This is a genomic window from Arthrobacter sp. efr-133-R2A-120, assembly GCF_030209835.1.
Classification (GTDB): Bacteria; Actinomycetota; Actinomycetes; order Actinomycetales; family Micrococcaceae; genus Arthrobacter.
Window position 1 is genome coordinate 57,354 of record NZ_JARVRF010000064.1, and the last position, 56,458, is coordinate 113,811.

Genomic DNA, 56,458 nt, shown 5'->3' on the forward strand with positions numbered 1-56,458 from the left:
AGCAGAAGTGCGAGAGCGAGGAGCCCGAGCTCGCAGGGTGCGGCAGGGCCGAGCACAGCTCACGTTGCTGGGCGACGATCGAGACGAGGAAGGCGAGATGAGCATGCTCCGCACCGCACCGGTCAAGGACACGGCTCAGCCACTCGCCGTCGACATGGTGGCGCTGGACAACGTGGTCAAGCACTTCCGTCTCGCCCGGAAAAAACTGGTCGGCAGCCCCGAGTCCGTCCGTTCGGTCGACGGGATCAGCCTGCGGGTGCGCGCCGGCGAGGTGCTTGGCCTGGTCGGGGAATCGGGTTCGGGCAAGAGCACCCTGGCACGGGTGATTCTTCGATTGCTCCCACCTGACTCGGGAACCGTGAGCATCGATGGCCAGGACGTCTCCCGAGGGGGAAGGGCCCTTCTCAAAAGCCTTCGAGCCAAGGCGCAGCTGGTCTTCCAGGATCCCCACGCCGCGATGGATCCGTGCATGACCATAGGCGTGGGCCTCGCTGCGGTCCTGCGTACCCACGGGATAGGCACGAGGGCCGACCGGTGGGCGCGGGTCGTGGCGGCGCTCGCGGAGGTCGGGCTCGATGCTTCTTACCTGGACCGGTACCCGGGCGGTTGCTCCGGCGGCCAGCTCCAGCGCGTTGTCATCGCGCGTGCGCTCCTCACGAACCCCAAGCTCCTGATCTGCGATGAGCCGACGTCGGCCCTGGACGCGTCCGTCCAGGCCAAGGTGCTCAACCTCCTCGCTCGGCTGCGCAAGGACCACCGGTTGACGATGGTCGTGATCTCCCACGACTTGCGGGTGGTCCAGTACGTCAGCGATCGCGTCGCGGTGATGTACCTCGGCCAGATCGTGGAGACGGCGGACAGGGAGGACCTGTTCCAAGGATCGCTGCACCCCTACACCATCGCACTGCTCTCCGCGGCACTGGCTACCGACGAGAAACATCCGGAGCAGCTAGTGGCGGCCGGGGAGCCTCCATCGCCGATCAACCCACCGGCAGGATGCCGGTTCAACTCCCGGTGCCCGCTCGCCACCGAGCAGTGCCGCACAGAGATGCCGGCGCTGCTCGAAGTCGCCCCTGGCCACGAGGTCAGGTGCCATCGATGGACCGAGTCGCGCGCACTGCTGATCCAGACCCAGGAGCCCACGATGTGACTCACCGTCCCGCCTTCCGCTAGACCCCATCCCCGACAGCCGGCCCCCGAGAGGAACGGCAATAGCCAAATGCGAAGAGTCGGATCGCGACCATCACGATATTCATCCGAGAACGGAGAACTAAGAACATGAGCATTGAAACTGTCATCTTGCATCACGAGCCTCAGGGAACAGGCCTTGCGGCAAAACTGAACTGGCTCCGGGCCGGCATACTCGGTGCCAATGACGGCATCGTCTCAGTTGCCGCGGTCGTCGTCGGCGTCGCAGGCCTTACAACGGAGACTGGTCCCATCCTCGCTGCGGGTATGGCCGCCGTCGTGGGCGGCGCCATTTCGATGGCCCTCGGTGAGTACGTCTCGGTCAGCAGTCAGAGCGACAGCCAGAAGCAACTCATCGAGAAGGAGACCCGGGAGCTGCGTGAGCAGCCGGAGGAGGAATTCGCTGAGCTCGTGGGGATGTACCTGTCGAAGGGGCTGTCCCAGGAGACAGCATCGAGGGTCGCCATGGAGCTTACGGAGACGGATCCCCTGCGCGCACACCTCGACATCGAACTTGGAATCGACCCTGACGAGATCGTGAGTCCGTGGCATGCCGCCATCGCGTCGGCGGTCTCGTTCCTGCTTGGCTCGATCCTCCCGATACTCTCGATCCTCCTGGCCCCCGCAGCGGTCCGTGTCCCGCTGACATTCGCGACGGTCCTCATCGCCCTCTTCCTTACCGGATGGGTCGGCGCGTGGATCGGCGGCGGCTCCAGGCTCAGGGCCTCGAGCCGCGTCGTCGTGGGAGGCGCCCTCGCACTGGCCGCGACGTTCGCGATCGGAAGCCTCCTGGGCACCACGGGTATTGCCTAAACATCGAACAATCAAGAGGAGCGCGCATGAAGCAGGAAGATCGGGTCGTCGTGGTTGGGTCCGGGATAGCCGGTGCGGCATGCGCCGCGACGCTGCGGGAAGGAGGGTACGACGGCGAAGTCACAGTCGTGCGCGGCGAGGACGCCCTGCCGTATAACCGCACGGCCGTGAACACGAAGATGTTGTCCACGGCAGTCTCCCACCTTGAGTTGACCCTGCCGGAGGCGCGGACACCCGACGTCGAATGGCTCTCGCCGGACGAGGCTGCGGCATTGGACCCCGTGCGCCGGGAGGTGGGGCTTGCCAGCGGCAAGGTGCTTCGATACCGCTCCCTCGTGATAGCCACCGGCTTGCGCGCGCGGTCCTGGCCGCGGAGCGCCTGTTCGATGCCGGACCGAGTGGTGACCCTGCGCACCTCGGAGGACGCAGCACGCATGAGGTCGCTGCTCGGCTGGGCCGGCAATCACCTTCGGCGCTCTGGGCGCGTGATCATCCTGGGTGCAGGGCTGACCGGAGGGGAAACGGCTAGCCTGCTCAGTGGCGCCGGAGCGGAAGTGGACCTGGTCGCGAGGCAGCCGGTACCCATGTCGGACCGGCTCGGCCGCAATGCGGCCGCGTGGCTCCTGGACCGCCACAACGAGCACGTGCACACGCACATGGGGCGCACGGTCACCGGCTGCAGCGTCGGTGGGGACGGGGTCATGGTCCGCCTGGATGACGGACACCGACTGACGGGCGACCTGCTCCTGTTGGCGGTGGGCAGCCTCCCGAACACCGAATGGCTCCAGGGCAGCGGGCTTGACGTGGAGGACGGGGTGGCCGTCGACCCTTCGCTGCGGGCGCTCGGGGCCGAAGGGGTCTACGCGGCGGGGGATGTGGCCAGGGTCGCGACAACTGCGCGAGCCCGACGCACCGAGAACTGGGCCAGCGCTCTCGCCCAAGGCCGGCACGCGGGTCGCTCGGTCCTCCACGACCTCGGCCTGGGCGAGGCGCCCGGGCCGTTCTCGGACCTGCCGGTCTACACAAGCAAGATCTACGGGACAAAGCTGACCATGCTGGGGGAGACCGGCGCCGCCCTGCACCAGACCCCTATCCCCGGGGATACCCCGGTTCCGCTGACGGTGTTCACCGACGAGCGGGAATGCCTCCGGGGGGCCGTCGCAGTTGGCGTCGAGCAGCTGGAGGACTCGCTTGTCGAGGCCATCCGGGACCGGATTCCGCTCAGCAGCCTGCTTACCGCGGCCGCCGTCGGCAAGGTTCACCGCTAGGCTCCGTCGCGCAGCCCGCCTTCAGAAATCCGCAGGCCGGCCTGGGCCACCAGTTCGGCCAGCCATGGGCGATGCCCTCGATGAAAGACCATCCCAGGTGGAAGTCCCTGCACGGTGGGAACCGAATCTGCAATGTCGATGGTTACCCGGCCGCCCGCCATAGGCGCGTTGGTGATATGCAGGTCGCCGTAGGAAGGCGGCAGCTTCGGGTCCATCCAGAACCCGCCGCGGGAAACATGGGTGTCGTATCTCATCAGGCTCGTCACTAGTTGGATGGGTGAAGTCGCTGCCCACGCCTGGGGCGAGCATGCGGTCGGATAGGGCACGGGTTGGCTGTACTGGTCCCGGCTGAATCCGCAAAAAAGCTCCGGAAGGCGGCCTTCCGAGTAGTCAGCGGCTTCAAACAGGGCGGACGCAATCCGTTGAGCCTCTTCGACGAATCCGTAGCGCATCAGGCCGGCGGCAATGACGGCGTTATCGTGCGGCCAGACGGAGCCGTTGTGGTAGCTGGCAGGATTGTAGGCGCCCATGTCGCTGGCCAGGGTTCGCACGCCCCAGCCGCTGAACATCTCAGGGGACATCAACCGTTCGGCGACCAGCGGCGCTTTGTCCTCGTCTACGAGGCCGACCCAAAGGCAGTGCCCCATGTTCGAGGCGCAGGCATCCACCTGCCGTTTGTTGCCGTCCAAAGCTATGGCGTAGTACCCACGATCGGGCATCCAGAACTGCTCATTGAACCGTGCCTTCAACTGGGCAGCCCGATCGGCGAGTTCGGTCGCCAAAGCTGCGTCTCCGTCGTCGTAGGCAATCCAAGCTCGTGCCATGTACGCGTCATAGATGTAAGCCTGAACTTCGCAGAGCGCGATCGGCGGTTCTGCGAGGGTTCCGTCGGCGAAGTTGATCCCGTCCCAGGAGTCCTTCCAGCCCTGGTTGATCAAACCCCGGTCGTTGAGGCGCTCGTACTCGACGAAGCCGTCGCCGTCCCTGTCTCCGTAGTCCCGGATCCAATCCAAAGCCCTGTCCGCGTGGGGGAGCAGGGCGGCGATGGTGTCCTTGGCAAAGCCCCAACGGCTGACCGAGCCCAAGACCGTCACGAACAGCGGTGTCGCATCGATGCTGCCGTAGTAGATGGACTTGCCTCCCAGGGCCAGGCTGCTGGAGACGTCCAGCCTCACCTCATGCAGGATCTTGCCGGGTTCCTCCTCTGTCACCGGGTCGACCACCGCCCCCTGCCGGTCCGCCAATGTCTGCAGCGTGCCAAGAGCCAAAGATGGATCAACGGACATGGCCATTTCCGAGGCCCAGAGCGAGTCCCGGCCAAACAGCGTCATGAACCATGGAGCACCGGCTGCCACGACGATCCTCTCCGGGTGGGTGGGGTCCTCGATGCGAAGGGCGCCAAGATCGTCGTAGCTTCGCCGCAGCGTCCGTTCGATGGAGTGGTTGCCCATATGGAGAACGGGGATCTTGGCCACCCATTCCTGTCTGCGGCGGTCGCTGCGTGAGAGTTCGCCGACGGCGGGATGAACCACAGTTGCCGCCGGCACCATTCCGTCATGCACTGGCGCGACGGTGAGCACCGTTTTCCATTGGCCACGTGGCGGAATCGTGGTGCGATACGTCAGCGCATCCGGGGCGACATCCGCACCTTCGGACTTGATGACGACGGCCTTGCGGATGTCCTGCCAACTTGCACGGATGGTGAGTTCATGTTCGCCCAGCTCGCGTGATTCGCTCCATTGGCGCTGGATCCGGGCTTCCTTCACCTCGAACACGTCCGCGAAATCGGAACCTACGCTGAACGAGATCGAGCATTCTGCTGGCTCCATGGAGTGGTTGTGCACCGTGACATGCTCCAGGATTCCAACGCCGACTTCACGAATGCGCTCCACGATGAGCGGACTGTCCCCATATCCTTCCGACCGGACAACACGGCCTGCAAAAACGGCCCGGTAAGGCTCCTTGGTCTGGGCTGCCAGGGGCTCCAATTGTTGGCCGTTGATGGTCAGGTACCAACGCGACAGGATGCGGGTGTCCTGGACGAACACCCCGTGCGGTGAATCCGGATGGATGTCCCCGTTGGGCAACGAGATGCAGAACGACGTACCTTCCACGAGGGTTACCGTCCCGGCGCCGAGCGGGCCGGCGGCCGTGTCAGCATTCCATCCAGCCATTGTTGGCTCCTTCAAGAACCCCGTGTCAGGCAGCCCCGGCCTTTCGCCTGGCGCTGACCGTCCCTCCTGCATCCTCACACCGACGCTACTCCTGCGCGCGGATGCGGGCCAGAGAGGTCGGGGCAGGCGCCGCGCCTGACCGGGACATTTTCCATCTCAGCCCTATCGTCGATTGTTGACAATTGCTAAGGTTAAGTTTGTGCTCTTCCGAAGACGGTAGGCACTTTCGAAGGGCGCAGTCCCAGAAGGAGTAACAATGGTCAAGGCCACTATCATGAGCGATGCAAACACAACGAACCCGGGCGAGCACAGCCCCAAGGCAACGTCCAGCACCCCGGGGCAGACGGAGGTGTCGTTGCGTCTTTGGGCCCGCGAAGGGCTGAAGACGGGCATCTGGGAAGTCACTCCGGGAACGTTCGCGAGCACCCGGCCGGGCTATGACGAGATCTGCCAGATCCTGAGCGGCACAGCGACCATCACGGAAGAAGACGGAAGCAATTTCGAAGTCGGTCCGGGTTCCCTGTTCGTCACGCCTGCAGGGTGGCGGGGTACCTGGGAGATCCACGAGACCCTCCGGAAGATGTGGGTTGTGATTGACCTTCCCGCCTAAGTAGCCGCGGCCTGGTCGACCGGAAAAGCGCCCCCGGGACAGGAGCAACTGTTCCGGGGGCGCCGGCGGGCGGCGCCCCATCCCATCAAATCCTTTGCCAACATGACTTGGTTTCATCGCCATTTGTTCGCGAAATCGTCAACTGTAGACAACAGGATGAACGTCATGAACTCTCACCTCACTGCCTCCGCGATCGCCTACACCATCCCTCCGCTTTGGCAAATGCTGTCCCTATTTGGCTACTTCGTCGGCCTGTTCGCGGCCATCGGCACCACCGTGACGTATGCGGCAGTGGTACGCCCGGCACTTCGAATACCAGGCAACGAGGGCGGCGATGTCGAGACCCTGCGTCGCCGGACTGCGACCTTCCTTGCGTGGGCCGGGGTCCTCCTGGCCGTCACCGCCTACTTCCAGCTCGCGGCCTTCGCGGCCCAGTCGGGGAAGGGGGCGCCGTACGGCGATGCCCTGGAACCCGGACAGATATGGGCCTTCATGAGTGCGCCGGCGAAGCCGGGCAACTGGGTTTCGGAAGGCGCGCTCTTCCTGGTGCAGAGCCTCATTATCGTCCTGACCTCCGCCCTGCTGATCGCCCTCTTCAGCCCACGCGCACGGCGCCGGCTGGACAGGCTGGCGCTGACGGCGCTGCCCCTTGCCCTGGCGGCGACGCTGATCAGGCTCGTACCGCCGGCCCCCTTCGCGACCACAGAGGCTCTGCTCACCAAGGTCTTCCTGCAAACCCACATTGTCAGTGGCGGCATTTGGCTCGGCGGTCTGGCCCTGCTCGTCGTCCTTGCTGGCACCCGTCGCAGTCTGAGCGATCGCGCCGGCCTGCTGTGGGCGGACATGTGGCGGCGTTTCGGCTTTGTCGCACTGACAAGCGTCGGAGCGGTACTGATCTCGGGCCTGTGGCTGACCTGGCAGCACATCGGCAGCATCCCGCAGCTGTGGACCACGACCAATGGACTGATCCTGCTGGTCAAGATCATTCTGGTATTGGGCATGATCACTGCCGGCGCCGTGAACTCGTTCTGGCTGATGCCACGCATCGCCCTGGCCCGTCACGCCGACCCGGCCGCCTCCCTCGTACACCTGACCCTTGGTCACTTCCCGAAGGTCGTCTGGACCGAGGTCGCCCTCGGTGTAGGCGTACTGACAGCCATTACCTTCTTCAACGGGTCGGCCCGCGTCGAGGCGACGGGCCAAGGCGCCCCGCCGGTTGACGCAGGCCTCATCACCGCCGGCGTTGTCCTCTCCCTCACGCTGGCGGCTTCCCTCTACGCCTCTGCGAAGGCCTCGGATGCCCTGGCCCGACACCAGATCGCCGCCCATGCGTAGCGGTGCCGCGGCGGGTAAGACCCGTCAGTTACGTGTCCGCCTGAGCTCGGGGGAAGCTGGTCGAACCCCGTGTGATGAGCCTCGTTGCGAGCTCAACCCTGGGCCCCTCCGTGGTTGCGTCGATGCCTTCTTTCTGATTCGTTAGGCGCAGGAGCATGCGGAAGGCGGTCGCTCCCATTTCCTGAATAGGCTGCCTCACAGTGGTCAGTTGTGGTGTCGCCCAAGTTGCTTCGGGAATGTCGTCGAATCCGACGACGCTGACGTCCCCGGGGATGTTGAGCCCGAGGTAGCGCACGGCGTCGTAGACGCCGAGAGCCATCAGGTCCGACGCTGCGAAGATGGCCGTGGGCCTGTCCTCGCGGCTCAGGACGTCGACGGCGAAGTCGCGGGCCTCGTCGCGGTTCCAATCGGCGGCACCGACCAACCGAGGCTCGACGTGCAGGTCCGTGGCCGACAGGGCAGAGCGAAAACCGTCGAGGCGCGCTCGACTGTAGAGGTGGTTCTTCACTCCTCCGATGAGGGCGAAATGCTTGTGCCCGAGGCTCAGTAGGTGCTCCGCCGCAATCCGTCCACCTTCCCAGTTCGCCACGCCCACGCTTGCGGTACTACGCGGAGCAGGGCTCATCGGATCGACGAGGACCACGGGTATGCCAGCCGTATCGAGTGCACTCAGCTGTGTCGACGTGGGATCGACCAGGACGACGATGGCTCCGGTTGACGGGCGGCGCAGGAGCCGGCTCACCCAGTCGCGGCCCGCGCGGGCGATCGTGAGGACCACGTCGCAGTCCGCGACCGCCGCGGCTTCTTCTACGCCAGTGAGAATGCTGTTGGCCCATGAGCCTTCGATGTTGCTCACCACGAGGTCGACGAGGCGAGGCGTGGTCGCGAGCGAGCGACCCACCGGGCGGGGTCCCTTGGCCTTCGCGTAGCCCATCTCCTGTGCGATCCGGACCACGCGCTCACGCGTTGCGAAGGAGACGTCTGTCGCTCCGCGGAGAACCTTTGACACCGTCGGTGTACTGAGGCCGGCCGCGGCTGCTACATCGGCCAAGGTCGGTTTCTTGCCACCTGCTGCTGGACTGCTATTTTTGCGCAAAAAAGTTTTCCTTTGATCTCCAAATTGCGATATGTATACTCTCTCTGCGCAAAAGGATATTTGAAAATTGCGCAACTTTTCAATAGTCGATGACCCGGTGGCGGGTCGAGGAGGAAAGTCGATGGAGACTTCACGTTTTACTACATCGAGGCGGGGCTTCTTGGGCCTTGTCGGAACCAGTGCGGCCGTCGCCGCTCTTGCGGCCTGCTCGACTGGGGGCGGTGGCGGTGGGGCAAGTAGCAGTTTGAAGTTCTGGAACATGCCCTGGGGTACTCCCGCGTTCAACACGCTCGACAGCAAGATCACCCTTGGCTACAAGCCGGAGTCGGGGCTTCCTGGGGCGACTTATCAAGCAATCCAGTGGGCAAACTTCAACCAGACTTTCTCGTCTGCCCTCGCATCGAAGACCGGGCCCGCCATCTCCTCGGGAGGCGGAACACAGGCATTTCAGTTCGCCAAACAAGGCTTTATCGCTCCCGCGGACGGCCTCATCGATAGCTGGAAATCCAATGGCATCTACGATGACTTCCTTCCTGGAGTCCTCGACACGATGAAGACCGACGCCGGATACGTCGCCGTTCCGTACAACCTTGACATGCGGGTGAACTGGTACAACAAGGAGCTACTCGAAAAGGCGGGCGCGACTCCTCCCACTGACTGGCAGTCCTACCTCGACGCGGCGGCCGCTCTGAAGAAGATCGACGTGTACGGGTTCGCGGCCAACGGCAACGCCAGTGGCGGCAACGCTTTCCAGATGATCGTGGGCCTGATGATCAACAACGGTGGCGGCATCTTTGACGAGGAGCACAAGCCGAATCTGGTGACTGCCGCGAACATCGAAGCGCTCGAGTTCGTGCGCGAGAACATCAGCAAGGGCTACATGGACCCTGCCGCCATCAGCTACACGGCGACGAACGCGAACTCGCAGTGGAAGGCCGAGAAGTTCGGCATGGGCTTCGACGTCCCCAACCTCGCGGCCAACGTCGGTGGAGCGTCCGCATCGCAGTTGGTCGTCGGTGATCCGCTCACCAGCGCCAGCGGCAAAAAGGGCGCCCTGTATTTCCCGAACAACATCATGATGTACAAGAACACCCCCAGCCAGAAGGGCTCGGAGGCGTTCATGACCTATTACTACCAGAACATGAAGGCCCTTTGGACCCAGAACACCGGCATCGGCCTCCCGGTTTTGAAATCAATCGCGGCGACCCCGGAATTCCAGTCGGACCCAAACGCAGTCAAGATCGTCAAGATGTGGCAGCCTGTCGCCAAGACCTGGGCAGCGCCCGGCGGAACCGCCCTTTTCTCGAACATTTCTTACGTAGACAGCACACCCGCTATCTCCGACTTCGGCCAGAACGTGCTCTCAGGTAAGTCTTCGAAGGACGCCCTGACGACATTCCAGGCCACGTTGACGTCGCTCATCAAGGACTGATCCATGACATCCACGAGCATCGCCGAGAGCGTCAAACGTGCACGCCGTGGGGTCGGGCCGGCCGGGGCGGGACGGAAGCCCGGTCCGGCGCCCGCCGGTCGGGCCAGGAAACGGTTTACACCGCGTACCTGGACGCTCATAGCATTCGCAGCGCCGTCCCTCATCCTCCTCCTGCTCCTCAACGTCTACCCGCTCGTCTATGCCTTGATTCAAGCGCTCCATGACGGCACCCTTCTCGAAACCGGCCCCTTCGTCGGATTGAAGAATTTCGGCGACGTACTCGCCCTGCCCTCGTTCTGGTCGGCGACGTCCTTCACCGTCGTCTTCACGGTCGTTGGCGTGTTCGGCTCGTGGCTCGTCGGGCTCGCGCTGAGCCTGCTGCTTCGCACCCACATCCCGGCCGGCGGACTGTTCAAGGTACTGCTTCTCCTGCCGTGGATCGTTCCCACGGTCGTCTCCGCGACGTCGTGGAACTGGCTGGTGGCAACACCTCAGAGCCCGTTTCCAGTGATCGCGGAGCATCTAGGCTTCGGAAACGTGCTCTTCCTGGCCGACCCGATGCTCGCGCAGGTCGTCGTCTGCCTTTTCAAAGTGTGGATTTCGTTCCCGTTCATGATGATGATGATGTCCTCGGCTCTCGCCTCGGTTGACACAAACGTCTACGAGGCCGCGAAGGTCGACGGTGCGACAGGGTGGCAGTCGTTCCGGCTCATAACCCTTCCGCTGATTGCGCGCACGACGTTCGTGTCGTGGATTCTGATGACGATCTTCTGCGTGAACGACTTCCCGACGATCTTCCTGCTCACCGGCGGGGGCCCGGCACATGCGACGACGTCGCTGGTCCTGCTCGCCTACCTCACCGTCTTCCAGAACTTCCAGACCGGGCCCGGCGTCGCCATCGCGTTCTTGATGACGTTCGTCCTCGTGGTGATCTCGGTCGTTCTTTACCGCCAGATCCGAAAGGTCAACGTCGAATGATAACGACCAGTGCTCCCCAAGAAGAAGTCCGAACGGGACCCACGGACAGGGCCGGAACTCCGGCCGACCGCCAGACCTTACAGGACATCCGTGAGAGAGGCAAGTGGCCCCGCTTCGTCTTGATCCTGCTCATGACCGCCGTCGTCCTGGTCCCGATCGTCGCCGTCTTCGGACTGTCGCTGACACCGTCACTCGGCTCGAACGCAGAAGGTCTCACCTTCGAGAACTTCGGGAACATCTTCACGCAGACGGCCGTCCTGACCTGGCTCGGCAACAGCCTTGTCATCACCGCCTGTACCGTCGTTGTCGCCGTCGCGGTCGCGGCTCCCGCCGGTTACGTTCTGTCCAGGGCCCGCAACCGGCTCGTGTCGGGATATTCGCTCATCCTGTTCGTCGTGCAGTCCCTGCCCGTCGTCACCTCGGCGATCCCGCTCTTCATCTTGTTCGCGAACCTTGGGTTGGTCGACAGCCTCTTTGGCGTCGTGATCATCTACGTCGGTGCCACGATGTCGGTCGCCATCTGGATGATGGCCGCCTACTACGACTCCATCCCCATCGCTCTCGAAGAAGCCGCCTGGATAGACGGTGCCTCGATCTTCGGTTCGTTCACCCGCATCGTCCTCCGGAACTCCCTGCCGGGCGTCCTCTCAACCGCGATCTTCTCGTTCCTCCTGGCCTGGAACGACTACCTCATCGCCGTCGTGTTCCTCCGGTCCGACCCGAATTACACCCTTCCGGTCGGTTTGGAATCCTTCTTCCAGCAGAACGCCACCAACTGGGGCCTCGTCATGGCGGTCGCCGTCGTGATGATGCTCCCGCCGATTATCCTGTTCGCGTTCCTCAACAAGCACTTCTCGGTCGGCGGAATCGGCGGGTCGCTTTCCAGCCGCTGAGCGACGCCCGCAAGAACGCATCAACTATGTCGCATGGCGGCAGCAAGGAAAACATGAGTACCCCTGATCCAGGATTCACGACCAAAACCGCACTCGTCGTGCGCGGCGGTTGGGACGGGCACCAACCCGTCGAGGCCACAAACCTCTTCATCCCGTTCCTCAAGGCGCGCGGCTACACGGTCCGCGTGGAGGAATCCCCCGCAGTCTATGCTGACAGCTCCTACATGCCCTCGGTCGACCTCATCGTCCAGTCGAACACGATGACCTCGATCGAGAAGGAAGAGTTCGAAGGCCTCCGATCAGCCGTCGAAGCGGGAACGGGACTCGCAGGCTGGCATGGCGGCATCGCCGACTCCTATCGCAACAACTCCGACTATCTGCAGTTGATCGGAGGCCAGTTCGCTGCGCACCCCGGCAAAGCTCCCGAAGAGCTCACCGGCGAGCAGGCTGACAATTATCGCCCTCACACCATCAACATGACCGAAGCTGCAGCCTCGCACCCCATCACCGAAGGCATCGGCGACTTCGAGCTGACCACTGAGCAGTACTGGGTACTCCACGACGACTACAACGACGTGCTCGCGACCACCACCCAAGCCGTCCGGCCCTGGGATCCGTGGAACCGCGAAATCACCTCACCCGCCATCTGGACCAGGCAGTGGGGCGAGGGCCGCATCTTCGTCTCTACTCCCGGTCACCGTGTCGACATCCTCGAGAACCCGAACGTCAAAACCATCATCGAAAGGGGACTGCTGTGGGCGTCCCGCTAACCGTCGGAGTCATCGGCGTCGGAAAGATCAGCGAACAGTACTTCGAAAGCCTCCCGAAGCTGCCCGGTCTCAAGCTCGTCGCTGTCGCAGACATCAACGAAGAACGAGCGCACGAGGTCGCGGCCGAGCAGGGCGTCGAAGCCCTGACAGTCGATGAACTCCTTGCCCACGACCGAATCGACTCGATCATCAACCTGACCATCCCCGCAGCGCACGTCGAAGTCGGGACGCGGGCGCTCCACGCCGGCAAGCACGTCTTTGCCGAGAAGCCCCTCGCGCTGTCCCCGGAAGAAGCCCTCCCCATGCTGGAGCTTGCCGACTCTTTGGGACTTCGAGTCGGGAGTGCCCCCGATACGGTCCTCGGCACGGGCGTCCAAACTGCCCTGCAGCTGCTCAACTCAGGCGCCATCGGCGCACCGGTAGCGGCGCAAGTTCACTGGTCCGCACCCGGACACGAACGCTGGCACCCGTCACCCCTCTTCTACTACCAACCCGGCGGCGGCCCACTATTCGATATGGGTCCCTACTACCTGACCAGCCTCGTCATGTTCTTCGGACCCGTCGTCCGCGTATCGGGAGTAGCCACAAGGTCCGACCGTGCGCGAACCGTCGAGACCGGCCCCCTGGCCGGCACGCCGATTCCCGTCGAGATCGACACCCATGTCAGCGCGATCCTCGAGCACGCGAACGGGGTGACCACCACGATCACGGTCAGCTTCGAAGTCTGGGCCACCCGGACACCGCTCTTCGAGATCTACGGCACCGATGGCACCATCGCTGTCCCCGACCCGAACCTGTTCTCCGACCCCGTCGAACTGGTGACCAGGGAAGTACCGGAACGGCGTGAGGTGCCAACCTCTGCTGGTTACGAGGACGCCGGGCGAGGTTACGGCCTCGCAGACATGGCCAGAGCGATCGAGACAGACCGCCCACATCGGGCCTCCGGACGGGTAGCGTTCCACGTCCTCGAGGTCATGGATGCCATCACGCGCGCGAGTCGAGAGCGTCGGGTCATAGAAGTGGACAGCACGGTCGACAGGCCGGCCGTCGTGCCCTTTGGCGCGGCACCCGACACCTGGTAGCCGCGCGAATCGCGCATGGCGCACCGCGCCCTCTTCCGGCTCATCGTCCGGAAACCTAGCTGAATCTACTCATAGACTTTGGAGAATTTGACCATGGCATCTTCGCCCCGGCTCGTCGTCAATCTGGATATCGCGGGCCCCACCATCAGCCGTCACGTCTACGGCCATTTCGCTGAACACCTTGGCCGTTGCATTTACGGCGGCTTCTGGGTGGGGGAGGACAGCGGTATCCCCAACACCCGGGGCATCCGGAATGACGTCGTGGAAGCCCTGCGCGAACTCCGGATCCCCAATCTGCGCTGGCCGGGCGGCTGCTTCGCCGACGAATACCATTGGCGTGACGGCGTCGGCCCCCGCGAGCAGCGCCCCCGCATGGTCAATTCCCATTGGGGCGACGTTGTTGAGGATAACTCCTTCGGTACTCATGAGTTCATGGACCTCTGCGAAATGCTCGGCGCGGACGCCTACGTCAACGGCAATGTGGGTTCCGGCACAGTCCAGGAGATGAGCGAGTGGATCGAATACCTCACCCGCGCCGATGACTCACCCATGGCCGCCCTCCGACGGCAGAACGGCCAGGACGAGCCCTGGAAGGTCCCTTTCTTCGGCATCGGCAACGAGCCCTGGGGGTGTGGTGGCCACTTCCGCGCTGAGGCGTATGCAGATGTGGCCCGGCAGTACAGCACGTTCGTCCGTTCCCACAATGGAAACGAGGTGTACCGGATCGCAGCCGGTGCCAACGCCGATGACGTGGCCTGGACCAAGGCCCTGATGGAGGCGCTGCATGACAAGGGTGGCGTGGACCGCAAGGCGTTCCCATACCAAGGCATTTCCCTGCATTACTACACAATGTCCGGCCACTGGGACGCGAAGGGCTCTGCCACTGAATTCAGCGAGGAGGAGTACTGGAAGACCGTCAAGGCAGCCCAGCATATCGAGACCCTGCTGAGCGCCCACTCCACCATGATGGACGTCTACGACCCGCACAAAGCGGTGGGGCTGGTCCTGGATGAGTGGGGCACTTGGTGGGACGTGGAGCCCGGCACCAACCCCGGCTTCCTGTACCAGCAGAACACCGTCCGCGACGCCCTGGTGGCGGCCATTCATTTCGATTCCTTCCACCGCCACGCGGACCGCCTGGTCATGGCCAACATCGCCCAAACCGTGAATGTCCTGCAGGCCATGCTGCTCACCGATCCGGAGAGCGGCGCCCTGGTCAAGACCCCCACCTTCCACGTCTTCGCCATGAACGCAGGCCACCAGGACGCCGCGGTGCTGCACACGTACGTGGACTCCGGCGCTTCGTATGAGCTGGATGGTGCCCAGCTCCCGACATTTACTGCGTCTGCCAGCACGAAGGACGGCCAGGTGCTCATCTCCGTGGCCAATCTTGGGCTGGAGGATGAGAGCGAGGTGGTCCTGGATCTGCGCGGCGGCCGGCTGGAGCACGTGGAGGCCTTGGTGCTCAGCGGTGACAGCGTCGCAGCGTTCAACGCGCCGGCGCACCCCTACGCCGTCGCTCCCCGTCCTCTGGAGGTGAAGGAACGCGACGGCCAGCTGGTACTCCGCCTGCCGGCCCACTCGTTCTCGACGGTTCGCGGCACACTGGCCGGTCAGATGCCCGAGACCGTCGTTTCCGCCGCTTCCGCTACGGTGACAATCGCGCCCGCCACGGGCAGCAAGCCCTGCCTCAACTGCTGAGCAGTATTAACTCCTGGCAGACGGCCCAAGTAAGTGGTTGGTGGAAGTGAGTTTCTCTTCCGTTTACCCACCCTTGAACGCTAAACGTCGAGGACGAGTTCTGGCGTATTTGCACGGGACACGCAGATGAGCATCGTCGCCCCCGATTCGCGGTCGGCGTCGCCAAGGAGGAAGTCGCGGTGGTCAGGAACGCCGGCGATCACTTTGGTCTCGCATGTACCGCAAATGCCTTCCTTGCACGAGGTCGGCACGACGATTCCGACCCGCCCCAACGCATCTGTGATCGACTCACCAACAGCCACTTCACAAGTCACGCCGCTGCGCTCCGCGACGACGGTGAACACGCTTGAGCCCGCTTCCACGCCTTCGTCGAGGCTTCCGGCAGCAAATCTCTCCAGATGCAGTGTGCCGGTCGGCCACGTCCCACAGAGTTGCTGGACTGCGTCCAGAAGTCCCGTAGGTCCGCAACAGTAGACTTTCGTGTCGAGCTGAGGCACTCCCAGGAGTGCCTGAAGGTCGATCCGGCCGAGTTCGTCTTGGGGCACTATTTGGACCCGTGACCCGTAGCGCTGGAGTTCGTCAAGGTAGGCCATCGACTCTCGAGACCGGCCGCCGTAGACGAGGCTCCATTCGATGCCGTCTTCGTTGGCTTTTCTGATCATGGGCAAGATTGGGGTTATGCCGATACCGCCTGCGATAAAGAGCGCCCGCTCGCTGCTGCTAACTGCGAAGGGGAAGTTGTTCCGCGGTCCGCGCACGGTCACTGCGTCGCCCACCTGGAGATCGTTGTGCACGTATTCTGACCCTCCGCGACTTTCGGGAGCCAAGAGCACCGCCACCTCATACGAGTCGGTTTCGTTGGTGTCGTTACAGAGCGAGTAATGGCGGATCAGCCCGTTAGGCAGCTCGAATTCGAGATGTGCACCCGGATCCCAATTGGGGAGGGGAGCACGGTCGCCGCGCGCAAGGCGCAGCGACCGCACACCGGCGGCCACAAGTGAAGCCGCCGTGATCTCAAGAGAGAGCTCCAGGTCAGATGACATGGGAGGCGCCCAAGCTAATCTGTAGTGGTTTCTCCCAACGACCTGTCAGATAGGCTGTGGCGAGTTGGGCTTGGAAAGCACGGACGCCGTCCTCGCGTTCATCGAACGGACCTGGGCGGTAACCGTCAGTGAGCATGCCCTGGTAAACGGACTCGCAGGCGCCGAAGTCCTGCTTGTTGGTGATGTCCCAGAAGTCCGCAGCGAAGGACGGGTCAAATCCCGGCCGCTCGGCAACCTCGCGCGGGAAGTACCACGTGCACTCCACCCACGTCTCGCCCGGGGAAAGTGGCACGAGCCGATGGGTCATCACGTAGTCCGGCTGGAGCGTCAGTAGCAGGTTGGGGGCGAGCATGAAGTAGAGCGTCCAGCGGGCCTGCTCGTCATCAATTCCGACGATGCGGTCGCCGCCGCTGCGGCCGTCGAGGCTGTTCGTGTCCGCGTCGTCACGAAACTCCAGGCCGCCGCCCAGCCACATGCCTGTCTGATGCAGGCCCATTGCGGATTCCGGCGGGGCGACGCGGCAGAGCTCGGGGTGAATTGACGGGCAGTGGTAGCACTCGAGGTAGTTCTCGACGACGGTCTTCCAATTGGTCTTGAGAGTGTAGTTGTGTGACTCACCGACAACCATATCCGTGGGGTCCCATGGAGCCACCACCTCGGTCAGATTGCCGACCCACTCGCTGAACTCAGGGGCGTCACCGGAGGCGTTGATGAAGATCCAACCGAACCACTCGACGGATCGGACCTCGAGCAGCGGCCACTCCTCCTTGTTGAAGTTCTCGGTGTCCATGAACTGGGTCGCCGACCGAAGCTCCCCATTGAGGCCGAAAACCCAAGCGTGGTACGGGCACTGCACCAACTTCTTGTTCGTGCACGCGCCCACCGGAAGCAATTCGTGGCCGCGGTGGCGACAAGCGTTGTAGAAGGCATGGAGGGCGCCGGAATCGTCGCGGGTCAGCAGGATGCCCTGGGTGCCGACTCGGACGGCACGCTGGTCCCCAGCCTTGGCGACGTCGCTGCTGCGGCCGACGCAGACCCACGCGGCCTCGAGGAGGTGCTTGCGCTCCCAGTCAAGAATGTCCTGTGATAAGTAGGCGTCTGCGGGCAGCGTCCGGGCATCCGAGAGTCGTTCTTCGAGCACAATGTCCAGGTCGGATTTGGTGAGGGGTGCCGGTGGCAGTGAAGTGGTCACTTGTCGTCTCCATCGTCGATAGTCGAGCTGATAGGGACTAACGTTATTCAGGCGCACTGCGCATCAACATAGGCATGCGCACCGTTCAAGCCGCCCTAACTGTGCGCGCCCACATTCACGATTGGGACTTCGCGTGCTCGACGAGCAGATTGTCTGAGAGTGGCGTCTGTAGTCCGAAGGTGACGCCGAAGGGATCCGCGAGCAGCGCGAAGGGACCTAGGGCAGACTCCGTGACCGGCACACGAACCCTGGCCCCGAAGTCACTCAGGCGCGCAACCTCCCCTTCTAAATCAAGCACCCGCCAGTACGGAATCCAGTGCGGTGGGACGGATTCCGGGAGAACATCAAGCATGTCGACCACACCCGCGACTGGCTCATCGCCCCAGGCCAGGAATCGGTAGTCGCCCGGGGTTGGCTTCAGTTCATGAATTACACGACACGACAATGCGTTCGCGTAATAGTTCGCGGCTTCCTTTGCCCGTGGCGTGTAGAGATCGACAAACGCCACCTGCCCGAGTCTCTGCGGTTGCGGCTTAGAGCCGACAAGCTCAGCGAGCACGAAAAGCGCTCCAGCGGGCGCCGAGTACACACTCAGGTCCTGCCCACCTACAGCCAATTTGGCCACCAAGTCGGCGCCGAAATCTAGGGCTCGGCGAGCCGATGCGTCCTTGTCAGTGCTCCCGAAGCACGGAATCCAGCAACCTGATGGGGGTATCGGCGCGTCGACTGACGGTACGAAGGACACCGTTTGGCCGGAGTCTGAACCTTCGTGCAATCGGTCCATTACCAAGTTGAAAAACGCGCGTGTTGCGCCCGTGTCTCCGCCTAAGAAGAGGACGCTCTCCATGGCGACCCGGACGTTGTTAGTCATCCTGAACTGTACCTCGTTCGAAAAGGGAGGAGAGATTGGCGCTGGAGCGAAGATCCAGACCTGACGTGGCCAGCCAGAAGTGAGCGTAGTTGCTTGGCGATGACACGTCGCGTCCGGTGAGTTCTTCGATTAGCCGCAGGCGGTTGCGCAGGGTGTTTCTGTGTACGAAGAGCGCAGCTGCCGTCGCGCTCATGTCGCCGTCTTCTGCGAGGTAGCAGCGGAGTGTGTCTACCAGCAGGGTGTCGTTCTTTCGGTCGTACTCCACCAACGGAGCCAGAGCTTCGGCCGAGAGGTCGCGAAGCGGTACCCCTGCCTCCAGACTAGCTATCAGGAGGGCCGTCGCCAGATCTTGCGTCCGATGCACATGAACACCGTACCCTTCAGCCAGCGCGTTGCGCGCCTCGAAGTAGCCTAGCCTCAGGCCCCGCACTCCAACGCGCGGCTTACTTACACCGACTCGTGCGTTGGGCCCGAGCCTGGCCAAATGTTCGTGGCAGAGCCGCGCCACGAACAGGCCGGCTTGTTCTGGAACGACTAGTACCAATCTGTCGTCCACGATCGTCCGCAGGTGCGGATCGTTCTGCTGGGTCAGCAACGTGTGCAGGTTCCAGGGGTACGACCGGAGCCGGCGAGGCGAACCATCGGCGGACCCGACGACGACCTCGTGCGGCTTGGCTACGTCCAGGCCGTGGTCAAGGAGTCGTCGCGCGCCTTCTTTTTCGCCGAGGTAACCGGCAATCACGTCTTCAAGGACTTGGCCCAACAGCTCTCTTCGCCCGCTCAAGATGGCGTGCCGTCGTGACAGTTCGATACCTGCCAGGGTGGCGGCAAAAGTGAGGAGCTTCGTCGACGCGCCTTGTCCACGCATGGCCAGCACGGCGACTGGTTCCCCTTCCAGCTCAACCGACCGAAGGATGCATCCGGCGACGGGACTGTCCGGAGGAGGCGATACGGCGACGAGTTCCTTCGCCATCCATTCCGCTCGCTCAGGTACACTCACCAGCACGCCGCCACGCAGATCGATCACAGCCACAGGCGCAGAAGAGATGCGGTATAACGCCCTCACCAGCGCATGCAGCGGCCGTTCGGCGGTGAGCGCGTCGGCCAATGCCCGGTGGTCGGCGAAATCTGAATCGGCCGCCCTCATGATTCGAATCATACCTTCTGGACGGCTACAGAACCCGACGACGATTCGGTTACCAAAGGGGTCCGCAAGTCGGGTACCGCTGTTGTGTCGAAGCAGCGTTGCGGCGCTTGGGCTCTTGCGTCATCCAGTCGGTTCACGTCGGCTGAGTCAAAGGACAGGCTGGCGGGCCAACGTACCGCCATCAACCGTGAGCGTTTCACCGGTCATGTATGCGGAGGCGTCGGAGATCAGGAAGCCAACAACGGTCGCGATCTCCTCGGGCAGTCCGAACCGGCGCATCGGTGCCCATCGCGCAACCACGTCATCGGACAGGCCGGTGATCCAGGGCTCCGCCATCGGCGTTCGGATCAGGCCGGGAGCAACGCAATTGACGCGGATGCCTGCGTCTGCGAGCTCGATAGCGGACGTCCTTGTGAGTGAAATCAACCCCGCTTTTGAGGCGTTGTACGCCGCGAAGTTGGCCTCCGGTGCCAAACCGTTGATAGAAGCGATGTTGACGATAGAGCCATGGCCCGCGGCCCTCATCACCCGCGCAGCAGCGGCGGAAGTCAGCGCCGGTCCGCGCAGGTTCGTGTGCATCGTCGAATCCCAGTCCGCGGCCGTCACGTCGACAAGCGCCGTCGACTCGAAGATCCCGGCGTTGTTCACCAGTGCATCGACCCCGCCGAAGAGATCGACACATCGCCCAACGACTTTGGAGCCCACTTCAGGGTCAGCAAGATCGGCTACCATTCCTTCAGCAGTACCGCCGACTTGCTTGAGCTCAGCGGCTACTGCCTGCGCCTCGGAAGCACTACGCGAACAGACCAGGACACGGTCGCCGCGTCGGGCGAAGTGCTCTGCGCACGCGCGACCAATTCCTCTGGTTCCTCCGGTGACAATCACGCGCCGGCTTGCGTGGTTTTCGGTGTCGGCCACGTCTACTTCCTTTCGAGTTAGTCGTTTGTGCTAGTTACGCAAATGAGTCAAGGCAGCGGGTAAAGAATGATGGGATTGAAACGGCGGAAGAGTCTTGCATGACGTCGTCTACGATGCTTTTGCAATGCCATGTCCGGCCTTCTTCTCGTTATGAGCGCAGTCCATCTTCATCTTTAAATCTGAAGGGTGACATGAAGAGCGGCCCGGCAGCGGCACAAGAAGCGATTACGCCCAGGCAAATGCGGGCTCGCATCCGATGCCGGCCAGACCGCCCTTCACAGGGTTTTCGATTCGGCTCACATGATGTCTACAACTGAGCTGATCGTGCTTGCCGCCGACGCTCACGCTCCGCCTGGACCTGGCGCATTTCCTCTTCGAGGGCGATAGCGTCTTCGCCTTCTGGCAACGCGGGCGCAGGAAGGCGCCAGGCCATCGGCTTCTTGTCCTGGACCACGCGTCGGTAGATGTAGAGCACGACGGACAGGAGCAGGATGGCGACAGCGACGAGGGTGTCGCGGAAGTCGCCGTAGCCGAGGAGCTCAGGATTGGCGACGCCGACGACGGTGATGACGATGTTGAATGCAACCAAGATGACGACCACCGCGATCCAGCCACGACCGCGGCGGATCGGACGCGGCCAGTTCGGGCGGTCCTTGCGCAGCAGGAGGAAAGCGGACAGACCAAGGATGATCGACAGCAGGTAGCCAAGGTTGCTGGCCAGCAAGATGCTCACGGGTGCCCCGACAAGTACCATGACCGTGGCGTTCAGGAGCACGTCCAAAGTGAGGGACCGTCCGGGCACTCCCCAGCGGTTCACCCAGTGGAGCTGCTTGATGGTCATACCTTCTTCAGCTAGGCCGTAGAGTGCCCTGCCGCCGTCGGCCGTCGTGGAGATGATCGCGATCAGCAGGGCGGATCCGATCACGATGGTACCGATCCAGCTGGCGCCGCCGAAGGCTTCGCCGAACGCCACCGACACATAAGTCACCGGGTTGTCGCGCACCGCTCCCTCACCGATGGTGCCGGCGAGCACGGTCGGGACCACGCAGAACAACACGATCATGAACATCGAGATGCGAGTCATGGCCTTGGAGGTGTCGCTCGACGTGTTCTTGTACTCTGGCGCGAAGGACGCGACAATCTCACTGGCGTAAACCGCCCAAGCGGTCACGTACAAGACGACTGCGACCGTGCGCCAGTCTCCGTTGACATACCAGGTCATGTTGCTGGCCGACCAGTGCAGCGATGGGCTAACTAGGCACGCGACCGTCACCACAGCGAGGCCGACGATGACGAAGACGCCCAGAAACTTGTTCACGGTTGCGCCGAACTTGAGGCCGAAGTAGTTGAAGGCCCAGGCGAACAACATGGCGCCGAGAGCAATGATGTGCTCGAGGCCGAGTTGGTTTCCGAGGATGCTGAAGCTCAGGTTATTGCTCGGGAACCACGTGGCCTTGATGAGTTGCCCTAAGACAACTGAGGCCATCGAGATCGACAGGGACCAGCCAATCCAGTACCCGAACGCCGCCATGGCTCCTAGGGGAGCGAAGTACCGCTTCCAGCCCTCGATCGCATAGCGGGCTACGCCGCCCGAGTCCCGAGGGAACATCGCCGCCATCTCGGAGAATACGAAGCACTGGAGCAGGGCGATGACGGCTCCCACGCACCACACGGTGATCGCGGTCCAAGCGCCAACGACTCCAAGAAGGTATCCGAAGGTTACGAATAGGCCCGTGGGCAAGGTCAGTGCAAGCGCCATTCCGTCACGCCAGGTCAGGGTCTTAGCGAGCCGGCGACGCTCGGTAACAACCTCGGTAACGACCTCGGTCTCGGTCATATTGAAGTCTTTCTGTGTGAGTGCGCTGTATCTGAGGCAGGAGCGCTGTGAGAGGAGGTGCTGAGCAACTGTGTGTGGACCTCACGGCCGGCGCGGATGCCGGACTCGATGGCACCGTCTATGAAGCCGTTCCACCCGTTAGCAATATCCGATCCGGCGAAGAACACGCGACCTTCGGCCTGTTGGAGTTCGGAAAGGTACGCGACCGTCTGGCCAGGTCGGAACATGGACCAGGTGCCCTGGGAAAACTCGTCATTTGCCCAGTTGTGCCCGGTGGTTTCCACGATCTCGAGGTCTCCGAAGATCTTGCCAAGTTCCTCACGCACCATCCCGGCATCGGAGGCGTCTGTGTTTGCCCCATCGGGACCGAACGCAATCAGTATCTGGCCGTCGTCGAAGATTTTGTCCGTTACGACATAGTTGATCAGATGATTGTCGGGGGCGACCGCGAAGAAAGGCTTGGGCAGGTTACCGCGGACCCGCACCCAGACTTTCGAGCCGCGGCCGGCTTGCCGCTCAGCACTGACCGTTCGCTTGCCGGGCGAGAGTTCCGGAGTGAACTTGATGGACCCGAGTGTGTTGACCGGAACAGCCATGACGACTCCCGACGCTTGGAGAACCTCGCCGTCACGCGTGACGACGCGGACGCCTTCATCGTTCTGTTCGACTGAAGCGACCGGGGTGCTTAAGCGAATTTCTGCGAGGGAGTCGTCAGCGATTGCCTCAATCAAAGATCGGGTACCGTCCTTAAACTTGTACCGTCCCACGGCGTCAAACATGGTCCCGATATTGAAATCGCTCAGTGCGTACCAGCGCATGGCTGCAACGACGCCGACCTCATTGCATGGAGCGGAACCCATGGCACCCCAAAGCCCGTTAGCAAGGTCTTTTTCCTCCTGGGAGATGTCCAGCGAGTCGATGCGATCCTGGATGGACAGCTTGTCGACCTCCGCGAGGGCTTCCGGATGCAGGAAAGGCTCGAACGGCCTATCGAAGACGTCGCGGGCACCTGCGACCACTTTTTCCATCACGGCGTTGATTGAGTCGGCCACCTCGTCGTACTTTCGGATGCTCTGCTTACCACCGGTCACCGTGGCTGCCAGTTCCGGCCCAGAGACGCCAACGGTCTCGACCAACTGGAGGCCGTAGCGGGTGATTTCCGAGTACACGTGGGGTTGGAACCAGTGCACCCAGGTGCCACCCAGCTCCAGCGAATAACCCGGAAGTGCATCATCCTTGTACCAAGTGCGTCCACCGAGGCGGTCGCGACCTTCCAGCAGCGCGACCTTGTAGCCTTGGCGGCCGAGTTCGCGTGCAGCAGTGACGCCGGCAAATCCGCCGCCGATGACAATGACGTCGTATGATTTATTGCTCATTTTCTTCTGCTACCTTTATCCGCTGATTACAAAGAACTTTTTGATGGGCTCATGAACGTGAGCAACGGTCTTTGTTCCCTTCGGAAACGATGCGACGTCGCCTGCTTTCAGGGAGACCGACTCGCCACCTATCACCTCGACGGTCATGCGACCCTCTAACATGTAGACAGATTCGTCACCGAGGAGCTCGTCTTCCACCCCGCAGGGCTCGCAGGTGAAGAGGCCGACGTAGAGTTGACCTTCGCCGTCTGTGGACGTCCGGAGCCATTGAACCTTGGCGGCCGGTGTTCCGTAGAGAACATTCTCCAAGGGGTAGTCCTCGGGAGGACTGAGGTGTTCTGTTGAAACCGATAGTTCAATCATTTGCGTTTCTTGCCTTCCTAATCATTCTGATTCGCTCTGCTTTGTGTGGCCAGACCGGCCGCGAAAAAGCAGTGTGGTTCCTGAATGGTTCAGTTATCTGAGTACGCCTTCTTGGCGATGTGAATGACGGAGCTGTCCGTGTACTCCAGAAGTCCATCGATCCCGAATTCGACACCCAAGCCGGACTGTTTGCGGCCGCCGAACGGCACATCGGGCGCGACTGCCGAGTGCGTGTTCACCCAAACTGTCCCGCTCTCAAGTTGCCGCGCAACGGTTGTGGCACGTTCCACGTCGCTGCCCCAAACAGAGTTTCCGAGGCCGTAGTCGGTTCGGTTGGCCCGTTCGATGACCTCATCGATGTCGTCGTACTTCAGGACGCTGCGTATCGGGGCGAAGGTCTCTTCGGCGACAAGCGGACTGGTCTCCTCAATGTCGCGCACCACGGTGAGTTCGACGAAGTAACCAGGCCTGTCAATCACGTTTCCGCCCGCGATGATTTTTCCGTCGCGGGCAGCGATGCCGAGTGCGTTCTTGGCGGTCTGGAATTGGCGCGCATTCTGCAGCGGCCCGAATTCGTTATCCCGGTTGAGCCCGGGGCCAATCTTCGCCTTCTCAGCGAGTCGGGCAAGCTCAGTGCAGAACTCGTCGTACTGCGAAGAGTGCACGTAGATTCGCTTGATGTTGATGCACACCTGACCCGTGTTCCAGAACGCCTTCTCAAAGATCCGCTGGGCGACGGCGGGGATGTCTGCATCGTCGAGCACCACAGCCGCGTCGTTGCCGCCAAGTTCGAGGACTACTCGCTTGACGGTGTCACCACTCGCCATGACTTTTCGACCCACGGCGGTTGAGCCAGTGAAGGAGACCTTTGCGATCGACGGGTGCGCGCTAAGGAATGGCCCGATTTCGCCGCCGTCGCCCACCACGTTGACCACGCCTGCTGGCACCAGATCGTGGACGATTTCGGCCACAACCATCGCGTTGAGCGGGGTGGTGGGCGCCGGCTTGATGACGATTGTGTTGCCCGCAAGCAGCGCCGGAGCGAGCTTGTAGATGGTCTGGAAGAACGGAAAGTTCCACGGAATGATCGCAAGAACAACACCTAGCGGCGTGCGGTGGACCTCGATGCGCGACTCGTCATCCTCGCGGAGGACCTCCGGGTCCAGACGGAGGCTGTTGAAGTACCGCAGCCATGTCACCGCCGCGTCGACGTCACCCTCAGCTTCAGCAATCGGCTTGCCGTTCTCGAGGGTAATGATCTGCGCGATCTCCAGGCGGCGCTCTTCGATCCGCACCGCGATCTGTTCCAGGATATTAGTCCGGTCACCATGCGTGGTCTTTTGCCAGCCCGCGAACGCTCGGGCGGCCGCGAGGCATGCTTCGTTTGCCTGGCTCTCGTTCGCGACCGGAGCTACGGCGAACGCTTCGCCAGTCGCAGGGTCGATGACAGGCTGGCTGGATGCGCCCTCGAGCAGCCGCCCGTCGATGAGTTGCTTGAATGACCTGTCGGATAGCTCGGTCTTGGTCCGTACGGGATCCATCTGGAGCGTCATCTGGGCTCCCTCTCCATTGAGTACTGATTGCTTGTAGCCGATCACGCTGATCGGCGATAGCGATATCGTCCTCCAACACCCATGTGAGTAACTGTTCAGGAATCGGACACCTGACGTTCTTGCAGCGTTCCAATGCGGAGATCTGGGCTGAGCCGCCCGGTGCCGTCCGGTCGATCCACCTGCCAAGGTCTTCGCCCGGCGAACCGACTCTGGCGGAGGATTGACGGCCCGTGCGAGCATTGATATACCCCTGCTCGGAAAGAAAGCCATATGCCCATCCGTGAATTTGTCGGAAATCCGATGCCCGAAGGTGACTCGCCCATGGATCCGGACATCCGGCAGTCGTGGTATCGATCGACCCTAGCCGGACTGAACCCGGGCAGCCAGATCGTCATTGATCAACTCGTCGACATGAATCTCGGCTCCCGACTCATGCGGGCAGCCACGCCGGTCCTCGAAGGTCTAGAGAACCAGCTACACGACTCCAATTTCGGGCTTCTGCTTGCCGACAACGAGGGCTACATCCTGCATCGCACCTTCGGCACACCACATTTGGCCGCCGCGTCGGATCGTCTGGGGGTGTTGGTTGGCGCCCAAATCACAGAACAGACAAGCGGCACCAACGCGATCTCGACACCAATCGAGACCAGGCGCGGTGTTTTTGTGCTGGGGGAACAGCACTTTCTGGAATGCCTGCGCGACCAGATTTGCTTCGGTCTCCCGATCTTTCAGCTTGGCACAAGGCGTTTGGAAGGCGTGATCAACATAATGGGTCCGGGACGTGAAAGCCCGGCCCTGATGAAGCCCGTACTCACCGCTGCGGTCCGGGAGATCCAACAGAGGCTCTTAACTACGTACTCGGACGCTCAAGTTGCGCTCCTGCTCGCCTTTCGAGCTGCATGTGAAAGCCATCGCCGAATGCCGGTGGTGGCGGTCGAGCCAAGCGAGACTTTCACCAACGGTGCGGCGGCCACGGAATTACAAAGCAATGACCTCGCCGTGCTAAAAGAGTTCGCTGCGCAACACGGCGTGGTCTTCGGTGACCGAGTGCGGATGGACTTGAGCATTGGACAGCGAACGGTCCTCGTAGAGAGGGTCTCGGATCAGGGTGCGGTGTTCCGCGTTCTGCGAGACGAAGAAGATACCCTGGCTGTGCCCCGCGCTTCAGTTCGATACCGAACCGTCGGTGACCAACTTACCGAGATGCTCATCCGCGCACGCGCTGCCTCCGGCCATGTGCTCGTCTCCGGTGAGCCAGGATCGGGCCGCACCACCGCAGCTCACAGCGTGACAGGTGACGATTTCGTCCAAGTGATTGACGCCAGCGAAGCTGTCGTCAACGGCGCAAAGAAGTGGGCAGCGAGTCTTCAGAGCTTGGCAGAGCAATCGCCGGCCAGCCTCGTCGTCGAGTCGGTCCACCTTCTTGATGCGCGGTTGCTCCGGGTGCTGTCAGACGCTATGGAGCAAACGAGCACAAGGCTAGTGCTGACGAGCGATACGGGAGTAGATTCACTCGCTGCGGTCGTGACGCACTGTCGTTCGGTTATCGATCTGCCAACGCTGCGGCAACGCCGACTCGAGCTGGCTTCGATAATAGGGGCGATGCTGTCAGATCGCGGCGCCAAGAACATTAGGTTCACACCCCCGGCTCTGGCGGCCCTGTCAGCCCACGACTGGCCCGGCAACTACAAAGAGTTACAGTGTGTGTTAGACGAAGTTCTTGCCGCGCGGTCAGCTGGCGATGTGACTCTTGGCGACATTCCGGAGCGTTATCGAACGCCTGGCCGCCGCCGGAATCTGGGGCTCCTGGAGCAGGCTGAGTTCGACACTATTCGCAAGGTTCTGGTGCAAGTGAGGGGCAATAAGGTTCAAGCTGCAGGGCTGCTTGGCATCAGCCGCTCCACCCTGTATTCGCGGATGAAAGCACTCGGGCTCCAGTAACTCGCGGAGAGCGCAGAGAAGCCGCGCACCGGCGGTGTCATTAAGGATTACATCAGAGACAACCTCACAGCTTCGGTGAAATCGGGGATGTTTGGATGCGGGTCTCCTTTTCGCCAAGCCAGAACAACGGGCACTCGCGGGGCATCCGATAAGGTGCGGAAATCAATTTGTGGATGAGTATAAAAGCGTGCGGTCGACGCTGGAGTGATACCGATACCCCGACCCAGCGCAATCGCTTCCATCCACTCGTCAATATTGCGGACGCGCACGATCTTGGTGGGCATGTCTGCCTCATCCCACAGAGTGACACTGGTGGTACCCGCGAGGACGTTCATCACCAACGTCTCGCGTGACAGCTCCTTGAGGCCGATGGCGCTTCGTCCAGTGAGTCGATGACCAGCCGGAAGTGCCACCATCCTGGGTTCCTCAGTCAGCACAAGCGTTTCAAGCGCCGGGTTGTTTGGGGCGCCGAGAAGAAAAGCCAGATGGCATTGTCCCTCAGAGAGCCTCGCCATCGGGTCGTCGTAACGGCGAATGTCTACCTGAATGCCCGGATGCATGTTTTCAAAGGTCCTGACGGCCGGTCCTGTTATCTCCGCAAGAGGACCGGCGAAACAAATGCGCAAAACCAAAGGGGTGCCGGTAGCCGCGTCCGCGCCTTCTTGTAGGGCCCTCAAGGAGAGCTGAGCGTAGGCGAGGAGACGTGTCCCTGCCGGGGTCAGGGTAACGGAACGGCGGTCACGGCGCACTAGAACCGTTCCCAGAATCTGCTCGAGGCTAGCAATGGTCCGGCTCAGGGACGGCTGGGTGGTTCGAAGCCGTTCTGCCGCACGGGTGAAGTTCAGGTCTTCTGCGATGGCGACCAGAGCCCGGAGATGACGGAACTCAATGTTGAGAAGCCGATTTTCGAGATCCATCCCTTATACGTACCACGCATAAGGGATGTGAAATCGGCATTTCACAGCAAATTGATCCAACCGTAACGTGAGTCACCTCAGAACTCATCCAATGCAGAGGAGTACTTCCATGACACCTTCACCCCTTTCGATTTCAGGCGTTATACCTGCCCATTTGCAGCCGTTCACGGCCGATGGCCGCTTGGACGAGGTAAACCTAAGGAAGCATCTACGTGCGCTCTTGGATGTTCCCGGGATCTCTGGGATCACAACCAACGCCCATGCCTCGGAGACGGCAACGCTGACTCAGGATGAACGCGCCCGTCAGCTGGATATTGTGCTCGAAGAAACTAACGGGCGTGTGCCTGTTATCGCCGGTATCTATGAAGACGGATCAACCAAAGCCGCGGCAGCTGCGGCTCGGGCACAGCAGGCCGGCGCTGATGGCCTGCTGGTCTTCCCGTCCGCGGTATTGGATGGCGGCGGCTATCAGCGTCCGGAAATGGCGCGCGGGCACTTTGGCGAAATCGCCTCATCAACGGATCTACCGTTGATTGCCTTCATCTATCCCAACTTTTCGGCGTTGCGGTTCACCGTGGACGGCATCACGCAGCTGTGTGCGGAAATCGACACGATCGCCGCCGTCAAGGAATGGTCCAATGACATTGTCATTTACGAGCGGACGTGGAGGGCGCTGAAATCACTCGACAGGGACGTTGCGGTCTTGTCTAGTTTCAGCCGTTCCCTGTTCAGTTCCCTATGTGTGGGGGCCGATGGCATTCTCTCGGGTCATGGCAGCATTGTGGCCAGCCTTCACGTCAGGCTTTGGGAGGCTGTGAACAAGCTGGACCTCGCCGAAGCCCGTACGGTATGGGACCAGATCTGGCCGCTCGCCGAAGAATGCTACAAGGAACCTCTTCTGGACGGACACAACCGAATGAAGAACATCCTGGCATTGACGGGCGGCATCGATGAGGCTTATGTGCGCTCTCCGTTGCAGCCGCTCAGCGACGAAGAACGGACGGCCTTGCGCGCGGCTATAGCGGAGTCGGGACTTGTCCATGCCTGACGTGCAGACTTCGGCATTGTTTACTCCGATCTTTATCGGAGGCGTCGAGATCAGGAACAGGGTGGTCATGCCTCCCATGACGACCAGATACTCCACGAATGCGGGTTTTGCTACCTCTGCCACCGTTGCCTATTATCAAGCGCGCGCCCGCGGAGGCGTAGGGCTGATCACCGTCGAAATGGCAGCACCTGAGGTTGCCGGACGTCACCGGTTCCATGAGCTGGGCATCTATGATGACAAGTTTCTGCCGGGATTGGAAACGATAGTCAAGACAATCCACGATGAAGGTGCCCGTGCGTCGATCCAGCTAGGTCACGGTGGCAGCAGAGCTCGCCGTGCGGTCTCGCAGGTGCAGCCCATCGCACCCTCCGCCATACCAACACCCGTCTTTGAAATCGAAAAGGAAATAGCCCATCCCGAAGCGATGACCAAAGAACGAATCGAGGAAACAATCGGAGCGTTCGTCTCCGCCGCCGCACGCGCCAAACGGGCCGGCTTCGATATGGTGGAGCTTCACGGAGCACACGGCTACCTGATCGCGCAGTTCCTCTCTCCATCGGAGAATGTCCGTACGGATGAATTCGGCGGATCGCTGCGAAACCGGGCTCGTTTCGGCCTTCGAATCATCGAAGGCATAAAAGCCGCAGTTCCAGGGTTGCCGGTAATTTATCGACTTGGCGCCGAAGACTTCTACGCCGAAGGCTTACACGCCGAGGACGCTTATGCTGTAGCCGAATGGGCTGTCGAAGCAGGAGCCGACGCGATCAGCGTCACGGCAGGACACTACAAGTCCCAACCCGGCGCCGAGGTGATGATCCCGCCCATGGCCTACAAGGAAGGAATCTTCCTGGACATGGCCGCAGCCGTCAAGGCGCGGGTCAAGGTCCCCGTCATCGGCGTCGGAAGACTGGGCGACCCAGAGATAGCCGGCAGGGCCATAACCGAGGGAAAGCTGGACATGACGGCCATTGGCCGTCCGCTCCTGGCAGACGCGGAATGGGTCAACAAAGCCAGAAACGGGGAACCTGTTCGCAGCTGTCTGTCGTGCAATCACTGTGTGAACAACATGCGAGGCGGTAACAACCTGTCCTGCGTCGTCAACCCAACCACTGGCCGGGAACTGGAGTTCGCAGCCGGTCCTCGAACGGCGACCGGACGGAAAATCGTCATTATCGGTGCCGGACCGGCCGGTCTGTCATACGCATCGCTAGCCGCCCCTGGTAACACGGTCAGCGTTATCGACAAACGAGGCCAAGTGGGAGGCAATTTCCTACTGACGGGGAAGGCCCCCACCTTCAACGATGTTGAGGCCACGGAGCCGAGCTTCGCGGCTTACATCTCCAACCTGGAAAATGAATGCAGACGGGCCGGCGTCAGGTTCCATCTTGGTAAAGCTGCGCAATCCAGACCCGAACTTCTGCACGAAGCCGATCTCGTCGTCATCGCTGCCGGAGCTCGATACCGGGCCGGACTTGGTCCTTTGGTGGAGAAAATCCTGAACACGGCGTTCATGAAGTCAGGAGCCGTCAAGAAGGTTTTCAGCAACCAGAAAGTTCGCGATTTCTTTTACTACAGGCTACGCGTCGGGAGGGGAAATTCCCTCGTCCGCGCGCTCGGCCTGGGGGATCTCCCGAGCGACAGACTCGTAATCATCGGTGACGCCGCCCAAGCAGGTAAGGCGCGCGAGGCGATTAGCAGCGCGTTCGACGCAGCACTAAGGCCGCTACCAGCCGCAAACATTGATTCTCTACAGTTCGAACGAAACATCGGAGTGCAAAAATGAATACCTCGCTTAAAGGAAAGACCGCCATTATTACCGGTGCCGGTCGTGGCATTGGCAAGGCAATCGCCGCCCACCTCGTTGCCCAGGGTGCGAAAGTCGCAATCATCGACATCGACGCTGCGACGGCGGCTGACACTGCCGCCGAACTGGGCGGATACAGTGTCGCCGCTGACCTCACGGATCCCGCCTCTGTGCAACAGGCCATGGACGATGCTTCACACCAGCTGGGAGGACTGGACATCTTCGTTAATAACGCTGGAGTCTGCAACCCTGGTGAACTGCTGTCCGGAGATATCGGCCTCTGGGACAAGCAGTTCGCCGTGAACACACGAGCTGCCTATCTCTGTAGCGTCGCTGCCGCCCGAAAAATGATCGCCCACGAAAACCGTGGCTCGATCGTGATCATCACGTCCAACTGCGCAAGCAAACCTAGATTGGATCTTGCCGCATACTGCGCGTCCAAAGCGGCCACACAGATGATGGCGCAGTGTCTAGCGTTGGAAGTAGCGGGACACGGCGTCAGGGTCAACACGGTAAACCCCGGATCCTGCGAAACCGAAATGCAGCGCGAACAGTGGGCGCGGCTGGGAGTAGGACCCGAACGCCAGATCGAGGGGGATCTCAACGCCTTCCGCACCGGGATTCCGTTGGGCAGGCTTGCCCAACCGCAGGACATCGCCAATACCGTGGCTTTCCTGGCGTCCGACGAAACCAGCTTCGTGACTGGCCAGTCCTGGTACGTCGACGGCGGCCAAACTATCTAATTGCTCACCCAATAAGTGGCGATGGATACGGGTCCCGGCAGTCACTCTCGCCGCGGGCCCGACCGGTCGCAGAGAATTCTCGACACAGTCAGACGCCTGTGGAGAGTGACCAATCAGGACTGTCCTCACAGGAAGTAGACCCGAGCGGAGAAAAATGAGTTTTCATATCCAGTCTGACTGGTTGCCGTTAGTTGGTGAAGTCGTCGAGGTGCGCCTGCATAACGAGGTCGTCCGGCACGGCATCGTTGATGCCGTCACCAACGACAACTCGATTCTCTGGCTTGCCGTGGATGGCGTGAATCCACGCACCATGGTGCAAAGGTGGGATGGCTATGAGATCTGGATCGACTACAAATGGGAAAAGCCCGAAAAATCTCCGGTAAGTCTTCCTGCATGGTAGAAGAACGCGTGGTCGCTACAAACATTCAAATCTTAGGGAGCACTCACCTGGCAGTCATTCCCGAGCGCGAGCCGCAGCAGGCGAGCGGTCAAGCGGCCATCACGGCGTCAGCCGATGACCGGATGGAGATGTTGACATCTGACTGTTGGGGATCGATCAGGGCCGGAAGGCGGCGGGATTGCGAGCAGCGGCGGAGCGCTTCCATTGCCGCCGAGTCGACGTTGGCCCCGCTGACGTCGATTTCAAGGGCCAGACCATGCATGAGGGCGTTGGCCCGCCTCGCGACTACATAGAGGGCGTGAAGGCTCCGGGAGGTTAGCCGCCCGTGGGCTGTGATGCGGACCTGGGCACCATCGATGTCCATTTTTACGAGAAGCCGGATTTTTTCGGTCATGAGTCCTCTTCCGATCAGGAACCGCGACGCTGCGGTCCGGAACAAACACTAAACGGCGGATGTGACGCAGGCAACAGTTACTCCAGTTGTCGGCTTAACTGATTGCGAACCATCTTTTCTGGCTGGGCCATGGCCCTTCAGGGAATCCTGGCATAGGGTTTGACCCACTACCCGCTGGCTGCCCCACTGGGTTTATACGCACGATGTGGGCGTCCGGGCATGAACTTTGAACGCGGGATCTGGCCGACGCCGATTCCCGAATGATGAAGACGTGAGGGAGAAACATGACGCTTGCTCGTGCTGGACAACGAATAGCTACTCATCGTCCCTGTGTTCCCGCAGCGCTGCCAAGGGTACCGGCTTGTGGGCGGTGCGGCCCAGGGTTTCCGCTGACATTCCATGAATATGTTCCGGCGGTCTATGCGGCCGATGGCAGCGGATTGCGTCCGCCGTCGGCAAGCTACAGCTGTGCACGATGCGGTACAAAGGATAACCATCAGGTTCCCTCGGGCTGGGCCCCGCCTGAGTGGCAGTGGTACTCCTGAGCTAGGTAGGACATTGCTGCGACCACATGGGTTTGGACGCCCATGGACAGCGTCGGGTCGATCACGGGCGCGAAGAGCGGGGAGTGGTTGGCCGGAATGTCCCGGGCCACTGTTCCGCGTTCGACGGCGGCCCGGTAGCTTTCGGGATCCACGCCGCCCAAGAGCCAGAATGTGTATGGTGCATCGAAAGCGTCCGGAATGCGGCTGAAGTCTTCGGAAGCTGTCTGCCTATATGCGGTACGCACTGAGTCCTCCCCGAAATAGGCAGAGAATGCGGCCCGAACCTGCTCTGTCACGGCGGCGTCGTTGCTCGTGAGCGGGAACTGGTCGTAGTACTCGAAATCCGGGTCTTGCGGTGATCCGGCGGCAGAGCACTCGCCCCTGACTATCCGCTCAATCGCCGCGAGCACGGACGCACGAACCTGGGGGTCGTAAGTGCGGATGTTCAGGAGGAGGGTGGCGCGGTCCGGGATGATGTTCGACGTTGCTCCGGCGTTGAGCGCCCCTACCGTGACAACCGCGAAGTCGCCCGGCTTGGTCTCCCTCGAGACGATGGACTGCAGCCTGAGCACGATCGAGGAAGCCAGCACCACCGGGTCAACGGACATGTGCGGCATTGAGCCGTGTGCGCCCTTGCCGTACACCGTGATCTTGAGCGAGTCCGCGGCGGAGAGGACGGGGCCGGCCGTTGTTGCGACCATCCCTGCCGGGATCGGCATCACATGTTGGGCGAAGGCGACGTCGGGCCGCGGCACTTTGGCGACGAGTCCGTCGTCGAGCATTGCTTGGGATCCTGACCCGATCTCTTCGCCCGGCTGGAACAGCGCGATGTACGTCCCGGACCAGGCTGTCCGCCCGTCGGCCAAGAGCTTGGCCGCGCCGAGCAGCGCAGCGACGTGCAGGTCATGCCCGCACGCGTGCATGACCCCGTCCACGGTCGACGCATAAGGTAGCCCGGTCGCCTCGGCGACAGGTAGCGCGTCCGTGTCCGCGCGGGCAAGCACGGTTGGGCCGTCCCCGTTTGCGAGGATCCCGACGACGCCGGTGCCTCCGACGCGGGTTACTGCATAGCCGAACGCGGCGAGTTTCCCCTCGACGAGCTTCGAAGTCCTATGCTCCTCGAGGCTCAGCTCGGGGTGTCTATGCAGGTCCATATATGTGTCCTGGATCCAGGCGAGTTCTGTGCCAAGGCCTGCCAGGACTGCATCGCAACCGCTCATGGACAATCGCTCTCAGTAGCAGTTCGGAGCGCTTGGGCGAGCCGGCGCAACCGGGAAACCCAGCATAGACCCGGAAACCGAGCCGGGGGAGTCTACATTCCGAAGCCGCGAGCGGGATTACTTCCACGTCGCGGCTTCGGAAGGGCCGGTACTAGTCAGCGAGGATGTGGTACAGCGCTCGCCGGGCTTCGTCGATCTTTTCCATAGCCGCCGTACGCTGTTCGTCCGTTGCTGCGAAGCGGAATTGATGGATGACTCCCATGAGCTTTGCCACGCTCTGGTGGAACGCGGGTCCTGATCCCTCCGGATCGATGTTCCACGCATTTTCCAGCTCCTCAGCATGCTCCGCTACATATGCCTTCCCGGCATCGGTGAGTGTGAACTCGGTGCGCCGGCCTTCGCCGACAGGCGCAATGAGTTCCTCGTCAACGAGCTGCTGCAGGGTCGGATAGACGGAACCCGGGCTTGGGCGCCACGATCCCGACGTCTTCTCGGCGATTGTCTTGATGAGCCCGTATCCATTTGATGGCGCTTCGGCCAGCAGGGAGAGGATCGCGAAACGAACGTCGCCCTTGTTGGCCCGACGCGGGCCCCCGGGACCAAAGCCGGGACCAAATCCTGGTCCGAAACCCGGTCCGAAACCGCGGCCCGGCCCAAATCCGCGGCCCGGCCCGAATCCGCCGTGTCCGTGGGGACCGCGACGGCTGCGGCCGCGTCCGAAACGTTCCATATCCGGACCGCAATCTGTGTGCCTATTGTCGTGAATGCCTTTCATAACGGCATCGTCCTTTCAGTGTTTTGTGGGTTGCCCTCAGGCTCGCAGTTTGTTCTGCGATACTTAACGATATATCGCTGACTGTCGTTAAACAAGAGCTGGATTTGTTCGAACTTGGTCTGCGACGCAGGCCGGGGATACCCGATCGCTCTGCCGATTGCCCGCTCGGAACTTACGATGGTCGTGAACGAGATTGAGGACACTAAATGAGTGAACTACTGACGACCATCGAGGTCGAAGAATTCCTGCCGCATTCGCCTGTCAAGGTCTGGCGGGCTCTGACGGAACCCGGGCTGATCGCCCGCTGGTTGATGGAAAACGACTTCCAAGCGATCGTCGGGCATCAGTTCCAGATGCGCGGGATTCCCGTTCCGGCAGTTGGCTTCAGCGGCTTGGTGGCAAGCGAAGTCCTTGACGTGGAAACGGAGAAGCTACTGCGTATTTCGTGGCGGGACGCGAACTCCGGAAACAGCCTCAACAGCACCGTGACGTGGTCGATCGCCGCGGAAGACACGGGCACCCGTCTGTCGCTTGTCCATGACGGGTTCAATCCCGACGAGCCGACGCACGTGGCATCGCACCGCATCATGAGCGGTGGCTGGCGAAACCATGTGCTTCCGCGGCTCGGCCAGACCTTGGCCGGACTCGACAGCACTGAATCCGACAGCGCCGAACTCGACAGCTAAGGGCAAACAATGCAATTCGTCGTTTTCTACAGCTCGGACCCTTCGGCACTTCCGGGGCTCCAGGCCGTCTATCCCCGGCACGTTGAATATATGCAGGCCTTCGCCGCCAAGGGCGGCCTGATCGGCATCGGGACTTTCAACAATCCCGCCGTGAACGGTTCGATGGGCATCTTCACCAGCAAGGAAAGGGCGGAGCAGTTCATCGCGGGCGATCCTTTCGTCCTGGAAGGACTGGCAGTACCCAGCGAGATCCGGGAATGGAACGCAGTAATGTTCAGCCCACAGGATCTCGCCTGACGTCGGTCAATCCGCGCAGCTCACCCGCGCGGGCTCCACGAACACTGGCACTTTAGGCTCGATTCCCCACGCCACCCGGTGTAGTGCGGTTGCGAGCCAACCCCGGAGCCGAGACGGCCGCAGGCGCCTTGCCGGGCGTGCCGGAACAACCGGTGCCCCCGGCAAAGCACTGCGGCTGTCATTGTTCACGAGGCCAACGACTGCGCAAGCCATCATCAACGAAAAATCCATAGTCATCTTCTTCTCATCTAAGCGTGGAGCCCTGAACTGGTTGACCAGTTAGCGGCTGGAAGAAACCCGAATAATCCAAGGCGGAACCGCCGTCGTTCAAGGTTCTGTTAAAGACGCTAAGCGCTCTGGAAGACGATGTCAGCAGATGTGCCGCTCCCTGCTTTTCCTAGGACTGACGGTCCTACCCCACCGCACGCGGCCAAGCGGCAAGGCCTTGAACCCTCAGTCCGAGATCGACGCCGGTGCCGCCAGTTCGCTTGCGGTGGTGGCCGCCCAGCTCGCGAGCAGTTTCAGGCGTTCGTCGCTCGCTGACCCGGGTTCCGCGGTGTACGCGAACATCGTCCACCCGGGGTTGGCCGGCAGTTCCATTGCCTCATAACTGAGTTCGAGGTCCCCGACCACCGGGTGGTGCATTCGCTTGGTGCCGGTTCGGTGGAAGCGGACGTTGTGGGCGGCCCAGCGTGTGCGGAATTCCTCGCTCCGAGTAGCGAGCTCGCCGACCAGATCGCTCAGGCCCTTGTTGTGCGGCTGCCGTCCGGCGTAACCGCGGAGGGTGGCGACGATGTCGTTCGCGCCTTGCTCCCAATCGAGGTAGAAGTTGCGTGACTCGGGGTTGAGGAACACAAACCGGGCGTTGTTCACGGGCCGGACCGGATCGGTAAAAAGGGGCGAGAAAAGGGCGCGGCCGAGTGGGTTCGCAGTGATGAGATCCATGCGCTCGTTCCGCACCCACGTCGGTGCACCCGTGATTGCGTCCATGAATCGCTGGAGGCTCGGGCGGATCTGCTGTGCGGGCGTGACCGCCCGGCGGCGGCGGGCCGGCCCGGGCTGCGCGGCCCGGGCGAGATCGAACAAGTGGGCGGTTTCGGCTTCGTCGAGCCTGAGGGCGTGGGCAATCGATTCGAGCACTTCGTCCGAGACACCTGTGAGGTTACCGCGTTCCAGCCGCGCGTAGTAATCCACGCTGACTGAAGCCAAGGTTGCGACTTCTTCCCGCCGCAACCCAGGCACCCGGCGGTTGGCACCCACAATGAGATTCACTTGCTCGGGTGTCACTTTGGCCCGCCGCGAGCGCAGAAACTCACTCACATCGTTTCGACTGTCCATGGATTCAGGCTACTTCCGGCAGGGGACGTGTGGGAGGTCTTGTCAGTACACCGTTAAAGCACGGTGGGCGGATACGGCAGGGTGCCGTACCCGCCCACAGTGCTTAGTTGCCTTGGGGGTTAGTGACCGGGGCCGCCGGTTTCGGTTGCCGTGACCTTGAAGCTCGCATCGAGCTTGACGGTGGCGTGCGTGCCGTCCGACTTGGTGATGTGGGCTTCATAGGCGGCGCTGCCGTCGTCTTCGGTGGTCAGGTTCTCCACCGTGGCGCCGGAGTTGGCGGCCAGTACAGCGGCCTTCACCTTGCTTGCGGTGTCACCCGTGAGATCGGTTTCGTTTCCGTGGTTGCCGTGGCCGCCCTTCCCGCCTCCGGGGCCGCCGGTTTCGGTTGCCGTGACTTTGAAGCTCGCATCGAGCTTGACGGTGGCGTGTGTGCCGTCCGACTTGGTGATGTGGGCTTCATAGGCGGCGCTGCCGTCGTCTTCGGTGGTCATGTTCTCCACCGTGGCGCCGGAGTTGGCGGCCAGCACGGCGGCCTTGACCTTGCTTGCGGTGTCGCCGGTCAGGGCCGTTTCGTTTCCGTGCGTGCCACCATCCGCGGGGGCGGATGGGCTGGCAGTTGAGGTGTCGGTGGTTGCGGCGTCGGCGGGAAGTGCCATGGCCGTGAGGGCTCCGCCGCCTGCGACCGCGCCGATCAGGGCAGCGCCCACTGCGATTTTCCGGACTTTGTTCACGATGTTGCTCCTTAGAGGTTCAACTCCGAGGGGTTCGAAGCTGTATCCCATCCTCGAAGCCCACACTTTGGCCCCTCTATACCTGTGCTGTGCCTCAACTGTGACAATTCCGCCTGGCTCACAGGATCCGGTTGCGTGGCACCACGCGAACGCCTAGAGGTTGGTCATCCGTTCTGCGGCGTCGTTGTAGCGCCCGCCCTGTACCTGGATCTTCGAGGCTGCATCCTCGATTTCGCCCAGTTCCGCGGCGGACAATTCGACGACGGCGGCACCGATGTTTTCCTCCAAGCGGTGCAGTTTGCGCGTTCCGGGGATCGGGACGATCCAGGGCTTCTGCGCCAGGAGCCATGCCAAGGCGATCTGGCCCGGAGTAGCACCCTTGCGTCGTGCGATGTTCGCGAGCAGTTCGACGACGGCGGCATTGTGCTGGAGCGCTTCCGGCGCGAACCGGGGGATGGTGCTGCGGATGTCGTTGCCGGCGTCGAAGCTCGTGGCCGCGGTAATGGTACCTGTCAGGAAGCCTTTGCCGAGTGGGCTGTAAGGGACAAAACCGATGCCCAGCTCCTCGCACGCGGCCAGCACTTCCTCCTCGGGGCGGCGCCACCAGAGGGAGTATTCGCTTTGGATGGCGCTCAGGGGCTGGATGGCATGCGCCCGGCGGATTGTTACCGCAGATGCTTCGGACATGCCGAAGTGCTTCACCTTGCCGGCCTCGATCAGTTCCTTGACCGCTCCCGCCACGTCTTCGATGGGAACGTCGGGGTCCACCCGGTGCTGGTAGTAGAGGTCGATGACGTCGACGCCGAGCCGGCGCAAAGAGCCTTCCACGACGTCCTTGATGACCTCCGGGCGGCTGCTCACGCGCCCGCTTGGCTTGCGCTCTGCGGGATCGATGTCCCATCCGAACTTGGTGGCGATCACCACTTGGCCTTTGTACGGGGCGAGGGCTTCGCCCACCAGTTCCTCGTTGGCATACGGGCCATAGATTTCGGCGGTGTCGAAGAATGTCACGCCCCGGTCCACGGCGGCTCGGATCAGCGAGATCATTTCCTGCCGGTCCGGCTTGTCGCTGTATCCACCAGTCATGCTCATGCAGCCCAGTCCGACGGCGGAGACCTCCAAGCCGTTGGTGCCCAGTGTGCGCTTTTCCATCGTTCGTCCTCCCGTGTCGTGAATCCTGTGTCGTGAAACAAGATCCAGCCTTGCCGTCAACACTAGGGACGCGACGGTACTGGCAGGGAGTCCCTGTCAGTACCTCTCTCAGCGGGGAGTTCCCGACGACGGCGATCGGCCGCCGTCGGGCGCCCAAGTGAGCCGCCGCCGTCGGGAGCTGCTTGTCAGCAGGCCGGCCGGTTCCGGACGTCGCTCGAGACATGCTGCTTGAGCAGCGAGCCTCCGGCTTCTGCCTTCAGTTCGCGGTTTTCAACCATGACCTGCCCGCGCAAGACCGTCATGCTCGGCCAGGCGGCCACCTCGTAGCCGTCCCAGGGGGTGTAGTCGGCCTCGTGCAGGTCCTCGGCATGGATGGCCCGCTCCACCGTGGTGTCCAGGACAGCCAAGTCGGCGTCGCTGCCCACCGCGATCACGCCCTTCTGCGGGTACAGTCCAAGGATCTTCGCCGCGTTGGCGGAAGTGATGTCAACAAAGCGGGTGAGATCGAGCCCGCGCTTGGCCACTCCTTCGGTGTACGCGACAGCCATGCGCATCTCGACCCCGGCGTGACCGCCCGTGGCGTCAAGAATGGTCTTGCCTCGGGTCTTTACCTCGAGGTCGGTGCAAACTCCGTCCGTTGCCAGGGTACTGAGCGAGCCTTCGAGCAACGATTCCCACATGGAGTCGCGGTCGGTTTCCGATTTCAAGGAAGGGTAGGTGTGGTAGATCGCGCCGTTCTTCTGTTTGTAGTCTTCCGCGGTGAAGTACGCGTAGTGGGGGAGGATCTCGCCATAGACCGCTTGGCCGCGCCCGCGTGCCTCTCGGATGGCATCCACGCCTTCGCGGGCGCTGACGTGCATGAGGTAGATAGGCGCACCGACGTGCTCGGCGAGGGTGATGACCCGCTGGAAGGACAACTTTTCCGAAAGGTTGTTGTGGGCATGGTGCATGTTCTCCAGCCCGATCCTGCCTTCGCGCTGCAATTGCTTGTAGGCGTACATAACGATGTCGTCGTCCTCGGCGTGCACCGCGAGCATTGCCCCGGCATGGGCTGTTTGTTGCATTAGCCCCCACATATTGCCGAGGTCCGTCTTCTGCTTGGGGCGCGTCGGGGTGGTGTTGGTCATCCAGACCTTGTAGCTTCCATGGCCAGCGGCGACGGCGTCGGGAATCTGTTCGAGCACTTCGAACGGAATTTCCGGTTCCTTGAACGTGCCGTGCAAGGCGTAATCGGTGTAGCTTGACCCGGCCCACTCGGCCGACTTGCGGGCGAAGGACTCCGACAGCTCATCGCCGGGTTGCCAATGCGCGAAATCCACCAACGTGGTGGTCCCACCATAGATGGCGCCTTCGCTCACCCGGTCGGGGCCAAAACACTTGATTCCGCTTTCGGCCGCCGTCGGAAGGACGGAGTTGGTATGGACATGCGGGTCCACGCCGCCGGGGACAACCAATTGGCCGCGGAGATCGACGGTACGTGCTGCTTCCTCCGTGGGACCGAGGCCGGTCTCGCGGAGGGACACAATCTTGCCTCCCGCAATGCCGATGTCCAGGTTTTTGGCGCCGGAGGGGGTAACCACCAGGCCGTTGGTGAGAACGAGATCAAGCATCAGGGGGTCGCGCCTTTCAGGGTTGGTGAGGATTCAGAGTTGGTGAGGTTCGAGGGAAAACGGTGCGGACGTGAAGTAGCGGGCGGCGAGGGAGACTTTCACCGAGGCGCGGGCGTTGACGAGCTGGGATACGGAAACATCAGCGGCTGCGCTCATCAGCATCGCAGCCTTCTCGCGGGTCCACTTCCGGTCCGCCTGCAGGAGTTCGAGCATGTCGTCGAGCGCCAGCCGCGCGGCGTCGTCGAGGGTCTCGCCGTCGCCGATCGTGATGACGCTACCCCCGGACAGGACCACCGGCCGCTTGACGGTGACCCCGGCCAGGACATGGCAGGAGAGGACAACGCTGCCCTCGACCTCGACGGCGGTAAGGGAGCACTCGCCGTCGCCCTGTACTGCATGGAGGTCGCCGGCATAGAGCAAGGCGTTCGCGCTCTGCACGGGCAAGATGACGGCGGAACCAGCGGTCACGTCCTTGCAGTCCATGTTGCCGCCGTGCATTCCGACGGTGCTTGAGTTGGGATTCCCGTCGGCCGGTGCCACGCCGATCTTGCCGATCATGGGCCGGATGGGAATCCGGATGTCGTCGTCGAACCGGACGCTCCCGTCCACAATGTCGACAACCCGGCCGGATCGCCCTAGCCCTCCGGTGAAACCGCCGCGCCCGGGAAGTGTCACCATGGCGCCCCGGTCCGCTATCCGGATCTCGTGGACGTCAATACGGAGTGTGTCCCCTGGATTGACGCCGCGCACCGCGACCGGCCCTGTCACGGGGATGGACAACTTCTCGTACTCATCGGTGCTTTCGAACAGGCCACCTGTCAGTAGGCTCCGGGCGCCGAGGGAGAACTGCTCGCCTTGGCCTACTTCAATCACGGGGGTGGCGTCGCGGTCAAAGGATCCCGCTGCCGATTCAAAGCTTGCGTGGAGCATGTTCAGCATGCTGCCCCTTTCGTTTGAGGCGGTGGCGTAAACCTAGACGGTGGGGTAGACGGGCCGTGCCCACTTTTGATCGGCGGCTACTCGTCCGACGACGGCCTGCCGGTAGGCGTGCTGCAGTTGGCGGGTGAGTTCGCCGGCAGTACCGTCGCCGATCGGCGTGCGGTCCACGGAAGAGACGTGGTTGATTTCGGCGGCGCTGCCGCACACGAAGATTTCGTCAGCCGAGTAGAGTTCCGTGCGGTCGATCGGGCGGATGTCGACGTCGACGCCGAGGACGTTGCGTGCGAGATGGAGGACGCTGTCCCGGGTGATCCCCTCCAGGATGCTGTCCGTTGCGGGGGGCGTGCACAGCCGGCCCTGGCGAACCATGAACACGTTGTAGCCGGCACCTTCGGCAACATGGCCGTCCTCGGTCAGCAGAAGGGCTGCGTCGTACCCGTTGCGCCGGGCCTCCAGCATGGCAAGGCGCCCGTTTTGGTAGTTGGCGATCGATTTGACCCTGGGCGGCATGGAGCGGTCGGACAAGCGGGCCCAACTGCTGATCTGCACGTCCAGTCCGCTGGCACCGAAATAGTTGCCCATCGGGATGGCCGCCATGAATACGGTGACCGGACTAGTGTCCTCCGGCTTGCCGTCGCTCGAGTCGACGAATACTTGTGCGCGCATGTGGAGGTTCCCGTGCAGCTCGTTCGCCCGCACCAGGCCGAGCAATTGTTCACTCAAGACGCCGATGTCACGCGGCCCGTCGATTTCCACCACCCGCATCGAGTCAATCAAGCGGCGCATGTGGTCGGCCACCCGGAAGGCGTAGAGCTGCTGGTCCTCATCGCTCCAATAGGCGCGGAACCCTTCGAAGACGCCGACGCCGTACTTCAACGTGGTGCTCAGGACGTGGAGCTTGGCATCTGCGTACTCCACCAGTTCGCCGTCACGCAGCAGGTAGCGAACGCTGGGCTCGAATGCGGGCTCTTTGGTGTCGGTCACAGTTGCCGATTTACTCAGATTGGTCATTGTTGTCTCCAAATCGTGTTCGGAAAACAGATCAGGGCTCGGCTTCACACCAAGGTTGACATCCGTCTTCATCTTACTGTTGGCGTTGTCACCATAATGAAGACGCTTTGGTGGTCCTGTCAACAGTGACCATTGACACACAATCGAAGACTTCAATAAAGTGATGAAACTTCGATATGCAAATTCTCGGCAGGATGTCGAGTGGCTGGAGCCCCTGATGCGCCAGTCAAAAGAAGGCTTTCACCTACACCCGTCAACCGGATCGAGTGCCAATTGAGTGAAACTACGACAGCCGAGTCCCGGACTCCAGTGACGTCCCTGGGCGGACGTGCGTCGGGCTGGGCCAAGCAAGGCAGGGCCTGGGCGTACAAGCGATCAGGGGCGGTGCTCGCCGTCGTCGCCGCCGGCATTATTGTGGGACTCCCGCTTGCGGCGATTTTCCTCCACCTTCCCCAAAACCCCCTGCAACCGGACGTGGAATCCATGGCCCTGGCCCCCAACTCCGTTCATTGGTTCGGCACGGACGGCAACGGCATGGATGTGTTCTCCCGGACGATTGAATCGGCGAGGCTCGACCTTCCCATTTCCCTCGCGGCGACGGCTATTGCCCTTGTCATTGGCGTTCCCTTGGGCCTTTTCGCCACTACGGGGGTGGCCGGCGAAGCGATCATGCGGGTAGTCGACGCCTTCGCCGCGCTCCCCATCATCGTGATTGCCGTGGTGTCCATCCAGCTCATGGGCGGCGGAGCCACCGATGTCATCCTCGCCATCGCCCTGGTTGCGGCTCCGCGCTTTGTCCGCTTGTCCCGTGCGGCGGCGATTTCGCTCCGCTCGTCACGGTACGTGGAGGCCGCGGTGGCCATCGGATGCTCGCCCATCCGCGTGGCCTTCAACCACATCTTCAGGAACGCCTACGGTGTGATCCTCGTGCAGGCCACGCTGACCACGGCCGGCGCCCTGAGCACGATTGCCGCCTTGAACTTCCTCGGCGTCGGGGTCAAACCGCCCCAGCCAAGCTGGGGCGCGATGATCGAGGACGGCGTGAGCATGCTCATCCGGGGCCAATGGTGGGCCGTGGCTTTTCCGGCGCTGGCCCTCCTCCTGGTCATCGGCTCGCTCAACATCATCGCCGGTGCCATTGAGGACAAGATGGAACGAGTGGAGCACACCCGATGAACAAGACCCTCCAAGTCCGGGAACTCGAAACCGAGTTCCACACTCCCCGGGGTGTGGTCCGGGCGCTGCATGGCGTCTCCTTTGAGGTGCAGGACAACGAGATTGTCGGGATCGTCGGTGAATCCGGCTCGGGCAAATCGACCGTGGTCCGTTCCATCACGAAGCTGTTGATGCCGCCGGGCAAGGTGTCTGCCGGCAACGTCAACTTCGCCGGACGCAGCCTCCTGGACCTGCCCGAGCGGGAAATGCGCCAAATCAGGGGCAAGGAGATCGGATTCATCGCCCAGAATCCGTTCAGCGCCCTGAACCCGGTGACCCGCATCGAAAAGCAGTTCGCCAATATCGCCAAGGCGCACGGAGTGAAGGTCGACGCCTCCGAGCGCACCCGTGCACTGCAGCTCTTGGAATCGACGGGAGTCCGCGATCCGGAACGCGTGATGCGCGGTTACGCGCACGAACTGAGCGGCGGCATGGCCCAGCGCGTCGTCATCGCCATGGCGCTTTACCTCAACCCGCAGCTCGTGATCGCCGATGAGCCGACGACGGCGCTCGACCTCACCGTCCAGCGCCAGGTCCTGGACACCCTTCGCCGGCTGACGGTCGAGAGCGGCCGCTCGATGCTGATTGTGACCCATGACCTCGGGGTGGTGGCCTCATACTGCAACCGCGTCCTTGTCATGTATCGCGGAAGCATCGTGGAACAAGGACTCGTCGACGACGTTTTCATCCGTCCGCAGCATCCTTACACGATCTCCCTGCTCAACTCGGTGGTGCGTCCCGAAGACGAGACGCAATACGTTCCAGGGGATGCGGAAGCGCCGGATACCGAGGAGCCGGAAACGCCAAACCCCTCCAAGGTCCAATTGTCCGAAGCCCGGAGGTCTTGAGAATGCCGCTCCTTGAACTCGTGGATGTCACGAAGATCTTCCGTACTCCCCACGGAGAAGCGCGCGCCGTGGATGGAATCACCCTGTCCGTGGAAGCCGGCGAGACGCTCGGCATCATTGGCGAAAGCGGTTCCGGCAAGTCAACGCTCGGCCGCTTGATCCTGAGATTGACCGAGCCGGATTCCGGATCCGTCGTCATCGAGGGGCAGGACGTGTTGGCCCTCGGCCGTGGCGAACTCCGCCGCAAGCGGCGCCATTGGCAGATCGTCTTCCAGGAACCCTTCGCGTCATTGAACCCGCGCCTGACGATCCGGCAGATCGTCGAGGAGCCGCTCATCGTAGCCCGGATGGGCAACCGTGCCGAGCGGCGGTTGCGGGTCCTGGCGACCTTGGAAGAAGTCGGCCTCTCGGCCGATTTCATGGACCGACGCCCGGCGAACCTCAGCGGGGGACAGCAGCAGCGCGTCGGCATCGCACGCGCCCTGGTCACGAATCCCAGCCTGGTGGTCCTGGACGAGCCAACGTCCTCGTTGGACCTGACTATCCGGGCCTCGATCCTGCGCACCCTCGCGCGCCTCGGGGCTACGCGCGGCCTCACGTACGTGTTCATTTCCCACGACATCGAAACGGTCCGGCATTTCTGTTCCACGGTGGCTGTCATGCATCGCGGCAAAATCGTCGAAACCGGTCGCACCCAGGACGTCTTGATGGCGCCGCAGCACCCTTATACCCAATCGCTGATTTCCGCCGCGTTGCCGGTGGTTCCCTATTCCGCCGTCGTTGGCTCTACGAATTCCCGGGGGCAGATTTCATGATCCGCTACATCATTTCAAGGCTCCTGATTGCTGCCTTATTGCTGTGTGGCCTCATCACCCTCAGTTTTGGCCTCGTGTCCCTTCTTCCCGGCGACCCCGCGGTGGCCCTTCTGGGTGAATACGCAACCCCGGCAGACGTCGCCCGTATCCACGCGGAACTTGGCCTGGACCTGCCTTTCTGGGAACGCTACCTCGGCTACATGTCCAGGACCCTGAGCGGGGACCTTGGCCATTCCCTCTTCACTGGCAGTTCGGTGTCCATCGAAATCCTGACCAGGCTCCCCAATACCTTGATCTATATGGTGCCGGGGCTCGCCTTGGCCCTCATCATCGGTATGGCGAGTGGAACGTTCGCGGCTTATCGCTACCGGCGCTTTGCCGACAAGGCCTTCACCTTCTGGATATCCATCCTCATGGCCATGCCGGAATTCGTGCTGGCCCTCGTGTTGCTGTTTGTCTTCTATCAACAACTGCGCATCGCGCCCGCACCGATCGGCATGCTCTCAAGTGCGCAGATCACTCCGCCGCGCGTCACGGGATCGATTCCCCTCGACGCCATAGTTGCCGGCCAATGGGGTACGTTTTCGTCAATCCTCGGCCGCGCCGTCCTTCCCATCGTGACCATGGGCTTGTTCTTCGCTGCCCCGTTCGGAAAGACAGTCCGCTCAGGCCTCTTGCAGGTGCTCCAATCACCACAAATCGAGTTCGCGAGGGCCTGCGGACTGCGTCCCACCCAGGTCTTCCGATATGCCCTCAGCGACATCCGCGGGTCGCTCATGACCTACTTGGTACTTCTCTTTGCTGCGTCCCTCAGTGGAGCGGCCATTGTGGAAAGTGTCTTTTCCTGGCCCGGAGTGGGTGGTTGGTCGCTCGACGGCGTACTCAAAGGCGACGTGCCCGTCATTCAGGGCTTTGTCCTCATCATGGGAACCACAAGCTTGCTCGGCTACGTCATTCTCGACGCCTTGATCACCCTTCTGGACCCCCGTACGCGCAGCAAAGCCGTGGCCGGACGCCGTCAGAAGCGCCAGCGCGCAACGCCGGCAACCATCTCCTAAGAAGTCCTCAGCCGCCCCCGGAGAAGTCTTGACAGACGTCTCCCGACTTCAATAGATTGAAGATATGTTCACTAAAGTTCATGAAGATAAAGTTATCGCCCTCGGTGGAACCATTCCGCTCGACGGCCGCGTGAGCTGGGTGCCGGCCGGAGCAAGCGGCTTCCAGCCGTCGAATTGCTATCTCCTCAGCGAAGGGTCCGGCCGGTTGTTGGTCGACACCGGGCTCGCAGTCCACAGCCAGGAAATCCTTGACGACCTGGTTGAACTGCTCGACGACGACGGCCGGCTCTCCATGTTTTTCACGCGGAGCGAGATGGACTGCGTTTCGAACCTGGAACCCATTGCCGGGAAGTTCGACATCGAACGCCTCTTCACCGGCGGCGCCATCAACCCCTTCGATGCCTTTGATGACCTCAGCCGGCTCGCGCTCCGAGGCCGCCGGCAGCAGATCGACCAGAAGGGAGAGGGCGGAGATTCCATGGCCCGCACTCCCGAGATCGAGGTGGCGCCGGGCCGTCACTTGACCATCGAGTCGCCGCTCCTGCGGCTCCTCCCGACCTTCTGGGGCTGGGACGCGAATACCGGAACCATCTTCACCTCCGATACCTTCACCCACGGCACCATGACGAGCCCGGACGGTTCCCGCATCATCGACTCGATCGCCCAGGACACCACCACGGCCAAGCAGGTCGCCGAGCACCTCTATGCGAAATACGAATGGATCCCTCGGGCCACGTGCGAGCCGCTCCGGGAATGGCTCTCGGACAAGTTCGAGACGCTGGCCCCAGAGACCATCGCCCCTTCCCGCGGTTGCGTGATCCGCGGGCGTGAGCTCGTCCGCCGGCACCTTGATTTCATGCTCGCCGCGCTGACACCGGAAAAGGCATAGGAGAATCCCGATGGAAGAACTAGTAGAAACCATGAGCCGCGACCTTCCGCGTGAGGTAGCCGACGGAGTCACCTGGATGAGTTCATGCCTGCCGTTCCACCTCCAGGACCGCGTTATCCACGGGCACACCTCCACGTACCTCGCACAAGGGACCGAGTCGTCGATCCTCATTGATACGGGCAACCCCTCCAGCTGGAACATCATTTCCGAAACCCTTGACGGGTTGCTGGGGGACAAGCCGCTGAGCTACGTCTTCCCGACGCATCCGGAGCTTCCGCACACGGGAAACCTTCCGCGCCTCGTGGAGAAGTACCCCGATATCAAGGTTGTCGGCGACATCCGGGACTACCACCTCTTCTACCCGCAGATCGTGCCCAACCTTCATGCCCGGGTTCCCGGGGACAAAGTGGATCTCGGCGGCGGGTATGAATTCGTGATCGTCGAGGCCATGATCAGGGACCTGCCAAATACCCAATGGGGCTTCGTACCGAAGTCGGGCGTGCTTTTCACGGCCGACGGTTTTTGCTACATGCACCGCCCGGAACTCGATGATGAGGATCCGGTGCACCTCCCCGGCGAATGTGGCCTGACAACAGATGAACTCTCGGCACCCATCGCGGTCGAGAACGCAGCCTTCTTTACCGGCAGCGCGTTGTACTGGGCCAGATTCGCCAACGACGCCGACCAGGTTTACGACCGCGTCGGCAAGCTGATGGACGACCTTGGGGTCAAGATCGTAGCGCCCACCCACGGCAACGTGATCACCAATATTCCGGAGGTGGCGCCCATCATCCGGGCCGGCCACAAGCACGCCTACCGTTACTAATCCACTGCCCACATCAGCAGCGCACTACTCGTAACACGTCCTTTCCCTCTGTACAGAAATTGGAACCAGGCTTATGAAGAATTCGCGTTTATTGCTCGGCTGGGTCGCAGCCGCGGCAGCTGTGTCGCTCACCGGATGCGGGGGAGCCACTCCCACCGCAGCATTGGCCAAGCCGGAGTCGGTCGTCATTGCGGTCGGCGCCCTCCCGGACAGCCTCACCCCCGCCCCGTGGGGCGGCAGTGCATCACACGTTGTGCTCAGCGGCCTCGGTTCCCAGTTGCTGGAGTACAAAACCGGCGCGACTGATGACCAATCATGCTCGACGCCGTCTACCGCGGTCACCGGGCGGCTCGCCGAGAGCGCCGTACCCGCCACGGACGGCAAAGGGGTCATCGTCAAGCTGCGGAAGCTGACAAGCCAATTTGGAAACACCCTCTCGGCTGAGGACGTGAAATGGAGCCTGGCGATTGGCATGGTGCGGCAGCCCGTCATGAAGGGGACGCTCAAGAGCAGCGGATTCAACGTGGACAACCTCGTCACCGTGATCGATGACCGCACTGTTGAACTCAACACCCTGGGGACGACGTCATACACGCTCGAGTCACTGCAGAACAATCTCTTCTACATCCACGACAGCAAGGAAGCGAAACTTCACGTCACGCCGGATGACCCGACGGCAAACAAGTGGCTCTCGAAGAACCTGGCCGACTACAGCGGGTGGAAGCTCGAGGAGTTTACTCCCGGGACGTCCCTGACCGTGACCGCGGACCCGAACTGGGGAGGCGATCGAGGCTCAGTGAAGCGTGTTGTGGTCAAGGCCGTTCCCGACACCGCAACCCGGACCCAATTGGTGAAGACCGGCGAGGCCCAGATTGCCAACGGCTTCGAATATGACCAATACAGTTCCATGACCGGCGTCAGCGGAGTGAGTGTTCTCAAGTGCACCAGCCAGACCCGCGACACCATGATGTTCAACACGAAGACCGGTCCGCTGGCAGACGAGAAGGTTCGCCAGGCAGTCTCCATGGCGATCGACCGGGCCGCCCTGGCCAAGGGCGCCTATGCCGGCCTCGCGGACCCTGCGGGCTCGATCTTTCCGACGGTGAAGGATTCGCCCACCTACAAATACGACCCCGACGGGGCCAAGAAGCTGCTGGCACAGACCCAGTACGCGAACGGGTTCCCGCTGACATTGAGCTACAGCGTGAGCCGCCCGGGTCCCGTCGCGAAGAGTTCAGCCGTCCTCATCCAGTCCATGCTGGCGAAGGTGGGCATCACGGTGCAGCTGTTGAATGTGGCGAGCCCGACCGACTTCTCCTCCGCACTCATCGACGGCCGCTTCCAGGCCGTCCTGTACTCCGAGCCGATCGTCATCGCTGACCCTGCCTTCTACACCTACGCGTTCTACTCCACCGGAGCTCCGAGCAATAGCACCGGATGGTCCAATCCTGAATTCGATGCCACACGGACTCAGCTGGCCGCTACCCCCAGCACGAACACAGACCAGCGGGCGGCCCTGCTTAAGAAGATGGCCGGATTGGTTGACCAGGGCGCTCCGATTCTCTCCTTGGTGGAAGTCCGGAACCTGATCGTCAAGCAGGACACCCTGACGGGAGCGGTACCGCTCACCAACGACCAGGTCTATTTCGCCGGTCTGGGCAAGTAACAAAACCCTATGAAACACGTAGTTCTGGCCGGCGGGCGACCGCCGGCCAGAACTCACCCGACCCCGGTTTCCCCATGACCCCGGATCCGCTTGAAGGAAGAAGACCATGATTGAAATCTGCGGCAAACCCGTCCGCGACACCCTGGAGGAACTGCTCGATCCCGCCACCACCGCCTTGGTTGTCATCGACATGCAGGTAGGAGCTGTTTCGCACGGAGGCGCAATTGGGGATTCCGGGCATGACATGAGCATGATGCCGTCCGTTGTCGAAAAATGCGGCCGTGCCATCACCGCCGCACGGGCCAACCGGGTGCCGGTTTTCCATATTCGCGTCGAGAACCTTCCCGACGGCGCAAGTTCTCCGGCGGCCTGGTTGCGTGCCCTCTATACCGCGGCGAACGGCCGCCCTATCGACCTCGGCAAGCTCAGTGCCAAAGGCGACCCCGCGACGGAATTTTGCGAACCCTGCATGCCCGAAGACGGGGAAGTCGTCATCACCAAACGACGCCCCAGCGCTTTCATTGCCACCGAACTCGCCTTGCTGCTGCGCAGCCAGGGGATTGAGTCGGTGGCGCTCGTGGGCGTTTCCACCGGTGGCTGTGTGGAAGCAACCCTGCGCGACGCCGTGCACAACGACTTCTATGCCGTGCTGCTCGAGGACGCGGTGGGAGCCTACGACACGGTGGTACACGATGCCGCGTTGACCGTCATGCGGGCCCGGCACGACGTCTGCACCCTCGATGAAGCTATTGCCGTCTGGGAGACGGCCAGCACCTCCTGAACATCCGGATCCAAGGGAAGGAGCGAAAATGGGCGGTTTGCTCAGCGGCCGGATCTACCGGCTCGGCGGGGACATCGAATTGGACGAGCACGTGAGCTGGTGCCCGCACGGCGTACGGCGTACGCAAGCGGTGAACTGCTACTTGATCAAGGGCCCGTCCGGTTCAGTGCTGGTAGACACCGGCATACGCCTTCATCAGGACGACATCATCGAACAGCTTGATCGGTTGCTTTCACCGGGAGAGCCCCTATCCATTGTCCTCACCAGGACAGAAATGGAATGCTGCCTCAACATCCCGGCCATCGAGGAACACTTTGCGGTCGACGCGGTCTGGTACACGGGCGGAATCACCGTGCCCCGTTCGAAGGCTGAATCCAGGCGGATTGCCGTGGATCCGGGGACATCGAGGCGTGTAGAAGTGCTGGACGGCGTCGTCGTCGAACTCGTCTCACCGCTGCTCCGGCTCCTGCCGACGCTCTGGGTTTTCGATCCGGAATCGGGCGCGCTGCTGACCTCGGATGCGTTTACCCACGGCGGGGGTGCCGGCCCCGAGGCCCGTGAGGGGCTCCGGAAATTCCGCTGGTTTACAGGGGCGGATACCGGGCCGATCGCCAGGAACGTTGGCGACGTCTTCCGTGACCGCGATGTCCGCGCCGTCGGCCCCGGCTACGGAACTCCCTTTGTTGGCAGGGACCTGTGCCTTGAGCAGGCAGGCGAGCTCGCGCGGGCAATCGAGGAAATGGGTATCCAGTGAATGAAGGTCCAGTGAAGTACGATGCAGTCGAACTCCGTTGGCTTGCCGACGGAACTTACTGGCTGGGTGGCTGCCTGTCGGCCAACGCCCAGGGCCAGGAAGTCCACTATCACGTCTCCTCATACCTGTTGGTGGGCTCCAAGGCGACGCTCTTGGTGGACACGGGGGATCCGGCTCACCGTGCTGTTCTTCTTGCCCAACTGGAATTGGTTCTTGGTGAACGGCCCTTGGATTATGTCTTTCCGACCCATCCCGAGATCCCGCACGCCGGGAATCTGCCTGCCCTGTTGGACAAGTATCCCGAGGCGCTCGTGGTGGGTGACGTCCGTGATTACCATCTGCATTTCCCCGAATACCGCTCAAGGTTCCGGACGCAGGCGGCAGGCAGCCGGATCGATCTTGGCGATCGGGAGTTCCGCTTCCTTCCGGCCTTCATCCGGGACCTGGAGAACACTCTCTGGGGCCATGACGACGGCGCCCGGATGATGTTTGTTTCGGACGGCTTCTCCTTTATCCACGATGTCCCCGCAGCGCGCGGAGACGGGGCAGCAGAGGACGACGACGAACCGGTCCACCTTCCCGGTCAATGCCGCCTGTTGTCCGGCGAGATGCCGGAACCTCCCACGGTGGACCAAGCGGCGTATGGCACTGGCCGGGCTCTCTACTGGACGAAGTTCGTGGACGTCAGCGATGCCTTCGACGGCATTGAAGCAGTACTGGACACGCTTCCCACGAAACTGATCGGCCCGGCCCACGGCAACGTGATCGACGACGTCGACGGAATGCTCAGGACGTCACTGGCCGCGCACAGGAAGGTCTATGCGGAAGGCCGCTGATTGTATAGTGAAGTTCAGTTCAATATAATGAATTCTAGAATGCGACGCTTCGATTGATAGCGACGAACGGCAAGGAGTGAGTCAATGCGAGACCTCATTGGATACGGGGAAAACCCCCCGGTCGTGACTTGGCCGAATGGTGCCAAGGTGGCCGTCTCCATGGTCATCAACTACGAGGAAGGCGCGGAGAGCTCCATAGAAGCCGGTGATGAAAGCGATGAAGACGTCACGATTTTCGGTGGTTGGTCTTCGGATCCGGGCCGGCGGAGCTTGATGAAGGAATCCTTCTTCGAGTACGGCAGCAGGGTAGGCATCTGGCGCTTTTTGGCTTTGCTCCGGGACTACAACGTGCCCGCGACATTCATGGCGTGCGGCGTAGCCCTGGAACGAAACCCGGAGGCCGCCCAGGCGATCGTGCGCGATGGACACGAGATCTGCGCCCACGGCTACAAATGGCGGGGAACCGTCGGAATGACTCCGGCCGAAGAACTCGCCGAAATCCGGGCCTGCGTAGCGGCGATCGAGGGAGTCTCGGGTGTCCGGCCCGTAGGTTGGTACGTCCGCGAAGGAATCACGGAGAACACCCGTGCGATCCTCAAAGACGAGGGCTTTCTCTATGACTCGAATTCCTACGCGGATGACCTGCCGTATTTTGTCTCAGCCGGAGACTCCCGCCACCTGGTGGTCCCTTACTCGGGTGACACGAATGACGCGAGGTTTTGGGGCCCCGGAAGCCTCGGGACAGCGGATGACTTCTTCAATGTACTGAAGGACAGCCTCGACTGCCTTCTGATCGAAGGGGAAACCGTACCCAGGATGATGTCCGTAGGAGTGCACTTGCGCATCGGCGGGCGGCCCAGCGTCGCCTTGGGCGTCAGGCGCTTCCTGGAGTATGCGCGTGCGCGGAACGACGTTTGGTTCGCCACGAGGGAGGAAATTGCCCGGTGGTGGATCGCCAACCCGCCTGCCGCAGGCCGGCTCGAAGCAGCGTACGAAGGCCGCGCGTGACTACGTCAATGCCTGGAGGAAGGACTCCAATGGCCACGGATATTTCACGCTTGGTCCACAACGTCAATGAACAAGGTTTTACGGCGTTGGAGAAGACCGGACTTCGCGGACAAAGGGACCAAGGCCTCGTCTCCACGCTCATCTCGCGTGACCTGAGCGGCTCGGACGACCTATGCGTCAGTTGGGGCAGGATCCTCCCCGGACAACATCATCTCTGCCATCACCACCCCGATGCCTCCGAGTTCTACGTGGTCATTTCGGGCGAGCCCCTCGTCCTTCTGGGCGATACCGAGTACCGGGCCAAGCCAGGAGATGGCATCTACATTCCCCGAGGGACTACCCATGGCATTACCAACGACGGCGACGAAGACGTCAACCTGGTTGTCGGCGTCAGCAAGCCCGCCGACTGGCAGTTCGTGGCGGACGAGTGATGGCGACGTCGTTGGTCCGGCAGGTTGGACTCATCACTGCCGAGCCGACCCCCACGCTGTTGTCCGTGGTTGCCTACCGAAACCTGGATTTCTTGGTCCTCGACGCGGAACAGACAACATTGACGCTGCAGCAATGCGCCGATGCGGTCCAGCGGCTGTCCGGCGCCAATACCCGGGTTGCCGTCCGTGTCCCTGACCTTGATGACATGACCTTGGTGGCGTTCGCCAACACGGGTGTGGACGAGATCGTGCTCCCCAGGGTGCGGCATCCGAAAGAACTCGAACGGGCCTACCGGGCGACAAGGTTCGGCCCTCATGGGTTCCGGCCGAAACAGGCTTCCTTCGCCTCGGCGTTCGGTGCGGACTATTCGCTGGAGCCCCGGCTGTCGGTGCTGTTTGAGACGGTGGAAGCCATCGACGCCGTCGAAGACTTCGTGGCGTTGGAGTGTTTCGACGGCGGTTGGGTAGGTCCCACGGACCTTGCAAGCGAACTGCTGAAGCAGGGGAGGCCCGGGGCGGTCGCGCTTGAGGAATCCGTCCAGCGCGTCGTTGATGTCCTCGGCGCTGCCGGCCAGAGCGTGGGCCTTCCCGCAGCCGACATTGCCAGTGCCGGCGATGTCCATGCCCGGGGGGCCGATCGCGCCGCGGTGTACTGGGAGCGGGAGCTCGCCTCGATGATCGCGCAGCTGGCTGCAGCCGTCGCGCCGGAGACGCGCGTCACGAGGTGTGACTCCCTGTGAAAATGAACCGCGTGGTTCTTCTGCAGCGATGCCGATGCTGGCATGCTGTGACGATGAAGAAGGGCTCGACGCCGGAGGATCCAGCCCGGATTCTTCGTTTAGTTGACGAGTCTTCGATATACTGATGAGTGCTGGAACACTGAGGAGCCGTATTGGGAAGCACGGAAGTTGTTAAAGTCGACGACGATGACACTCTGCACCGCAACCTGTGGATCACCCACTTGGGGGCCATGCTCAAGGAACAGCGTGCCGGGCGATTCACGGTCGAGGAATTGGCGGACCGGGCCGGCGTCAGCGCCGGACTGATCAGCCAGATCGAGCGCGGCATCGGTAATCCGTCATTCGCCACGCTCCTTCGCCTGGCCAATTCCCTCGGTGTGCCGCTGGCGAGGATGTTTACCGATCCCAGCGAGACCCAGAACCACATGCTGGTGCGCCGGGCCGATCGCCGCCGCATCGAGATTCCTTCTCAGGGAATCGTCATGGAACTGATCGTGCCGGATGCGGACCGAAAGCTTGGCGTCATCAACATGACCATCCCCGCGCATTTCGACGGCGCGGAGGTTCCGCATTCGCACGAGGGTGAGGAATGCGTCGTGGTCCAGACCGGCACACTCGTAGCGAGTGTCGGCGGGCAGGAATTCACTTTGGGCGAGGGCGACAGCCTGACCTATGACGCCACGTTGCCGCATTGGTGGAGCAACCTCACGGACACCGCGGCGGTCATGGTGGCGATCTCGACGCCGCCGTCGCTGGGCAAATCGCATTGACCAGCCGCCCGCCTGGCCCGTCTTCCCGCTTGGGGATGCTTGTGCCGTCGTCGAACTCCAACGCGGAGTCCCTGACAGCCGACATCCTGGCCGGATCGCCCGACGTCGGCGTCCACTACAGCCGCTTCCGGCTCCCCGCGGACCTCGATGACCGCATCGATGCGAAGGTTCTCGGCGACGCGCCGTCACTGCTCAGCGATGCCGAGCTGGGTGCCATCGCGTTCCACGGAACGTCGGGATCCTGGACCGGCCTCGAAGGCGACCGGGCGCTCGTCGACTCATTGACGGAGGCCACTGGCGCCCCGGCCACCACCGCATCCCTGGCGCTTGTTGCCGCCCTGGAAGCGCTCGACGCCGGCCGGGTCGCCGTCGTTTTTCCCGGCCCCGCGGGCATCGTGGCACTCATTGAACGTGAGTACGCAGCCAGCGGCCTGGAAGTAGTCCGTTCGTCGGTGCCCGCGAGGTCAATGTCCAATCCGGAAATCTCGCGGATGTCCGGCACGGAAATCGGCGCGCTCATGAAGCCCGCCTTTGGTTCCGACGTCGACGCGGTGGTCTGTATCGGGACGAACCTTCGCTCCGCCTATCTGGCTGCCGGCTTCGAAGCCGAGTTCGGCGTGCCCGTGGTCG

At 62.1% G+C, this 56,458-nt stretch carries 55 protein-coding genes (2 of these 55 only partly in view); 34 read left to right on the plus strand and 21 right to left on the minus strand.

Annotated elements, in window-relative coordinates; all coding sequences use genetic code 11:
• The 4 genes from QRN52_RS22125 to QRN52_RS22140 all read left to right on the plus strand — a co-directional run.
• Window positions 1-101, plus strand: the final stretch of a protein-coding gene (locus QRN52_RS22125) for an ABC transporter ATP-binding protein (protein WP_284755865.1). The gene continues 895 nt to the left of window position 1, outside the view; only the last 101 of its 996 coding nucleotides appear in the window; its start codon lies off the left edge, out of view; the stop codon is at window positions 99-101.
• Window positions 98-1,150 (plus strand): ABC transporter ATP-binding protein, encoded by a 1,053-nt coding sequence (locus QRN52_RS22130; RefSeq protein WP_284755868.1) that lies wholly within the window; start codon window positions 98-100, stop codon window positions 1,148-1,150. The genes QRN52_RS22125 and QRN52_RS22130 overlap by 4 nt, the downstream gene beginning before the upstream one ends.
• A 128-nt stretch (window positions 1,151-1,278) precedes the next feature.
• Window positions 1,279-2,001: a VIT1/CCC1 transporter family protein gene (locus QRN52_RS22135; RefSeq protein WP_284755870.1), complete on the plus strand. Its 723-nt coding sequence runs from the start codon at window positions 1,279-1,281 to the stop codon at window positions 1,999-2,001.
• Window positions 2,002-2,027: 26 nt separating this feature from the next.
• A complete protein-coding gene (locus QRN52_RS22140) occupies window positions 2,028-3,269 on the plus strand; it encodes an NAD(P)/FAD-dependent oxidoreductase (RefSeq protein WP_284755871.1) in 1,242 nt (413 codons plus the stop codon).
• On the opposite strand, the gene QRN52_RS22145 is transcribed toward QRN52_RS22140, so the two are convergent.
• Window positions 3,266-5,443 carry an amylo-alpha-1,6-glucosidase gene (locus QRN52_RS22145; protein WP_284755872.1) on the minus strand — a complete coding sequence of 726 codons (2,178 nt, stop codon included), beginning with the start codon at window positions 5,441-5,443 and terminating at the stop codon, window positions 3,266-3,268. The two genes, QRN52_RS22140 and QRN52_RS22145, sit on opposite strands and share 4 nt — an antisense overlap.
• Before the next feature lie 256 nt (window positions 5,444-5,699).
• Between QRN52_RS22145 and QRN52_RS22150 the strand changes: the two genes are divergently transcribed.
• Window positions 5,700-6,053, plus strand: coding sequence for a cupin domain-containing protein (locus QRN52_RS22150; protein ID WP_284755873.1), 354 nt, complete (start codon window positions 5,700-5,702; stop codon window positions 6,051-6,053).
• Between the two features lie 165 nt (window positions 6,054-6,218).
• Window positions 6,219-7,388 (plus strand): CopD family protein, encoded by a 1,170-nt coding sequence (locus QRN52_RS22155; RefSeq protein ID WP_284755874.1) that lies wholly within the window; start codon window positions 6,219-6,221, stop codon window positions 7,386-7,388.
• 28 nt (window positions 7,389-7,416) lie between these two features.
• Here the strand turns inward: QRN52_RS22155 and QRN52_RS22160 are convergent, their stop codons facing one another.
• Complete coding sequence (locus tag QRN52_RS22160; protein WP_284755876.1) at window positions 7,417-8,439, minus strand: LacI family DNA-binding transcriptional regulator; 1,023 nt, start codon at window positions 8,437-8,439, stop codon at window positions 7,417-7,419.
• A gap of 304 nt (window positions 8,440-8,743) precedes the next feature.
• On the opposite strand from QRN52_RS22160, the gene QRN52_RS22165 reads away from it, so the two are divergent.
• The 6 genes from QRN52_RS22165 to QRN52_RS22190 all read left to right on the plus strand — a co-directional run bounded on the left by QRN52_RS22165 (window position 8,744) and on the right by QRN52_RS22190 (window position 15,340).
• Window positions 8,744-9,916 carry an ABC transporter substrate-binding protein gene (locus QRN52_RS22165; RefSeq protein WP_284755878.1) on the plus strand — a complete coding sequence of 391 codons (1,173 nt, stop codon included), beginning with the start codon at window positions 8,744-8,746 and terminating at the stop codon, window positions 9,914-9,916.
• 3 nt (window positions 9,917-9,919) lie between these two features.
• Entirely contained in the window at window positions 9,920-10,894 is a 975-nt protein-coding gene (locus tag QRN52_RS22170; protein ID WP_284755880.1) for a carbohydrate ABC transporter permease, read from the plus strand.
• Complete coding sequence (locus QRN52_RS22175; RefSeq protein WP_284755881.1) at window positions 10,891-11,787, plus strand: carbohydrate ABC transporter permease; 897 nt, start codon at window positions 10,891-10,893, stop codon at window positions 11,785-11,787. Before QRN52_RS22170 ends, QRN52_RS22175 begins: the two co-directional genes overlap by 4 nt.
• A gap of 53 nt (window positions 11,788-11,840) precedes the next feature.
• Window positions 11,841-12,557, plus strand: a complete 717-nt coding sequence (locus tag QRN52_RS22180; RefSeq protein ID WP_284755882.1) for a ThuA domain-containing protein — start codon at window positions 11,841-11,843, stop codon at window positions 12,555-12,557.
• A complete protein-coding gene (locus tag QRN52_RS22185; protein WP_284755883.1) occupies window positions 12,542-13,639 on the plus strand; it encodes a Gfo/Idh/MocA family protein in 1,098 nt (365 codons plus the stop codon). The genes QRN52_RS22180 and QRN52_RS22185 overlap by 16 nt, the downstream gene beginning before the upstream one ends.
• 93 nt (window positions 13,640-13,732) lie before the next feature.
• Window positions 13,733-15,340 carry an alpha-N-arabinofuranosidase gene (locus QRN52_RS22190; protein WP_284755884.1) on the plus strand — a complete coding sequence of 536 codons (1,608 nt, stop codon included), beginning with the start codon at window positions 13,733-13,735 and terminating at the stop codon, window positions 15,338-15,340.
• 80 nt (window positions 15,341-15,420) lie between these two features.
• Here the strand turns inward: QRN52_RS22190 and QRN52_RS22195 are convergent, their stop codons facing one another.
• The 9 genes from QRN52_RS22195 to QRN52_RS22235 all read right to left on the minus strand — a co-directional run bounded on the left by QRN52_RS22195 (window position 15,421) and on the right by QRN52_RS22235 (window position 25,640).
• Window positions 15,421-16,383 carry a PDR/VanB family oxidoreductase gene (locus tag QRN52_RS22195; RefSeq protein ID WP_284755885.1) on the minus strand — a complete coding sequence of 321 codons (963 nt, stop codon included), beginning with the start codon at window positions 16,381-16,383 and terminating at the stop codon, window positions 15,421-15,423.
• A complete protein-coding gene (locus QRN52_RS22200; protein ID WP_284755887.1) occupies window positions 16,373-17,575 on the minus strand; it encodes an aromatic ring-hydroxylating oxygenase subunit alpha in 1,203 nt (400 codons plus the stop codon). The genes QRN52_RS22195 and QRN52_RS22200 overlap by 11 nt, the downstream gene beginning before the upstream one ends.
• 115 nt (window positions 17,576-17,690) lie before the next feature.
• Window positions 17,691-18,446 (minus strand): VOC family protein, encoded by a 756-nt coding sequence (locus QRN52_RS22205; RefSeq protein ID WP_284755888.1) that lies wholly within the window; start codon window positions 18,444-18,446, stop codon window positions 17,691-17,693.
• Complete coding sequence (locus QRN52_RS22210; protein ID WP_284755890.1) at window positions 18,439-19,593, minus strand: PucR family transcriptional regulator; 1,155 nt, start codon at window positions 19,591-19,593, stop codon at window positions 18,439-18,441. The genes QRN52_RS22205 and QRN52_RS22210 overlap by 8 nt, the downstream gene beginning before the upstream one ends.
• Window positions 19,594-19,740: 147 nt before the next feature.
• Window positions 19,741-20,511 (minus strand): SDR family NAD(P)-dependent oxidoreductase, encoded by a 771-nt coding sequence (locus tag QRN52_RS22215; protein ID WP_284755892.1) that lies wholly within the window; start codon window positions 20,509-20,511, stop codon window positions 19,741-19,743.
• Between the two features lie 307 nt (window positions 20,512-20,818).
• A complete protein-coding gene (locus QRN52_RS22220; RefSeq protein ID WP_284755894.1) occupies window positions 20,819-22,348 on the minus strand; it encodes an APC family permease in 1,530 nt (509 codons plus the stop codon).
• Entirely contained in the window at window positions 22,345-23,724 is a 1,380-nt protein-coding gene (locus QRN52_RS22225; RefSeq protein WP_284755895.1) for a flavin monoamine oxidase family protein, read from the minus strand. The genes QRN52_RS22220 and QRN52_RS22225 overlap by 4 nt, the downstream gene beginning before the upstream one ends.
• A 15-nt stretch (window positions 23,725-23,739) precedes the next feature.
• Window positions 23,740-24,087: a cupin domain-containing protein gene (locus QRN52_RS22230; protein WP_284755896.1), complete on the minus strand. Its 348-nt coding sequence runs from the start codon at window positions 24,085-24,087 to the stop codon at window positions 23,740-23,742.
• Between the two features lie 89 nt (window positions 24,088-24,176).
• Window positions 24,177-25,640, minus strand: coding sequence for an aldehyde dehydrogenase family protein (locus QRN52_RS22235; protein WP_284755897.1), 1,464 nt, complete (start codon window positions 25,638-25,640; stop codon window positions 24,177-24,179).
• Window positions 25,641-25,961: 321 nt separating this feature from the next.
• Between QRN52_RS22235 and QRN52_RS22240 the strand changes: the two genes are divergently transcribed.
• Complete coding sequence (locus QRN52_RS22240; RefSeq protein ID WP_284755898.1) at window positions 25,962-27,581, plus strand: sigma-54-dependent Fis family transcriptional regulator; 1,620 nt, start codon at window positions 25,962-25,964, stop codon at window positions 27,579-27,581.
• Between the two features lie 47 nt (window positions 27,582-27,628).
• Here the strand turns inward: QRN52_RS22240 and QRN52_RS22245 are convergent, their stop codons facing one another.
• Window positions 27,629-28,498 carry a LysR family transcriptional regulator gene (locus QRN52_RS22245; protein WP_284755899.1) on the minus strand — a complete coding sequence of 290 codons (870 nt, stop codon included), beginning with the start codon at window positions 28,496-28,498 and terminating at the stop codon, window positions 27,629-27,631.
• A 109-nt stretch (window positions 28,499-28,607) separates the two neighbouring features.
• Here QRN52_RS22245 and QRN52_RS22250 point away from each other — a divergent pair, with 109 nt between their 5' ends.
• The 4 genes from QRN52_RS22250 (at window position 28,608) to QRN52_RS22265 (ending at window position 32,493) form a co-directional block, all read left to right on the plus strand.
• The gene (locus QRN52_RS22250) at window positions 28,608-29,546 is read left to right on the plus strand and encodes a dihydrodipicolinate synthase family protein (protein WP_284755902.1); all 939 of its coding nucleotides are present in this window, start codon (window positions 28,608-28,610) and stop codon (window positions 29,544-29,546) included.
• Window positions 29,539-31,329, plus strand: a complete 1,791-nt coding sequence (locus QRN52_RS22255) for an oxidoreductase (protein ID WP_284755904.1) — start codon at window positions 29,539-29,541, stop codon at window positions 31,327-31,329. The genes QRN52_RS22250 and QRN52_RS22255 overlap by 8 nt, the downstream gene beginning before the upstream one ends.
• The gene (locus tag QRN52_RS22260) at window positions 31,326-32,093 is read left to right on the plus strand and encodes an SDR family NAD(P)-dependent oxidoreductase (RefSeq protein ID WP_284755905.1); all 768 of its coding nucleotides are present in this window, start codon (window positions 31,326-31,328) and stop codon (window positions 32,091-32,093) included. Before QRN52_RS22255 ends, QRN52_RS22260 begins: the two co-directional genes overlap by 4 nt.
• 154 nt (window positions 32,094-32,247) lie before the next feature.
• Window positions 32,248-32,493, plus strand: a complete 246-nt coding sequence (locus QRN52_RS22265) for a hypothetical protein (RefSeq protein WP_284755907.1) — start codon at window positions 32,248-32,250, stop codon at window positions 32,491-32,493.
• 88 nt (window positions 32,494-32,581) lie between these two features.
• On the opposite strand, the gene QRN52_RS22270 is transcribed toward QRN52_RS22265, so the two are convergent.
• The 3 genes from QRN52_RS22270 to QRN52_RS22280 form a co-directional block, all read right to left on the minus strand.
• Window positions 32,582-32,887 (minus strand): hypothetical protein, encoded by a 306-nt coding sequence (locus QRN52_RS22270; protein WP_284755909.1) that lies wholly within the window; start codon window positions 32,885-32,887, stop codon window positions 32,582-32,584.
• Between the two features lie 496 nt (window positions 32,888-33,383).
• Window positions 33,384-34,652, minus strand: a complete 1,269-nt coding sequence (locus QRN52_RS22275) for an amidohydrolase (protein WP_284755911.1) — start codon at window positions 34,650-34,652, stop codon at window positions 33,384-33,386.
• 151 nt (window positions 34,653-34,803) lie between these two features.
• A complete protein-coding gene (locus QRN52_RS22280) occupies window positions 34,804-35,427 on the minus strand; it encodes a PadR family transcriptional regulator (RefSeq protein WP_284755912.1) in 624 nt (207 codons plus the stop codon).
• Window positions 35,428-35,633: 206 nt separating this feature from the next.
• On the opposite strand from QRN52_RS22280, the gene QRN52_RS22285 reads away from it, so the two are divergent.
• On the plus strand, window positions 35,634-36,113 hold the full coding sequence (locus QRN52_RS22285) for an SRPBCC family protein (RefSeq protein WP_284755913.1): 480 nt from the start codon (window positions 35,634-35,636) through the stop codon (window positions 36,111-36,113).
• A gap of 9 nt (window positions 36,114-36,122) precedes the next feature.
• Window positions 36,123-36,410 (plus strand): YciI family protein, encoded by a 288-nt coding sequence (locus QRN52_RS22290; protein WP_284755914.1) that lies wholly within the window; start codon window positions 36,123-36,125, stop codon window positions 36,408-36,410.
• A 453-nt stretch (window positions 36,411-36,863) separates the two neighbouring features.
• On the opposite strand, the gene QRN52_RS22295 is transcribed toward QRN52_RS22290, so the two are convergent.
• The 6 genes from QRN52_RS22295 to QRN52_RS22320 form a co-directional block, all read right to left on the minus strand.
• Entirely contained in the window at window positions 36,864-37,748 is an 885-nt protein-coding gene (locus QRN52_RS22295) for a helix-turn-helix transcriptional regulator (protein ID WP_284755915.1), read from the minus strand.
• 119 nt (window positions 37,749-37,867) lie between these two features.
• Entirely contained in the window at window positions 37,868-38,479 is a 612-nt protein-coding gene (locus QRN52_RS22300; protein WP_284755916.1) for a PepSY domain-containing protein, read from the minus strand.
• Between the two features lie 153 nt (window positions 38,480-38,632).
• Window positions 38,633-39,631: an aldo/keto reductase gene (locus QRN52_RS22305; RefSeq protein WP_284755918.1), complete on the minus strand. Its 999-nt coding sequence runs from the start codon at window positions 39,629-39,631 to the stop codon at window positions 38,633-38,635.
• A 185-nt stretch (window positions 39,632-39,816) separates the two neighbouring features.
• Window positions 39,817-41,241 carry a dihydroorotase gene (locus QRN52_RS22310; protein ID WP_284755920.1) on the minus strand — a complete coding sequence of 475 codons (1,425 nt, stop codon included), beginning with the start codon at window positions 41,239-41,241 and terminating at the stop codon, window positions 39,817-39,819.
• 33 nt (window positions 41,242-41,274) lie between these two features.
• Window positions 41,275-42,180 (minus strand): acetamidase/formamidase family protein, encoded by a 906-nt coding sequence (locus QRN52_RS22315; protein WP_284755922.1) that lies wholly within the window; start codon window positions 42,178-42,180, stop codon window positions 41,275-41,277.
• 33 nt (window positions 42,181-42,213) lie between these two features.
• Window positions 42,214-43,191 (minus strand): branched-chain amino acid transaminase, encoded by a 978-nt coding sequence (locus QRN52_RS22320; protein WP_284755923.1) that lies wholly within the window; start codon window positions 43,189-43,191, stop codon window positions 42,214-42,216.
• A gap of 273 nt (window positions 43,192-43,464) precedes the next feature.
• Between QRN52_RS22320 and QRN52_RS22325 the strand changes: the two genes are divergently transcribed.
• The 15 genes from QRN52_RS22325 to QRN52_RS22395 all read left to right on the plus strand — a co-directional run.
• Window positions 43,465-44,367: an ABC transporter permease gene (locus QRN52_RS22325; RefSeq protein WP_284755925.1), complete on the plus strand. Its 903-nt coding sequence runs from the start codon at window positions 43,465-43,467 to the stop codon at window positions 44,365-44,367.
• Complete coding sequence (locus QRN52_RS22330; protein ID WP_284755927.1) at window positions 44,364-45,254, plus strand: ABC transporter ATP-binding protein; 891 nt, start codon at window positions 44,364-44,366, stop codon at window positions 45,252-45,254. Before QRN52_RS22325 ends, QRN52_RS22330 begins: the two co-directional genes overlap by 4 nt.
• Before the next feature lie 2 nt (window positions 45,255-45,256).
• Window positions 45,257-46,069, plus strand: a complete 813-nt coding sequence (locus QRN52_RS22335) for an ATP-binding cassette domain-containing protein (protein ID WP_284755929.1) — start codon at window positions 45,257-45,259, stop codon at window positions 46,067-46,069.
• A complete protein-coding gene (locus QRN52_RS22340; protein WP_284755930.1) occupies window positions 46,066-47,127 on the plus strand; it encodes an ABC transporter permease in 1,062 nt (353 codons plus the stop codon). The genes QRN52_RS22335 and QRN52_RS22340 overlap by 4 nt, the downstream gene beginning before the upstream one ends.
• A gap of 64 nt (window positions 47,128-47,191) precedes the next feature.
• The gene (locus QRN52_RS22345; protein WP_284755931.1) at window positions 47,192-48,016 is read left to right on the plus strand and encodes an MBL fold metallo-hydrolase; all 825 of its coding nucleotides are present in this window, start codon (window positions 47,192-47,194) and stop codon (window positions 48,014-48,016) included.
• Between the two features lie 10 nt (window positions 48,017-48,026).
• Window positions 48,027-48,842, plus strand: coding sequence for an MBL fold metallo-hydrolase (locus QRN52_RS22350; RefSeq protein WP_269994770.1), 816 nt, complete (start codon window positions 48,027-48,029; stop codon window positions 48,840-48,842).
• A gap of 73 nt (window positions 48,843-48,915) precedes the next feature.
• A complete protein-coding gene (locus QRN52_RS22355) occupies window positions 48,916-50,508 on the plus strand; it encodes an ABC transporter substrate-binding protein (protein WP_284755934.1) in 1,593 nt (530 codons plus the stop codon).
• Between the two features lie 106 nt (window positions 50,509-50,614).
• A complete protein-coding gene (locus QRN52_RS22360; protein ID WP_284755936.1) occupies window positions 50,615-51,289 on the plus strand; it encodes a cysteine hydrolase family protein in 675 nt (224 codons plus the stop codon).
• Between the two features lie 28 nt (window positions 51,290-51,317).
• Window positions 51,318-52,043: an MBL fold metallo-hydrolase gene (locus QRN52_RS22365; protein WP_284755937.1), complete on the plus strand. Its 726-nt coding sequence runs from the start codon at window positions 51,318-51,320 to the stop codon at window positions 52,041-52,043.
• 11 nt (window positions 52,044-52,054) lie between these two features.
• Window positions 52,055-52,879: an MBL fold metallo-hydrolase gene (locus QRN52_RS22370; RefSeq protein ID WP_284755939.1), complete on the plus strand. Its 825-nt coding sequence runs from the start codon at window positions 52,055-52,057 to the stop codon at window positions 52,877-52,879.
• An 84-nt stretch (window positions 52,880-52,963) separates the two neighbouring features.
• Window positions 52,964-53,887, plus strand: a complete 924-nt coding sequence (locus QRN52_RS22375; protein WP_284755940.1) for a polysaccharide deacetylase family protein — start codon at window positions 52,964-52,966, stop codon at window positions 53,885-53,887.
• Between the two features lie 29 nt (window positions 53,888-53,916).
• Window positions 53,917-54,318, plus strand: a complete 402-nt coding sequence (locus QRN52_RS22380; protein WP_284755942.1) for a cupin domain-containing protein — start codon at window positions 53,917-53,919, stop codon at window positions 54,316-54,318.
• The gene (locus QRN52_RS22385; RefSeq protein ID WP_284755943.1) at window positions 54,318-55,058 is read left to right on the plus strand and encodes an aldolase/citrate lyase family protein; all 741 of its coding nucleotides are present in this window, start codon (window positions 54,318-54,320) and stop codon (window positions 55,056-55,058) included. The genes QRN52_RS22380 and QRN52_RS22385 overlap by 1 nt, the downstream gene beginning before the upstream one ends.
• 152 nt (window positions 55,059-55,210) lie before the next feature.
• Window positions 55,211-55,828: a helix-turn-helix domain-containing protein gene (locus tag QRN52_RS22390; RefSeq protein ID WP_284755945.1), complete on the plus strand. Its 618-nt coding sequence runs from the start codon at window positions 55,211-55,213 to the stop codon at window positions 55,826-55,828.
• On the plus strand, window positions 55,753-56,458 hold the 5' portion of the coding sequence (locus tag QRN52_RS22395) for a maleate cis-trans isomerase family protein (RefSeq protein ID WP_284755978.1). The gene runs 92 nt beyond the window's last position; the window shows 706 of its 798 coding nt (coding positions 1-706); the start codon lies at window positions 55,753-55,755; the stop codon falls past the right edge of the window. The genes QRN52_RS22390 and QRN52_RS22395 overlap by 76 nt, the downstream gene beginning before the upstream one ends.

What these genes read in the sequence shown, in the direction of transcription:
- QRN52_RS22140 (WP_284755871.1), top strand. Translation starts at nt 2,028, where the DNA reads ATGAAGCAGGAAGATCGGGTCGTCGTGGTTGGGTCCGGGATAGCCGGT.
- QRN52_RS22255 (WP_284755904.1), top strand. Translation starts at nt 29,539, where the DNA reads ATGCCTGACGTGCAGACTTCGGCATTGTTTACTCCGATCTTTATCGGA.
- QRN52_RS22350 (WP_269994770.1), top strand. Translation starts at nt 48,027, where the DNA reads ATGGAAGAACTAGTAGAAACCATGAGCCGCGACCTTCCGCGTGAGGTA.
- QRN52_RS22195 (WP_284755885.1), bottom strand. Translation starts at nt 16,383, where the DNA reads ATGTCATCTGACCTGGAGCTCTCTCTTGAGATCACGGCGGCTTCACTT.
- QRN52_RS22380 (WP_284755942.1), top strand. Translation starts at nt 53,917, where the DNA reads ATGGCCACGGATATTTCACGCTTGGTCCACAACGTCAATGAACAAGGT.
- QRN52_RS22365 (WP_284755937.1), top strand. Translation starts at nt 51,318, where the DNA reads ATGGGCGGTTTGCTCAGCGGCCGGATCTACCGGCTCGGCGGGGACATC.
- QRN52_RS22150 (WP_284755873.1), top strand. Translation starts at nt 5,700, where the DNA reads ATGGTCAAGGCCACTATCATGAGCGATGCAAACACAACGAACCCGGGC.
- QRN52_RS22190 (WP_284755884.1), top strand. Translation starts at nt 13,733, where the DNA reads ATGGCATCTTCGCCCCGGCTCGTCGTCAATCTGGATATCGCGGGCCCC.
- QRN52_RS22290 (WP_284755914.1), top strand. Translation starts at nt 36,123, where the DNA reads ATGCAATTCGTCGTTTTCTACAGCTCGGACCCTTCGGCACTTCCGGGG.
- QRN52_RS22360 (WP_284755936.1), top strand. Translation starts at nt 50,615, where the DNA reads ATGATTGAAATCTGCGGCAAACCCGTCCGCGACACCCTGGAGGAACTG.
- QRN52_RS22345 (WP_284755931.1), top strand. Translation starts at nt 47,192, where the DNA reads ATGTTCACTAAAGTTCATGAAGATAAAGTTATCGCCCTCGGTGGAACC.
- QRN52_RS22335 (WP_284755929.1), top strand. Translation starts at nt 45,257, where the DNA reads ATGCCGCTCCTTGAACTCGTGGATGTCACGAAGATCTTCCGTACTCCC.
- QRN52_RS22385 (WP_284755943.1), top strand. Translation starts at nt 54,318, where the DNA reads ATGGCGACGTCGTTGGTCCGGCAGGTTGGACTCATCACTGCCGAGCCG.
- QRN52_RS22165 (WP_284755878.1), top strand. Translation starts at nt 8,744, where the DNA reads ATGCCCTGGGGTACTCCCGCGTTCAACACGCTCGACAGCAAGATCACC.
- QRN52_RS22375 (WP_284755940.1), top strand. Translation starts at nt 52,964, where the DNA reads ATGCGAGACCTCATTGGATACGGGGAAAACCCCCCGGTCGTGACTTGG.
- QRN52_RS22240 (WP_284755898.1), top strand. Translation starts at nt 25,962, where the DNA reads ATGGATCCGGACATCCGGCAGTCGTGGTATCGATCGACCCTAGCCGGA.
- QRN52_RS22210 (WP_284755890.1), bottom strand. Translation starts at nt 19,593, where the DNA reads ATGAGGGCGGCCGATTCAGATTTCGCCGACCACCGGGCATTGGCCGAC.
- QRN52_RS22135 (WP_284755870.1), top strand. Translation starts at nt 1,279, where the DNA reads ATGAGCATTGAAACTGTCATCTTGCATCACGAGCCTCAGGGAACAGGC.
- QRN52_RS22285 (WP_284755913.1), top strand. Translation starts at nt 35,634, where the DNA reads ATGAGTGAACTACTGACGACCATCGAGGTCGAAGAATTCCTGCCGCAT.
- QRN52_RS22305 (WP_284755918.1), bottom strand. Translation starts at nt 39,631, where the DNA reads ATGGAAAAGCGCACACTGGGCACCAACGGCTTGGAGGTCTCCGCCGTC.
- QRN52_RS22180 (WP_284755882.1), top strand. Translation starts at nt 11,841, where the DNA reads ATGAGTACCCCTGATCCAGGATTCACGACCAAAACCGCACTCGTCGTG.
- QRN52_RS22295 (WP_284755915.1), bottom strand. Translation starts at nt 37,748, where the DNA reads ATGGACAGTCGAAACGATGTGAGTGAGTTTCTGCGCTCGCGGCGGGCC.
- QRN52_RS22220 (WP_284755894.1), bottom strand. Translation starts at nt 22,348, where the DNA reads ATGACCGAGACCGAGGTCGTTACCGAGGTTGTTACCGAGCGTCGCCGG.
- QRN52_RS22175 (WP_284755881.1), top strand. Translation starts at nt 10,891, where the DNA reads ATGATAACGACCAGTGCTCCCCAAGAAGAAGTCCGAACGGGACCCACG.
- QRN52_RS22225 (WP_284755895.1), bottom strand. Translation starts at nt 23,724, where the DNA reads ATGAGCAATAAATCATACGACGTCATTGTCATCGGCGGCGGATTTGCC.
- QRN52_RS22260 (WP_284755905.1), top strand. Translation starts at nt 31,326, where the DNA reads ATGAATACCTCGCTTAAAGGAAAGACCGCCATTATTACCGGTGCCGGT.
- QRN52_RS22155 (WP_284755874.1), top strand. Translation starts at nt 6,219, where the DNA reads ATGAACTCTCACCTCACTGCCTCCGCGATCGCCTACACCATCCCTCCG.
- QRN52_RS22320 (WP_284755923.1), bottom strand. Translation starts at nt 43,191, where the DNA reads ATGACCAATCTGAGTAAATCGGCAACTGTGACCGACACCAAAGAGCCC.
- QRN52_RS22265 (WP_284755907.1), top strand. Translation starts at nt 32,248, where the DNA reads ATGAGTTTTCATATCCAGTCTGACTGGTTGCCGTTAGTTGGTGAAGTC.
- QRN52_RS22355 (WP_284755934.1), top strand. Translation starts at nt 48,916, where the DNA reads ATGAAGAATTCGCGTTTATTGCTCGGCTGGGTCGCAGCCGCGGCAGCT.
- QRN52_RS22270 (WP_284755909.1), bottom strand. Translation starts at nt 32,887, where the DNA reads ATGACCGAAAAAATCCGGCTTCTCGTAAAAATGGACATCGATGGTGCC.
- QRN52_RS22130 (WP_284755868.1), top strand. Translation starts at nt 98, where the DNA reads ATGAGCATGCTCCGCACCGCACCGGTCAAGGACACGGCTCAGCCACTC.
- QRN52_RS22340 (WP_284755930.1), top strand. Translation starts at nt 46,066, where the DNA reads ATGATCCGCTACATCATTTCAAGGCTCCTGATTGCTGCCTTATTGCTG.
- QRN52_RS22170 (WP_284755880.1), top strand. Translation starts at nt 9,920, where the DNA reads ATGACATCCACGAGCATCGCCGAGAGCGTCAAACGTGCACGCCGTGGG.
- QRN52_RS22315 (WP_284755922.1), bottom strand. Translation starts at nt 42,180, where the DNA reads ATGCTGAACATGCTCCACGCAAGCTTTGAATCGGCAGCGGGATCCTTT.
- QRN52_RS22275 (WP_284755911.1), bottom strand. Translation starts at nt 34,652, where the DNA reads ATGAGCGGTTGCGATGCAGTCCTGGCAGGCCTTGGCACAGAACTCGCC.
- QRN52_RS22145 (WP_284755872.1), bottom strand. Translation starts at nt 5,443, where the DNA reads ATGGCTGGATGGAATGCTGACACGGCCGCCGGCCCGCTCGGCGCCGGG.
- QRN52_RS22310 (WP_284755920.1), bottom strand. Translation starts at nt 41,241, where the DNA reads ATGCTTGATCTCGTTCTCACCAACGGCCTGGTGGTTACCCCCTCCGGC.
- QRN52_RS22280 (WP_284755912.1), bottom strand. Translation starts at nt 35,427, where the DNA reads ATGAAAGGCATTCACGACAATAGGCACACAGATTGCGGTCCGGATATG.
- QRN52_RS22205 (WP_284755888.1), bottom strand. Translation starts at nt 18,446, where the DNA reads ATGACTAACAACGTCCGGGTCGCCATGGAGAGCGTCCTCTTCTTAGGC.
- QRN52_RS22230 (WP_284755896.1), bottom strand. Translation starts at nt 24,087, where the DNA reads ATGATTGAACTATCGGTTTCAACAGAACACCTCAGTCCTCCCGAGGAC.
- QRN52_RS22235 (WP_284755897.1), bottom strand. Translation starts at nt 25,640, where the DNA reads ATGACGCTCCAGATGGATCCCGTACGGACCAAGACCGAGCTATCCGAC.
- QRN52_RS22250 (WP_284755902.1), top strand. Translation starts at nt 28,608, where the DNA reads ATGACACCTTCACCCCTTTCGATTTCAGGCGTTATACCTGCCCATTTG.
- QRN52_RS22330 (WP_284755927.1), top strand. Translation starts at nt 44,364, where the DNA reads ATGAACAAGACCCTCCAAGTCCGGGAACTCGAAACCGAGTTCCACACT.
- QRN52_RS22245 (WP_284755899.1), bottom strand. Translation starts at nt 28,498, where the DNA reads ATGGATCTCGAAAATCGGCTTCTCAACATTGAGTTCCGTCATCTCCGG.